Raw genomic sequence first — 44,571 nt, 5'->3', positions numbered from 1 at the left:
TCGACCAGGCCGTCCAGTCGTTGGGCCACGAACCGGGAACGCCATTTCGCGACCATCGCGCGCCCGACGCCCAACTCCGCGGCGATCTCGCTGTTCGAGCCGCCCTCGGCGCACCGCAGCACGATCCCCGACCGCAACGCCAACGCCTGAGCCGTCTTCCGCCGCTGCACCCAGTTCCGCAACGTCTGTGCCTCATCAACGGACAAGGCCAACTCAGGCAGCTTCGGATTCGGCATACCGCACCCTACAGCTGAACTCGAATTAACGACTCAGGACACTAGGCCCCCGGCGCCAGGTCGAGGGCCTCCTTGCTGATGCGCTGCAGCGTGGCCTCGTCGGAGTGGCCGTCGAAGAACGCGGACAGCACGATGGTCACCGAGCTGCCCGTCACCCGGGACAGGTAGTCGCCGCCGGCGAGTTTCGGCGCGCCGGGGATCTTCGCGGTGCCGTCCCGCACGAGGTCGTTGACGTTGCCGGTGCCGTCGGTGTCGGCGAGCTTCTTGAGCTGCTGCGCCTCCTCCGGGGTGGCCATGGTGACCACCGCGACCGACACCAGCGCGCGCGAGGCGCCGCTGGCGGTCGTGTACAGGGCGCGCGACAGCCGCTGGCACGGGTGCTCCGCGAAGAACTGCTTGACCTGCGAATACGAGTTCGCGGCGCAGTCGGTCGCGGCCACCGGGCCCTCGGTGACGGTGAACTGGAACTCCTTGGCCGGGGCCTGCGCCGCCGGCGGGGCCTCCTCGGCGGAGCCGCCACGCACCAGCCACCACACCAGCCCCGCCACGACCGCGACGGCCACCAGCCCGGCGATCTTCAGCACCGGGGCGCGCCGGGGCGGCGACGGTTCGGCCGGGATGCGGGGCAGCGGCGCGGTGTCACCGCGACCGGGAGGGAACTGCGCACCAACCACGGAGGGACACCGTAGCTCACTCCTCCGGGTGACTCACCGCAACGCGTCCAGAACCCGTTCGACGTCGTCTTCGGTGTTGTAGAGGTGGAAGCCGACCCGCGCCTTGCCCGCGCGGACGCTGGCCGTGACCCCTGCCCGGGTGAGCGCGGCCGGGTCGGCCGCCAGCGCCACGATCGCGCTGCCGCGTCCGGGCAGGCCGAGCCGGGTCAGCAGGGCGTCGGCCAGCTCGACGTTGTGCGCGCGCACCGCCGCCAGGTCCAGCGACGCCAGGTACGGCAGGGCCACCGCGGCGCCGGCGTGCGCGAACCACACCGGGGACAGGTCAACGCGGCGCGCACCCCCGGCCAGGCGCAGCGGCATGCCGTAGGTGGTCTGCCACGGGTCCTCGCCCGCGTACCAGTTGGCCGAAACCGGCACCGTCCGCTCGGCGACGCGCGGGTGCACCGCCAGCCAGGCGCAGCCGCGCGGGGACATCAGCCACTTGTACCCGGCGGCCACCACCCAGTCGGCCCACTCCAGGTCCAGGGGCATCCAGCCGGCGGCCTGGGTCGCGTCGAGGACGACCGGGACGCCCGCGGCTTCGGCTTCGGCGCGCAGCGCGCCGAGGTCCACCAGCGCCCCGTCCGCGGACTGCGCGACGCTGACGGTCACCAGGTCGTGCCCGCGCACGGCGCCGGGCAGCTCGGCGAGGCGCACCTCGGTGATCCGCGCGCCCCGGGCGGCGAACGGGAACGTGGTGCTGGTGAACTCCCCGGCCGCGGTGAGCACCCGGGCGCCTTCGGGCAGCCCGGCCGCGACGCTCGCGAGCAGCTGGGACACGGTCGAGCCGATCGCGATCCGGCCGGACGGCACGCCGACGAGACGCGCGAACGACTCCCGCGCCCGCGCGACGAGCGGCTCGAAGTCGCCCGGCTGGTTGCCGCCGGTGCGCCAGGCTTCGACGGACGCCGCCACCGCGTCGGCCACCGCCGCGGGCGGGATCCCGATGCTCGGGGTGTTCAGGTACCCGGTGGGGACGTCGAAATCGGCTCCGAAGGCTGTGCGCATGCCCGGACGCTAACCGGCCACCCGGGCGGTGGTCACCGCGTTTTCGCCGCGGCCGGACGCCACTGCTGGTCGTGGTGCGCTCGTCGCTCACGCACCACGACGCCGAGGTCCTGGATCTGGTCGCGGAGCGCCACCGCGGTGCCGGCCTCGCCGTCGCGCAGCGCCCGTTCGCGTCGCCGGAGCAGGTCGTGCACCTCGGCCGGCAGGTCCGGCGTGCCGTCCACCCAGGGCCGGAACCGGTCCTCGTCCGGGTCCCGGGTGCCGCGCCAGGGATAGCCGGCGGCCGCGAAGGCCGCCGCGAGACGACGGGCGCCGATGTCGGCCTCGCGGCGCAACAGCTCCCGCCCGTCCGCGCCGCGCAGCACGAGATCCCGCGGGTCGGTGTAGACCGCCGCGATCCGCTCACGCGCGACGAACACGCGGGAGCCGTCCCGCTCGACGGTCACGCCCCGCCCCGTGATCTCCACCGCGGTGGTCTCCGCCAGGACCCGCGCGGCGAGCAACGCCGTGGCGACCAGGCCGGCGGCGGCACCACCGGCCACCAGCCAGGGCACCGGCACGCGGGCCAGCAGGCGCAACGGCCCCGGAGCCGCGCCGAACAGGCCGATCACCCAGCCGGTGACCGGCCGCACCAGGAGCGCCGCGCCGGCGCCGAGCGGCAGCCCGGCCAGCGCGATCCCCGCGACCAGGGCCCGGGAGACGCGCAGAACGCGCCCTGACTCCGGCATCGTGCTCCCCTTTCCGCCGACGGGGAGACATTAACAGAGTAGCTACTCCACTAACTAGGATGGGGTCATGCCACGCCCCATCGATCCGGTGCGACGGCGAGCCCGGCGGCTGCAGATCATCGACGCGGCGCTCACCGCGTTCGCCTTGCACGGGTACGCCGGTGCCACGACCGCGGAAATCTGCCGGATCGCCGGAATCGGGTCGGGCACGTTCTTCCACCACTTCCCGACGAAGGACTCGCTGCTGGTGGCGATCCTCGAGGAGGGCACCGAGGAGACGCGCCGGTTCTTCGCCGCGCGCGAACCCGGGACCCCGGCGCGGCAGGTCATCCTCGGCTACGTCGGCCACGCGGTCGCCGACCTGGCCGACCCCCGGGCAGCGGGCTTCATCACGGTCGTCGGCGGGCTGACGTCCCACCCGGACATCGCGGCCGCGCTCCGGGCCGACGAAGACACCCTCCGCGCCGCGCTCCGGGAGGTCGTCGCGGAGGCTCAGCACGCGGGCGAGGTGCGGACCGACCTTCCCGCCGACCGGCTCGCCGTCTGGATCATGCTGCTCATCGACGGGTTCGCCGGCCGGACCGCGGGCGGCGGCTTCGAGGCCGCCGCCGAGGCTCCGCTGCTCGTGGAACAGGTCGGGCTGCTGCTGGACGGGCCGCCGGCGGACTGACCCGGCTGCCCGCGCTCGAAGCGTGGTGATCTACCTCATAGACGCGCCCGGATCGCCGCGCGCCGCGGGATGCCGGGCTGGTGGCGGTGGTTGTGGCGGCCCGCGTTCCCGTCGCCCGCCGGGCGCGGTGACCGGGCGCGGCCCTTGGCGGGATCGGCGGCGCGGTGAACGATGGGGGCATGCACTGGCTGGAACTGGAGGGGGCGGCCAACGCCCGCGACGTCGGTGGCCTGCCGACCGAGGACGGCGGCACGATCGCGCCGCGGCGGCTGCTGCGGTCGGACAACCTGCAGGGGCTCACGCCCCGGGACGTCAAGGTGCTGGTGGAGGACCTGGGCCTGACGACGGTGGTCGACCTGCGGGGCACGCCCGAGGTGACGCAGGAGGGCCCCGGGCCGCTGCGGAGCGTCGAGTCGGTGCGGCACCACCACTTCTCGGTGCTGCCGGAGAGCGGCACGGCGACCGACGCCGCCGCCGAGGACGTGGGGGACGCGCTCTACGCGAGCCGCAGGCAGCGGACGCTGGAGCGCTTTCCGGACGACGTGATGACCGCGCTGTACCTGGGGTACCTGGAGGACCGGCCGGACAGCATCGTGGGCGCGCTGCGCACGATCGCCGCGGCGCCGGGGGCGGCGCTGGTGCACTGCGCGGCGGGCAAGGATCGCACCGGGGTGGTGACGGCGTTCGCGCTGACGGTCGCGGGTGTGCGGCGGGAAGCGGTGATCGCCGATTACGCCGCGAGCGGTGAGCGGATCCGCGCGATCCTGGACCGGCTGCGCGCCTCGCCCACATACGCGCCGGACCTGGACAAACGCCCGGACGACGAGGACCACCGCCCCAAGCCGAAGACGATGGAGCTGTTCCTGACCGAGGTCGGCAACCGCTACGGCGGCGTGCTGCGATGGCTGGAGGCGCACAACTTCGGCGAGGCGGACGCGGCCGCGCTGCGAAGCAAGCTGCGCGAGGACTGAGGGGCGCAGGGCGCATCCCACCGGAGCGCACGGCGTGCGCAGACACCCTGCAAGGCAGTGGCGCGCCCCAGCGCAGTGGCGCGGCACTCGCCCAGCGCAGCGGTGCGGGCTCGCGCCACGGCGGCGGCCCCAGTCGCTACCGCGCCACCCCTCCGGCGGTCGTTCCGCCCAGTGGCATCGGGTCCAGGCCGAGTTTGCGGTGGTCCCACGAGCGCACCCGCACCGGGTCCACCCGCACCACCACCCGCTTCCGCAGCATCATCTCCACCGCCGGGCGCAGCTCCTCGCTGTACGGCCCGTAGTACCGCTCGAACACGTTCACCCCGACGGCCCACACCTCGTCCGGGTCCTCGCTGATCACCCCGTGCCCCTCGATCGACACGCCCCGCAGCGCGTCGTACGTCTGGCCGTCCTCCAGCAGCACCGTGATGCGCGGGTCGCGGCGCAGGTTCACCGCCTTCTGCGACTTCGCCTTCGTCTCCAGCCAGATCGCCCCGTCCAGCACGGCGAACCACATCGCCACCAGGTGCGGCGTGCCGTCGGGCCCCACCGTCGCGATCGTCGCCGTCCGGCTGCCCGCCACGAACGCCGCGATCTCCTCCGGAGTCATGCGGATCCCGGCCCGCTGGTTCACGCCCACAGCACACTCCCGTTCACCAGGGTCAGGATCCGCGCCACCGGATCGGGATCGCCCGGCCGCACCACCAGATCCGGCGCCACCGGCGCCTCGTACGGATCGTCGATGCCGGTGAACCCGCGGATCTCCCCCGCCCGCGCCTTCGCGTACATCCCCTTCGGGTCGCGCGCCTCGCACACCTCCAGCGGCGTGTCCACGAACACCTCCAGGAACGGCAACCCGGCCCGCTCGTGTACCTCCCGCACCTGCGCCCGGTCCGCGCGGTACGGGCTGATCAGCGACGCCACCGCCACCACCCCGGCGTCGGCGAACAGGCGCGCCACCTCCCCGACCCGCCGCACGTTCTCCGCCCGGTCCGCGGCGCCGAACCCGAGGTCGGCGTTCAGCCCGTGCCGCAGGTTGTCCCCGTCCAGCAGGTACGCCGGCCGCCCCGCCGCCACCAGGCGCCGCTCCAGCTCCACCGCGATCGTCGACTTCCCCGACGCCGACAACCCGGTCAGCCACACCGTCAGCCCCCGCGTCGCCCGCTCCTCCCGGCCGACCGCCGCCGCGTGCCACACCACCCGGGACGCGGGCAGCGCCGGTCCGGTGATCATCCCCGCCGCCACCGTGTTCCCCGTCGTGTCGTCGACCAGGATGAAGCTGCCGGTGGCCCGGTTGCGCCGGTAGGCGTCGAACAGCAACGGCTTCCGGGTCCGCAGCTGCACCCGCCCGATCTCGTTCAGCGCCAGCGACGTCGCCGACTCCTCGCGGTGCAACGTGTCCACGTCCAGCCGGTAGTCCAGCTTCTGCACCGCCGCGGTCGTCTCCGCCGTGGTGTGCCGGATCGTGTACGTCGCGCCCGGTGCCAGCGAACCGGATTCGGCGAGCCAGCACACCATCGCGTCCAGGTCCGGCCCGGTGTGCGGCCGGTTCGCCGGGCGGCAGATCAGGTCGCCGCGGCCGACGTCCAGCTCCCCGGTCAGCTGCACCGTCACCGCCTGCGGCGGGAACGCCTCGGTGACCGGCATCCCGCCCGGCCCCCAGATCGCGGCCACCCGGCTGGACAGCCCGGACGGCGACACCACCACCTCGTCCCCCGGCTTGAACACCCCGCCCGCCACCGTGCCGGCGTAGCCGCGGAAATCCCGCCCCGCCTGGCGGATCACGTACTGCACCGGCAGCCGCGCGTCGATCAGGTTCCGGTCGGAGGCGACGTGCACCTCCTCCAGGTGGTGCAGCAGCGACGTGCCCTCGTACCAGGGCATGCTCGCCGACCGGTGCACCACGTTGTCGCCGTGCAGCGCGGACAGCGGGATGAACGACAGGTCCGCCACGTCCAGCTTCATCGCGAACCGGCGGAAGTCCTCGCGGATCTCGGAGAACCGCTCCCGCGACCAGCCCACCAGGTCCATCTTGTTCACGCACAGCACCAGGTGCGGGATTCCCAGCAGCGAAGCCAGGAACGCGTGCCGTCGCGACTGCTGGAGCACCCCCTTGCGCGCGTCCACCAGGATCAGCGCGAGGTCCGCTGTGGACGCTCCGGTGACCATGTTGCGCGTGTACTGGATGTGGCCCGGGGTGTCGGCGATGACGAACTTCCGCCGCGGCGTGGCGAAGTAGCGGTAGGCGACGTCGATCGTGATGCCCTGCTCGCGTTCGGCGCGCAGGCCGTCGGTGAGCAGCGCCAGGTTCGGGTAGTCCTCGCCGCGCTGCCTGCTCGCCCGCTCGACGGCGGCGAGCTGGTCGGTGAACAGCGACTTGGAGTCGAACAGCAGCCGCCCGATGAGCGTGGACTTGCCGTCGTCCACGCTGCCGGCCGTGGCCAGGCGCAGGAGCTGGGGCATCAGAAGTAGCCCTCCTTCTTGCGGTCCTCCATGCCGGCCTCGGAGATCCGGTCGTCGGCGCGGGTCGCGCCGCGCTCGGTCACCCGCGTGGCGGCCACCTCGGCGACGACCTCCGCGGGAGTGCTCGCCGTGCTTTCCACGCAGCCGGTGCAGGTGGCGTCCCCGACGGTGCGGAACCGCACGGTCGCCTCATAGGGCTCCTCGCCGTCCAGCAACCGGAGGAACCCGGTGTGCGCCAGCAGCATCCCGTCGCGCTGCACCACCGGGCGGCGGTGCGCGTAGTAGATCGGCGGCAGCTCGATGCGCTCGGCCGCGATGTAGGACCAGATGTCCAGCTCGGTCCAGTTCGACAGCGGGAACACGCGGATGTGCTCGCCCCGGCGGTGCCGCCCGTTGTAGAGGTTCCACAGCTCCGGCCGCTGGTTGCGCGGGTCCCACTGGCCGAACTCGTCGCGGAAGCTGAACACACGCTCCTTGGCGCGGGCCTTCTCCTCGTCGCGGCGGGCGCCGCCGAACACCGCGTCGAACCCGCCCTCGCGGATCGCCCGCAGCAGCGTGACGGTCTGCAGGCGGTTCCGGGACGCGCGCGGGCCGGTGTCCTCGGTGACGCGGCCGGCGTCGATGTCGTCCTGCACGCGCGCGACGTGCAGCCGCAGGCCCATCCGGTCCACCACCCGGTCGCGGAAGGCGATCACCTCGTCGAAGTTGTGGCCGGTGTCGACGTGCAGCACCGGAAACGGCAGCGGCGCCGGCCAGAACGCCTTCGCCGCCAGCGCGAGCATGACCACGGAGTCCTTGCCGCCGGAGAACAGCAGCACCGGGTGCTCGAAGGTGGCCGCCACCTCGCGGAAGACGTGCACCGACTCCGCCTCGAGCAGTTCGAGGTGGGACAGCTCGTAGAGCGTGGTCACCGGGAAAAATTAGAACACGTTCTTGCCAGCGGTCAACCGGGCGAGCATGCTGGTGCGCATGGACCTTGCCGCGATCGAGGCGATCCGCCGGACCAAGCACGCGTACCTGCGCTGCGTCGACCTCAAACGCTGGGACGAGATCGGCGGAACCTTCACCGAAGACGCCACGGCCGACTACGGCACCCCCACCTACGGCGACCCGATCCGGCTGTCCGGCCGCGCCGCGATCGTGGACTTCCTGCGGACCCGCCTGGGCCCGGAGATCATCACGGTGCACCTGGCCACGCAGCCGGAGATCGACGTGGACGGCGACACCGCGACCGGCACGTGGGCGTTCCAGGACCAGGTGATCGCCACCGAGCACGACGTCGCGATCATCGGCGCCGCGTTCTACGAGGACCGCTACCGGCGAGAGGCCGACGGCGTCTGGCGGATCGCGCACACCGGCTACGTCCGCACCTACGAGGCGATGCTGTCGCTGGCGGACCTGAAGAGCTTCCGGCTCACCGCGAACCGGTGGGCCGTCCCGTCCGCATAGAACCCGTTCTAGGAGTCGCCGGTGCTCACGCAGCCGTTCGCCGAAGCCCTCGCCGAGGCCGAGAAGATCATCCGCGAGGCCCCGCACGTCGACAGTGAACAAGACCTGGTCGAGGGCCTGGACTACCTCGCCGGCAGCATCCGCGCCTCGCTGCAGATGGCCTGGGCCTACGAAAAGGACTTCCCGTTCTTCGTCCGCTCCACCGGCCCGTACACGAAGATGGGCCTGGACAACCCGGACACCCTGTACTTCCACTCCTACCTGCGCGACGACGCCGAATACGTGGTCACCGGGCAGCGCGGCACCACCGCCGACCTGAGTTTCCAGGTGCTCAACGGCAACTACTCGCCGGTGGAGGTGCCGGACAGCCTCACCGCGTTCGACGACCGGGCGTTCGACATCGGCGACGACGGCCGGTTCGAGATCCGGTTCGGGCCGGGGCTCAGCGGCCGCAACCGCTTTCCGCTCGGGCCGGGCTCGGCGATGCTGATCGTGCGGGAGGTGTTCAGCGACTGGGAACGCGAACGCCCCGGCATGATCCGCATCCGGCGCGCCGGCGCCGAAGGGGCCGCTCCCCCGCCGCTGTCCCGGGACACGCTGACCAAGCGCTACGGCGTGGCGGGCAAGATCCTGCTGTCGCGGCTGCGGACGTTCCTGGCCTTCCCCCGGTGGTTCTACCTCGACCTGCCGGTCAACACGATGACCGAGCCGCGCGCCACCCCGGGCGGGCTGAGCACGCAGTTCTCCTCGGCCGGGCACTACGACCTCGACGACGACCAGGCGATGGTCGTGACCGTGCCGCGCTGCGCGGACGCGCCCTACCAGGGCATCCAGCTGGGCAGCATGTGGTACGTCTCGCTGGACTACGCCCACCACCAGACGAGCCTCACCGCGGACCAGGCGCGCGTCGATCCGGACGGCAAGATGCGGTTCGTCATCAGCGAGCGCGACCCCGGGGTGGCGAACTGGCTGGAGCGCACCGGCCACCGCCGCGGGTACGTGCAGATCCGGTGGCAGCGGCTGTCCCGGGATCTCAAACCGGAGGACGGGCCGGAGGTCGAGATCGTGCCGGTGCGCGAACTGCCCGGGAAGCTGGCCTTCTACGAGCAGGCGAAGGTGACCCCCGCGGAGTGGTCCGCCCGGATCGCGGCCCGGCAGGCCGCCACGGCCGCGAGGATGCTGGGCTGATGTTGTTGCGCGACAAGGTGGTCGTGGTCTCCGGCGTCGGGCCCGGGCTCGGCCGGTCGATCGCGGTGGCGAGCGCGAAGGCCGGCGCCGACGTGGTGCTCGCGGCACGCACCGAATCCCGGCTGACCGACATCGCCAAGGAGATCGACGAGCTGGGCCGCCGCGCGATCTCGGTGCCTGCGGACGTCACCAGCGAGGCGGACGCGCGACGGCTCGTCGAGGCCACTGTGGACGCTTTCGGCCGGGTGGACGCCCTGGTGCACAACGCGTTCGCGATCCCGCCGATGACCGATCTGGCGAAGGTGGAGCTGGACGGGGTGCGCGCCGGGTTCGAGGCCGGCTCGATCGCCGCGCTGCGGCTGACCCGGTTGTTCCTGCCCGCGCTGGAGACGGCGGGCGGCTCGGTGGTGATGATCAACTCGGCGGTGCTGCGGCATTCCCGGCAGCCGTACGGGCCGTACAAGATGGCGAAGGCGAGCCTGCTCGCGCTGGCGCAGAGCCTGGCGACCGAGCTGGGGCCACGCGGCATCCGGGTCAACTCGGTCGCGCCCGGCTACATCTGGGCGGACACGCTGAAGTGGTACTTCGGCTACCTCGCCGAGCAGCGCGGCATCACCCGCGACGAGGTCTACGCCGAGACCGCGTCGGGCATCGACCTGCGCCGCCTGCCCGAACCCGACGAGATCGCCGACGCCGTGATCTTCCTGGCCTCACCGATGGCGCGGGCGATCACCGGGCAGTGCCTGGACGTCAACTGCGGCGAGTACCACCACTGAGGAGGCATCCGGTGAGCATCGGGCGCGACAGCGTCGGCACGGTCGAGGACCTGCACGAATCGGCCACCCGGTTCTGCGGCTTGTCCGATTTCGGGGGCGACGAGTACCGCGAGGGCCTGGCCGTGCTGCTGGAGTCCTACGCCCGCGACGCCGGGCTGACGCCGTTCGGCAACAAGATCAAGCGCGCGTTCCTTCGGCAGGCGCTGGTGGCGCGGCTGCTCAGCGAACAGGCGTGGAAGCGGAACCCGGCGCACGCGGACGTGCGGATCGAGCGGCCGATCTTCGTCACCGGGCTGCCCCGCACCGGCACCACCGCGCTGCACCGGCTGCTCACCGCGGACCCGGCGCACCAGGGCCTGGAGGTGTGGCTGACCGAGGTGCCGCAGCCCCGGCCCCCGCGCGAGACGTGGGCGGACGACCCGGTGTTCCAGGGCATCCAGGCAGGGTACGAAAAGCACCACGTCGAGCACCCGGAGTTCCTCGGCGTGCACCACAGCTCGGCCGAGCAGGTCGAGGAGTGCTGGCAACTGCTGCGGCAGTCGGCGAAGTCGGTGTCCTACGAGTGCCTGGCCCACGTGCCGACGTACTCGCAGTGGCTGGCGGCGCAGGACTGGACGGACGCCTACGCGCGGCACCGGCGCAACCTGCAGCTGATCGGGCTGCCGGACGCGGACAAGCGGTGGGTGCTGAAGAACCCGTCGCACCTGTTCGCGCTGGACGCGCTGCTCGCGGTCTACCCGGACGCGCTGGTGATCCAGACCCACCGCGCCCCGGAGACGATCATCGCGTCGGTGTGCAGCCTCAACCAGCAGGCGTCGGCGGGCTGGTCGACGGTGTTCTCCGGGCCGGTGGTGGGCCGTGCGCAGCTGGAGCTGTGGTCCCGCGGCGCGGCGACGTTCAGGCGGGAGCGGGCCAAGCACGACCCGGCGCAGTTCCACGACGTCGACTACGCCGACTTCGTGGCCGACCCGCTGCGGGTCGTCGCGTCGGTGTACGACCACTTCGGACTGCCGTTCACGGCCGAGGCGGAGTCGGCGATGCGGGCGGTGTACGCGGAGAGCACGACCGGCGCGGCGCGCCCCTCGCACCGCTACACGCTGGCGGAGTTCGGCCTGACGGCCGAGGAGGTGCGGGAGCGCTTCGCCTGATCTAGATGAGTGAGTCCTGGGTCTGGGCAGTGTCGGGAGAGGGGTGAAGGGTGTTCGAGATCGGTTTGTGACGACCGACCTGAACACCCTTGTGACCGCACTGCAGGTCGAGATCGATGACCACCTCGGTAAGCCCGCTCGTGTCGGCAGGCCATCCCGGCTGTCGGATGCTGAACTGCTGACCCTGGCCGACAAGAGCTACGCCTCCCGCGAACCGGACACCTACCTCACCACGCGGGGCGGCACAACCCCGCGACCAGCCAACCCACCACCCGAACCCTGATCACCAACGACCACTGACCAAGGTCGGACTCACTCATCTACCGGACCGCGTCGAACCGCTCGGTGCCCACCACGCCGAGCAGCTTCAGCTTCTCCGCCGCCTCGGTGCGCGGCGGGGCCGTGAGCACCAGCAGCATCTGCGACTGGTCCTCGGTGAACAGCACCTGGCAGTCCACCTCGATCTCGCCCAGCTGCGGGTGCACGAGGATCTTGTGGTCCACGAAGCGTTTGGCGACCTCGTGGCGTTCCCACAGGTCCGCGAACTCCGGGCTGGCCTTCGACAGCACGCGCACCAGCTCCCCGGCGCGGGACCGCGGGCCCATCGACCCGAGGGCGGCACGCAGGCCGGCCACCAGCGCGCGGCCCTGGCGGGCGCGGTCGTGCTCGGGGTAGATCAGGCGCTCGGCCGGGTCGGTGAACCAGCGGTAGATCTCGCTGCGTGCCCACCCCGTGAGGTGGGACCGGTCGCCGTAGAGGGCGTCGGCCATGCTGTTCTGCACGAGCACCTCGCCGAGGTTGGACAGGATCAGCGCGGGCGTGTCCGACAGCCGGTCCAGCACCCGCTGCAACGCGGGCGCCACGTGGGCGGCCGCGGCCACCGGGGTGGGGGCGTTGCGGCCGGCGATCCGGAACAGGTAGTCGCGCTCGGTGCCGGTCAGGCGCAACGCGCGGGCGAGTGCGGCCAGCATCTGCTCGCTCGGCTGCGGGCCGCGCTGCTGCTCCAGCCGGGTGTAGTAGTCCGTCGACATCGCCGCCAGCGCCGCCACCTCCTCCCGCCGCAGGCCGGTCGCGCGGCGGCGGGGCCCGGCGGGCAGCCCGACGTCGTCGGGCCGCAGCTGCTCCCGGCGTCGGCGCAGGAACGCCGCCAGCTCCACACGATCCATGCCCCCAGTATCCGCACCCGCCCGGCGCGAACCAGGGATCGCCGATCCCCCGATGAGCGATCTCTTCTTCGCGTCCGCCCCGCTGGACAGACTCGGGGCATGGACATCAGCGGAAACACCGTCTTCATCCCCGGATCGACCAGCGGTATCGGCCTCGCGCTCGCGCGGCGGCTGCGGGCCAAGGGCAACACGGTCATCATCGGCGGCCGCCGCACCGAACTGCTCGACGAGCTCGCCGCCGACGGGTTCGACACCGTGCGGATCGACACCGCCGACGCCGGCAGCATCCGCGCCGCGGCCGCCGAGGTGATCGCCAGGCACCCGGACCTCAACGTGGTCGTCGCGATGGCCGGCATCATGCGTGTGGAGGACTGGCACCACCCGGACGGGTTCCTGGCCTCGGCCGAGGAGACCGTGACCACGAACCTGCTCGGCCCGATCCGGCTGATCGCCGCGTTCGTCGAGCACCTGCGGGCCCGGCCGGACGCGACGATCGTGACGGTGTCCTCGGGCCTGGCGTTCGCGCCGCTGGCGGCCACGCCGAGCTACAACGCGAGCAAGGCGGCCATCCACATGCTCAGCGAGTCGCTGCGGCTGCAGCTGGCGGACACCACCGTGCGGGTGGTCGAGCTGGAGCCGCCGTCGGTGCGGACGGCGCTGCTGCCCGGCCAGGAGGACAGCGGCTTCGCGATGCCGCTGGACGAGTTCGCCGACGAGGTGATCAAGCTGTTCGAGTCCCAGCCGGACGCGAAGGAGATCCAGGTGGAGCGCGTGAAGTTCCTCCGCTACGGCGAGGCCCGCGGCGACTACGAGCAGGTCGTGGCGACCCTCAACGCCGCCGACCCGCACGGCAAGCACTAGGTCGCCAGCCGCCGCCAGGACAGCAGGAACACCAGCGCCGCGACGATCGACCCGGCGGAGGCGAACGATCCGGCGCCCAGGTGGATCACCCACTCGTCCGCCCCGGTTAGGCCCTCGCGCGCCAGCGGGACTCCCCAGAGGATGCCGCCGAGGGTCAGGCCGGCCAGGGCGGCGACCACGGCGAGGGAGCCGATCACCACCCGGCCGACCCGCCGCTTTCCCTCGTACGGGCGCACCGCGCCCCGCCGCGCCAGCCACCACGACGCGAGCGCCGCCAGCGCGAGGGCGATCGCGTCGGCGGCGAGGGTGTCGGACAGCCGGTGCCACTTCGCGGTGAGCGTGTACTGCCCGATCCCCACCGCCCACGGCAGCACGACCAGCATCACCGCCCCGCGCCACCGGTACGGCGCGACGATCACCGCGGCGAACAGCACGGTCATGGCGACCGTGGTGTGGCCGCTGGGCAGGCTGTTGCCGGCGAAGTCGCCCGTCACCGGCACCAGCGCGGGCCGGACCAGCACGAACCGCTTCAGCACCTGCACGACCACCTGGCCGAGCACGATCACCCCGGCGGCCGCGACCGCCAGGTCCCAGCGGCGGCGCAGCGCCCCGGTCAGGGCGATGACCAGCGTCGCCGCGGCCAGCGAGTAGACCGTGATCTCGTCCAGGGCCCGCCACGCCTGCGCGGACTCGGCCGCGTCCGCCTGGTCCGCTCCCCGCAGCGCGGCGTTCTCCAGCGCCTGCCCGGTCGCCGTGCACACGGCGAGCAAGTAGACCGCCACCGCCACCGCGGCCGCCACGCCCGCGATCACCAGCCAGCGCCGCGCCGGCACACCGGCCGTCCGCCGGGCCTCCTCGGTGTCCACCGCCACCCGCCCAGGATGGATCAAGCGGGGCACCGGCGCACGTCGTGCGATCCTGGACCGGTGAACGACCTGTACGTGACCGGCGTGCGCCCGTGGGGCGGTCCCCTGTCCGATGTGGAGATCCGCGACGGCCGCATCGCCGCGGTGACCGCGGCCGGTGCCGCCGCGCCCGCGGGGGTGACCCGTCTCGACGGCGAGGGGCGGCTGCTCGTGCCGTCGTTCTCCGACGTGCACGTCCACCTGGACTCCACGCGGCTGGGGCTGCCGTGGCGCCCCAACGACTCCCCCGGCGGCGTATGGGCGAACATGCTGCACGACCGGGCGCACTGGCGCGAGGCCGAGGCGCCGATGACCGAGCGCTCCACCCACATGCTCGGCCGGCTCATCGCGCACGGCGTCACCCGGGTGCGCGGCTACGCGCAGGTCGACGCCGACTGCAAGCTGGACCGCCTCGAAGCCGTCGTCGCCGCCCGCGAAACCCACGCCGAGCGCGCCGACGTCGAGATCATCGCCTTCCCCCAGGCCGGGCTGCTGCGCGAACCCGGCGTGCCGGAGCTGATGGAGGCCGCGCTGCGCAACGGCGCCGACGTGGTGGGCGGCATCGACCCGTGCGGCCTGGACCGGGATCCGGTGCGGCACCTGGACATCGTGTTCGGCCTGGCCGAGCGGTTCGGGGCCGCCGTGGACGTCCACCTGCACGAACCCGGCGAGCTGGGCCTGTTCAGCCTGGAGCTGATCATCGAGCGGACGCGGGCGCTGGACCTGCGTGGCAGGGTCACGATCTCGCACGCCTTCACGCTCGCCCACACCCCGTCGCCGCGGCTGGACGAGGTGCTGGCCGAGATGGCCGAGCTGGACATCTCGGTCGCCACCGTCGCGCCACCGGGCCGCAACACGCTGCCGCTGCGGCGGCTCACCGAAGCCGGGATCCGGGTCGGCCTGGGCGACGACGGGCAGCGCGACTACTGGTCCCCCTACGGCAACGCGGACCTGCTCGACCGCACCTGGCAGCTGGCGTTCACCAACGGGTTCCGCAACGACGACCTGGTGGAGCACGCGCTGGCCGTCGGCACCTGGGGCGGCGCGACGGTGATCGACCCGTCGCTGCCGCCGCTGCGGGGTGTGGCCGACCGCCCCGGCGTCGCGGTGGGCGACCCGGCCGACCTGGTGCTGCTCGACGGCGAGGCGCCCGCGGCCGCGGTGCAGGACCGGCTGCCACACCGCACGGTGATCCACGCCGGGCGCGTGGTCGCGCACGACCTCGCACTGGTCTGACCCGGACGCTCAGAGCCGGATCGCCGGGTTCTCCTGGCGCAGCAGCGAGGCGACGTTCCCGGGGTGTTCGTCCGCGACCACCACGGCACCCCGGACCAGCTCGCGCGCCCCGTCGAGCAGTTCCGCGGCCAGCGCCAGCCCGACCTCGGCCTCCCGCTCCCCCGCCGCCTCCAGCTCGGACAGCGCGCGCGGCGGGATCATCACGTCCGGGACCTCGTAGGCGAGGTACTCGGCCTCGGCGAACCCGGTCAGCCGCGCGCTCGCCACCAGCACCGGGATGTCCACACCGGACAGTTCGGTCGCGATCCGGGACAGGCCTTCCAGCTCGTAGACCGGCCGTGTGATGAGGAACTGCGCGCCCGCGGCGATCTTCGCCTTGGTGCGGGCCAGCTCGGCGTCCGCGTCCTCCGCGCCGGGGTTGACGCGCGCGCCGATGTGGAACGCGGTGCGGGTCGCCAGGGTGAGACCGGTGTGGTCGCGGCCGGCGTTGAGGCCGGCGAGCAGCCCGATCAGGCCCACCGAGTCGACCTCCCACACGCCGTCGGCGCCCGGGTAGTCGCCCAGCGGCGCGGGCGTGCCGGTCTCGCACACCACCGTGCGCAGGCCGAACGCGTGCGCGCCCAGCAGGTCCGCCTGCAGCGCGGCGAGCGACCGGTCCCAGGCGGTGACCGTGGTGATGGTGTCCACGCCCGCCTCGCGCTCCAGGCGGAGGGCCTCGCCGAAGTTGCCGCGCACCAGCGCGAGATCGGCGCCGCGGACGCGCTCGACGTCCTCCGGCTCGCCGTGCGGGGTGACCTGCGCGGCGAGGACGAACCCGGGTCGCGCCAGCCGCCGGGCGAGCGGGCTCTGGGGCGGCGCCGGACGCGGCTTGGGCACCGCCGTCACGGGGTTGGCCTGGCGGGGACGCAGGTCGGCCAGGCGCGCGACGACCTCGCGGATGTGGCTGGGCGTGGTGCCGCAGCATCCACCGATCATCGCGGCGCCGTGCTCGGCGTAGCGGCGGGCGTAGCGGCCGAAGTGCGCGCGGGTGACCGGGTAGCTGAAGCGGCGCCCGGTGCGCCGGGGCATGCCCGCGTTCGGGTGCACGCCCACCGGCAGGTCGGTGGCGTCCTTGAGCTCGCCGAGGATCGCGAGCATGTGCTGGGGGCCGACGGTGCAGTTGGCGCCGACCGCGGTGACCGGCAGGGCGGCGAGCGTCTTGACCACCTCGCGCGGGGTCTCCCCGCCCGGCGTGAGACCGCCGCTGGTGAAGGTCGCCTGGGCGACGATCGGCAGGTCGGTGACCTCGGTGGTCACCGTGATGGCCTCGACCAGCTCGTCGAGGTAGCCGAACGTCTCCAGCACCAGCAGGTCGACCCCGCCGTCGACGAGGGCCTGGACCTGCTCGCGCACGACCTCGGCCCGCTCGTCGGCGCGCACCCCGGCCCGGTGGCTGGAGGAGATCGCGGGCGACACCGCCCCGGCGACGAAGATCGTCCGGTGCACGCCGCGCCGGGCCTGCCGCGCCAGGCGGACGGCGGCGAGGTTGATGTCCCGGGGGCTCACCGAGCACCCGTGCTCGGCCAGCCGCAGCCGGTTCGCGCCGAAGGTGTTGGTGAGCAGGACGTCCGCCCCCGCCGCGACGTAGCTCTCGTGGATCGTGCTGACCAGCTCGGGATTCGAGAGGTTGAGTTCGGGTAGGGCCCGATCGAGCGAATTGCCGGCCACGTGCAGGACGGTGCCCATGGCCCCGTCGAACACCAGAACCCGCTCGGACAGCTGCTCCGCGAACCGACCTCTCACGTACCCTCCCGGCGTCGTTACCTCCGGGCGTGCACGTGCACGAGGGCCCGGCCGGCGCCGCACCCCCACCAGAGCACCGCGCCGCCCGCCATGGGTCCATCCTAGGCGCTGCGGCGGGTCAATTGACCGTTTCGACACCGCAGGTGCACCACCACTGGGCCGTTCGAGTGAGCCGCCCACCGCGGTGGTGGTCGCTGGAGGTGCGATATGTTGTCGTTCACCCCTGACGGGGTGCGGGCGCGGACGTGGCGTGCCCGCCTGGGGCCGGTAGCTCAGCTGGTTAGAGCAGGGGACTCATAATCCCTTGGCCGCGGGTTCGAGCCCCGCCCGGCCCACCGGTCCTGACCAGCGAAACAACTTCAGACGATCAAGTAAAGTTGATCATTGGGTGCGGCCCTGGGTGCGAGTATCCTAGGGTGATGGCTCGAACACGCCCTGAAGACCGCCAGCGTGGCCGCATCGAGCAGCGCGGCGACAGCCTTCGAGTGGTGCTCTACGCCGGCATCGACCCAGTCACCGGCCGTCGTTCTTACCTCCGCGAGACGATCAAGGGCTCCGACGACACCGCATGGCGCAAGGCCGAGAACACTCTCACCCAGTTCCGCGCCAAGGTCATCAAGCAACGCTCCACAGCGTCCACGGTCGAGTTCGGCTACGCCATCGACGAATGGCTCCGCACCGCGGATCTGGAGACGAGCACCCGCGACGGCTACATGGGTTACATCGACCGGGTCATCAAGCCCATCCTCGGGGACACGCCGGTCAGCAAGATCGGCGCCCGCCAGCTCGAGACGCTCTACGCGGAACTCCGCCGCTGCCGCAAACGCTGCGACGGCAAGCCCTTCATCGAGCTCCACAAGAAGGACGGCGAGCACGACTGCGTCGCCGCGAAGTGCGTGCCGCACGAATGCAAGCCGATGGCTGCGTCCACGGTCCGTCAGATCCACTCGATCATCAGCGGCGTGCTGAACGCCGCCGTCCGGTGGGAGTGGATCGAATCGAATCCGGCCAAGATCGCCCAGCGGCCGAAGCAGAAGCCTCCCGAGCCCGATCCCCCGTCCCCTGCGGACGCGGCCCGCCTCATCGAAGCCGCCTTCGAGATGAGCGAAGACTGGGGCACCCTCGTCTGGCTTGTCATGACCACCGGGATGCGCCGCGCGGAGGTCGCCGGTCTGCGCTGGTCCCGCGTCGACTTGGACGGTGAAGTCATCGAGATCCGGCGCACCTACGTCCAGAGCAAGGGGAAGGGCAAGGAGAAGGACACCAAGACCCACCAAATGCGCCGGCTGGCCCTCGACTCCGAAACGGTCGCCCTGCTCCGCGCCCACAAGCAGTACTGCCGAGACGAGCTGTTCAAGGTTGGCGCGGAGCTGACGGACGACATGTTCGTCTTCATGAGCGCCCGCACCGCCGACGCTCGAGTCCCCTACTCCCCCGATGCCATCTCACGCCGGTACAAGCGCATGGCCGCTCGGCTCAACCCGCCCATCGACACCCACATCCACACCCTCCGCCACTTCTCCGCGACCGAGCTCCTCACCGCCGGCATCGACCTCCGCACGGTCGCAGGCCGCCTCGGCCACGGCGGCGGAGGCGCGACCACACTCCGCGTCTATGCGGCGTGGGTCGCCGCAAGCGACCGCAAGGCGGCGGAGATCCTCGGGTCTCGCATGCCAAAGCGGCGTGGCTAGGCACGGACAGCCGAGTGCGTGGGCAAATGCGCCCCAGCTACGAGTATCCACGAGCAAGTCTGATTTTACAGGGGCCATTAGACCCGTGCCGACCTGGCGTTTCCCGCGCGCGACCGCTCGCTCTGGGGAGTTCGCGGCACGCTGCCAGCGGGATCCGGCATGAGCCTGCTCCGCGTGCAACCGATTCCGTACACACAGCGACCCACAGCATCCTGCTTCGCTGGGACCGCACGCTCTGGCACGATCATTGTCGTGGTTGAGCCAGCCGAGGTAGACGAAGAGCTGCGGGACGCTCTTCTGACCTACGACGCCCATCGCTTCACTAGCCACATGCTGCTGGATCGCGTTCCGTGGCTATGGCCTGACCGCGCTTCCTACGTCGAGTGGAAGTCCGAACTGGCCGCAGGGCTCGATGTCGACCCGTACGCGATAGTGGTAGTGGGTAGCGCATGCACCGGCGCGACACTTAACCCAAATAAACCACTCTTCAGCAGGTTCAAGGAAACGTCGGATGTCGATGTCGCCGTCATTAGCTCGCACCACTTCGAATTAGCATGGAAAACTCTACGAGAGATAGGAAGAACAAGTGGCCAGATTCCCACTCGAAGAGAACGACAGATACGTCAACAACACCGAAATTACTTGGTGTTCGATGGTACCATCGCAACAGATTGGATCCTCCCCAACCTCCCTTTCGGCGAGCAGTGGCGCGCAGCTCTACTTGCCGCCGAACGTCGCCTTCCCAATGAGCAGCACGAGGTCAAAGCCCGGATATACCGCGATCTAAGCGATCTCCGGTCGTACCATGTACACAACGTTGAAAAACTGAGAAAGAGACTCCTCGCAGAAAGTGCTGGAGCTGATCACAATCTTGACGACGGCGCACCTCTTATGACAGACCCCGAGCCCGACAACGAAAGCAAAGGATGACAGTGACAACCACGACTCCGCCAAACGCGCGTTTCCTCGATGCGACTCAGTATAGTGTTGCATGGTTCTGGAAGAGACTGCAAGCTGACGAACTTGACATGAGCCCTCCGTACCAGAGAAATCCGGTTTGGCAGGTGCAACAGAAAGCATTCTTAATCGACTCAATAATCCACGGGTTCCCAGTACCTGAAATTTACCTTCAAACCAGCATTTCCGCAGAGGGTGACGAAATTCATACAATCGTTGACGGGCAGCAGCGAATACGTGCCTGCATGGAATTCATCGATGGACAGTATCCGCTAGGGGACGCCACACCCGAGTTGGAAGGACTATATTTCGACGACCTGGACGACGAAGTTCGAGCGCGCATCTTCCGCTACAAGTTCGTAATTCGGTCACTACCACACCTCTCGGAAACCGAGGTTCGCGAGATATTTGGCAGGTTGAATCGGAACAACTTTGCCCTCAATAAGCAGGAGTTGCGCCATTCAACCTACTGGGGCGGCTTTATCTCAGCAATGGAGGAATTTGCACAAGATCCTTTTTGGATCAAGTCGGGACTTTTCACAAGCAATGACGTGCGACGCATGCTTGACATCGAGTACATCAGCGAGATCGTCATAGCCGGCCTTTACGGGTTGCAGAACAAGAAGACGCGCCTCGACTACTTCTACGCAACCTACGAGTCAGAATTTCCAGACTATGAACATGCACGCCAAATATTCGACAAGGTGATTGCACAGGTTCTCGTGCTCCTTGAGTGGCCGAACACCACCCGATGGGGACGCAAAGTTGACTTCTACACCCTCTTTGCGGAACTTTGGAGAATCAATGAGCGGTTGCCGCTGAACCGGAAATACATTGGAAGCACCCGTAAGCGCCTCATCCAGTTGTCCGATGGAGTGAGCCGCACCCTTTCGCTCGAAACCCTCGAAGATGCAGAAGAAGATCCGGCGTTTATCATGTATGCACGCGGCGTGCGCAACTCCAGCGACCTGGGCAGCCGACGCCTTCGTTCATACGCACTTCGTCAGTACGTGTGGGGAGAGGAGGTGCCCACTTTCGAGAAGCCAAAAAGGGCACGGCGCAATCCACACCTGGCAAAGCTTCCAAGTTCGGAGGATCTGATGGAGGCAGCTCCGGACGATCAGGAGGACGAAGACGAGTGATGACGAACCTTCGATCAGGTCTCAATCCACGCTGAGTCGGAGCCAGGAGGCGTGCCACGATGAACGATCCCGCAGGTACCGAAAGGTGCCTACACGTGGCGCAGGCAGTTGCCGCTCCCCCAGATGGCTCCGACGTCGGCGCGGTGATCCGCTGGTACCGGCAGCACCGCAACCTCAGTCAGCAGGAAGCCGCCGCCCTGCTTAACACCACGCAGCCCTGGGTGTCGAAGGTCGAGAAGGGCAAGCTCGTGCCCGGCCTCGCCGAGTTGCGCTCGATCGCGACCAAGCTGCACATCCCGCCGGAACGGCTCGGCCACCTGCCGGACCACTCGCGGACGCCAATCCCCAAGCCGGGGCGGGTCAGCGAGGCCGACGCCCCGCAAGAGAGCCAGGAGCATTGGAAGCTCGTGCAGCGTGAGCTGAACGCTAACCGCGCCCGGCTCGGCGACCTCGCGTCCGGAGCTGTACCCGCAGGCCCACCGCATCCCCGGCACGACCGTCCTGACCCAGCCGGGCTGGCTGCCCTCCGAGCCGGTCGAGCTGTCCGACATAGAGGTGTACTGGCTCGCAGAGGCCCTGCTCAAGCCCGCCATCACCGGCGGAAGCGAGCAGACCGAGGGCGTCCGCCCGCTGGCCGCGGACGGCGGCCGCTTCCGGCTGTACGCCCGCGCCGTGCGTGACCTCGCCCGGCCGAAGCTGCTGGACAACCGCGTTAGCTACCGACTCGCCGAGGTCGACTGGACCGGCGACAAGGGCCGCCTCGGGTTTCGACGTGCTGGAAGTCTGCGAGGCCGCGGCGCACGAGTTCGTGTTCGACCGGCTCTACGCCGGCATGGTCGAAGTCAACGAGGAAGGCGCCGCCGCCAGCACTGGTGCGGGCCCAGCCCACTGTCGGCATCCCGTTCAGCACCGAGTCGCGCGAGTGGCTGAAGTCGGAACCGCTGTCGCCGATCTCGCGTGTCGGCATCGAGCTGGCCTGGCAGCACCGCAACAAGCTCCTGGCAAGCTGAGTACGTGCGTCCTCGTCACCGGCGCCGCAGGAAGCGTTAAACTCAAGATCACGCCAGGTCGTAGTAGCTACTCGCCGGTCGATTCTGCAGCTGGGTGAGGCACCCCGTGCACAGCACGCCTCCGCTGCCGACGGCATTTCGACCACACTTGAAGCACAACGGCCCCTCGGGCAGAACCTGGTCATGGACCGGGTTCGCGCAATACGTACTCGTCAACGCGGGCTTTCCCCGGCCTTGTGAGCTGGCAGGACTGTAATCACCGCTCTCGCCCGTAAGCTCCTGATATAGCGCTCGCGCCTCAAGATCGACCAAGTGCACGTCACCACGGCCAACGCGAAGCGGGACGATCTTCTCCGCGGGAAGCAGCTCAGCCACATCGTCGACGGTGAGGCCGAACCACGGCTGCCGCTTCGGATGGTAGCTCCCGCACGGTCGCTTCGGGCGTCTTGGAGTGCCGGCCGGACAGACACCACCGAAGTTGTGCAAGTTGCAGACCTCCGCGACGAACTTGCTGGCACCGAGCGCGGTGGCGGACCGGCGGGGCGGCATCGAGCTCCAGGGCATCTCGTTGCAGCCGAGTGTCGGCACCTTGTGGAACCACGGTGGGGTGTGGTCGGAGTCGAGGAACCACACTGGCAGCCATCCCGCTCGAAACGATCGCGTTGTTCGCGCTTTGGCCTGACGAGTGGGTAACGCTGAGTGTTGCACTTCAACGCCAGTCAGACGGGGGCCTTCGATCGCGACGTCGAGAACCGTGCCAGCTCCAGTTCGGTACTCCTGGGAAACCCGATAGCCGGCGTCCTCCGCGGCCCGTTGCCAGTAGTCCTTCTGCCGCCGATGTTCGTCCGACTCACGCTCGATTGCATGGACTTCGGCGCACCGGCTGCCGGGAAAGTGGGCAGCAAAGTATCGGTCGTTGCGCCGCTTCACGAACATCTCAGCGCCTTCACCGTCCCCTGACGCCTGCTGGCACAGCAGCACTCGGTCACCTCGGCTGATCTGGCCGTGCATAGAACTGATGAGGGTGTAATCCCGCTCGTTGAGCTTGGCCAGATCGAGCAGGCGATTTTCGTGGGTGAACAGCACGAAAGTCGACATCGAGACCTCCCTGAGGATCAGGGTACGAGACAAGACCGACAGATACGCGGAAGTCACCCGCCGGTACGTCGAACACGAACTGAAGCTGTAGTCGCAGAACATCGAACTGCTCCAAGTTGGGGAACGAAGCACCACTCGCCTACCGACGCCGGCACCGGAGAGTCACCGCTCACGTCCACTCGCCCGGCAAGCCCGGCACCGTAGGCTGCCACCCGTGGCTGAGGAACGTGGGTCGTGGGAGACGTTTGGTGAGCGGCTGGTCTACGACAACAAGTGGGTCAAGGTCGGGTTGACGGATGTCCGGGCGCCGAATGGGGAGCGCTGGGACTACCACGTCGTCCACCTGGCCCGGATCGCGATCGCGCTGATCGTGAACGACCGGGACGAGGCGCTGATGCTCTGGCGCTACCGCTTCGCCACCGAGCAGTGGGGCTACGAACTGCTCGGCGGCATGGTCGACGACGGTGAGGACGCAGCGATCACCGCGGCGCGGGAGGCGGCCGAGGAGAGCGGCTGGGAGCCGGTCGGCGAGCCGGAGCACCTGATCAGCTTCGAGCCCCTGCCCGGGCAGGTGACCGCGCCGATCGACGTCTACCTGTGGCGAGAGGCGCGGCACGTCGGCGACCCGACCGACACCGAGGAGGTCGGCCGCATCGAGTGGGTGCCGCTCTCGCGGGTCACCGAGCTGGCACAGCGGCAGCAGCTGCTGGGCTCCGGGACTCTGGTCTCGCTGCTCTACTACATGGCCTTGCGCCGGGGCTGATCAGCCGGGGAGGATCAGCCCCTGCAGCCGGCGCAGGTGCCGGTCGGACTTGATCTGCTGCCCGAGGCGGCGCGCTTCGCGGGCGTAGCGGAGCGCGCCGTCGCGGTCCTGCGCCGCGGCGTGGGCGAAAGCGAGGTCCACGAGCATCCCCACCTTCGCCCGGACAAACGTCGCCGGGAGTCGCGGAAGCGCTTGAGTCAAGTGGTCGATGGCGTCAGGATCTCCGAGGCGCGCGAGCGCGTTGCCTCGCCAGCGGTCGAGGTGTGATCCGCCGAGGAACAGGAACGGCAGGGCGGCGTCGACGGGGTCGCTCGGCAACAGGACGTCGGCGGCGTCGAAGGCGGCCAGCGCTTCGTCGCGCCGGCCGACGACCGCCAAGCCCTCGCCGTGCGCGGCGGACAGCCAGGCCTGCAGCAGCGGCGGGACCACGCCATCTCCCAGCGCACGGGCGTGTTCGAGCTGCTCGGCAGCCTGCACGGTCTCGCCGAGATCGATCAGCACGAACGCCTGCTCCGCTGTCGCGTGTGCGAGCGCTGCCTGGTCGCCCGCTTCGCGGGCGGCGGCTTTGGCTCGTTCGTAGTGGTCCCAGGCCTGGACGATGGCGTTGCGGTCGAGGGCGACCCAGCCGGCCAGGGTCGAGGCCTCGGTGAGGACCCTCGAGAGTGCCTCACGGTGGCCTCGGACGGTGCTGTAGCCGAGGAGCCGCTCGAGCTGCTTGATGTGGCTGCGTAGCTGGTCGAGGAGCACGACCCCGCCGTACTGGCGGTCGACGTGCCGGGCGTCGTCGACCTGCCGGCGGAACCGCTCGATGGTCTCCGCATCGACACTGCGCGCGGCCGCCAGCCGGGCTCGCAGCTCGAGCGCTTCCCCGTCGTCGGCCTCGGGTGGGAAGCCCAGCTCCTCGTTGGTCCGGCCGTAGACGTCCCGGAACAGGCGCTGGTACGGCTCGCTGACGGCCGAGTGCCCGTTCTCCCACTCCGACAACTTCGTCTTCAGGCTGCCCTCGGACATGATCGGCATGCCGAGCTGATCGGCGCGTTGACGCATCCGCCGGATGACGTCGGCCGCCTTGTATCCGAGGCTCTTGCGAACCGCCTGAAGCTTTGTCGCCGGCATCAGTCAAATCGCTCCGGATAACCGCGCTGACCTGCAAGGTTAATTCGAGTTAATGGCGTCCGCGTTAACCGCAGCCACCTGCGCGAATAGCTTCCGCTGCCGTTTCCTTGAGGCATGGAAAACACCTCAGGCGCCCCGATCACGACGATCGCGCATCAGTGCGGCGACGTTCGCGGTGAGCGAGGCGAGCTGCTCGCTGATCGTGTCCAGCCGGTCTTCGATCGTTCCGAGCCGGCTGATGATCTGGTCGAGCGGCTCGTCGCCGGTCTCACCAGGGGCGAGTGGCTTGCGCCCGCGCAGGATCGCGTTGAGGTGACCGGGATGCCACCCGAGCGCGAGGGACAGCGCTTCGAGGGTGCGGGCGCTGCGCTTCCGCTCGACGGTGTGGTGCTGGATCTCCCGCACGATGGCCTGGGAGACGTGAGACCGCTCGGCGAGTTCTCGCTGTTTCCACCCGAGCTCGGTCACGCGCTCGTTGATGGCCTTCGAGACCGCCACCCAATTCTCCGTCACCTATTCCTCCGTGCTCCGCCTCGGAGCCGAGGTTAGCGCCTGATCGCTTTACGCGGCGCAAGTAGCACATTGCGTCGCCAATTCGGATCCACCACACGCCACTACGAGCTGATATCAGCCCATATTTCCGCCGAAATCACTTGAAGGAATCCTCCATGTGTACCTCTATGCCCAATGAAGGCCGCCCCGCCTTCTACACCGTCAAAGAAGCGGCCCGGATCCTCCGGGTCGACGCGGCCACCCTCTATCGCGCCATCCGGGACGACGCGTTCCCCGCTGTCCGGGTCCGGAGCCGTTACGTCGTGCCGGCCGCGGCCCTGGACAAGCTGATCGCCGAGGCCGCCGAGACCGGAGGTTGTGTCGATGTGGCCCGGATGGCCGCCGAGCGGCGCACGGCTCGCGCCATCGAGCGGCTGACCGGGGGTGCGTCATGACCCCCGACGACTACGCCGCCATCGCCAAGCGCCTGGACCGCTTCGCCCCCGTTCCAGACGAGGTTCTCGCCGACATCGTGACCCACGAGGGCCTGTGCTTCTGGGTGTTCGACCGCGACGAGATGCCGGATCTGTCCGGCGAGACCGAGCCCGACCGCGAACTCGCGGCCTGGTCGTGCGCGGGCTGCCCGGTCGTGAACTCGTGCCTCGAACTGGAACTCCGTGTCGCCGGCGAGCACACCGTCGGCGTTTGGGGCGGTCTTGCCGACACCGACCGCCGAAAGGTGCACCGCTTCTGGCAGTGGCGACGTCAGCACCCGCAGGGAGGCGCCCGATGAACGTCGACCTCACGACTTCCCAGATGGTCGTCGGTGCAGGTGGCATTCTGCTCCTCCTGATGGTCTGGCGCTCCGGCGCGCGCCGCGCCCGCAAGGCCGCCGAACGGGCACGGGACGGCGCCCGGGTTGTGTCACTGGCCGGTCGAGTGTTGTTGATGACCGCCGGCCTGGGCGGCATCCAGTGGCTGGTGTTCACGCACTCCACCGACACCACGCTGCGGCTGGTCGCGCTGGCGCTGCCGGACCTCATCGCCGCCTACGTCCTCACTCGCGCGTTGACCGTCACCGACCTCGGCACCAGGCGCTCGCGAGGTGATCGGCGATGAACCAGACGGCCCGTCAGAACCGGGTGGCCGCCCCGCGGCGGCCACCCGCCGACCTCACCCGTGCCCAGCGCCTCGCCCGAGACGCAGCGGAGGCGGCGGAGGTTCGTGCCTATCAGACGCACCCGGACGTCATCGCTCTGCAGGTCGAGCGGGTCCGCAAGCAGGTCGACCGGCTGTGCTGGACAGGCATCGCGCTGGGCCTCGCGTTCACGATGGCCAACGTTCAGCACTTCGCGGCCGCCGGGTCGGCCCCGTGGTCCACGCCGTGGCTGATCGCCTGGCTGCTCGACCCCACCGTGTCCCTGGTGCTGCTGGCAATCCTGCGCGCCGAGCAGGTCACCTCGCGATATCAGGTCCGGACCGGCCGCTGGGTCCGGTGCGCGAAGTGGCTCACGCTCGCCGCGACCTACGTCATGAACACCTGGTCGTCGTACGCGGCAGGATCGGTGTCCGCGGTGGTCCTGCATTCGGTGCCACCGCTGGTGGTGTTCGCCGCCGCCGAAGCAGTCACCGACCTACGCGACAAGCTCACTGAAGCCGCGTCAGTGGCGTTCACGGAGGCAAGCGAGCGGCGCCCCCGCACCGTTCACAAGCCGTCCTCCGCGCCGCGTCCGAAACGGACTTCGAGCACGCACCGGAAGTCCTTTGACGACTATCTCGAGCAGGCCCAAGCAGCGTGGACACCCGACGTGACGATCAGTCCGGCATGGATCCGGGAGGTGACGGGCTGTTCGCGCGGCCTGTCGCCCCGGCTCGCCAACGCTCTGGCTCGTGAGGTGCGGCCATGAACGATCAGCAGCGTTCACAAGCGGTCGAGAAGGCCGAGCCCGTGTACGACGCCGAACTGGTCGACGACACGCTGCCCCAACCGCGGCCGCGTTCACGGTGGCATCGGCTCAGGCGCTGGTGGCTGATCTCGCCACGGGTCCCCGCGACACTCAAGTCCAAGGCGCAGGCCCGTCAAGCGCTGAAAGATCTGATCGTCGCCCTGCTGAAGTCCCCTTGGCGCTACGTGGGCGCCGTCGTTCGAGGTTCCATCGCTGGCCTGCGGTGGTGGCGGCGGTGGGTCACGGTGCGCGAGTACCGGGAAGCCGCTGAGCACCAGGAGAAGCTGGCGGACAAGTTCATCGAGATCCGCGCGCTGACTCTCTTCCGCTGGCGCGTGACCGGGGCGGTGATCGCCACCGCGATGCTGGCCGGCTTGGCGGTCATGCTGATCTGGGGTCCGCGTCCGCTCTGGCTCACGATGGCTGCCGGCTCTGTGGGGCTCGCGGTCCTCGGCCGGAGGACGGAGGGCAGCCCTGGTCGCAAACCAGCGCTTGCCGGTCCGCGGACCCTGACCTGGACGATGGATCCGCAGGTTCTGGTCGACGCCTTCCGCGACGCCAAGCTGATCGGCAAGGACGAGATGCTGCGTCTGGTCGAGCGGGCCACCCGGGTCGGCGACGGCTGGGCCGTCACGGTCGACCTTCCCGCCACTCGCAAGGCTGCCGACGTGATCAAGAATCGAGAGGCGCTCGCGTCGGCGCTGGCAGTGGACGAGGTCCAGCTGATCGTCGAACGTGTCCGCGGCAACGGTGGGCACGCGGGCCGGGTGGCACTGTGGGTCGCCGACGGGGACCCCTACGCCGCCCCTCCTCTGCGCACACCGCTGCTGCAAGTGGAGCGGTGGGACGCCTGGCAGCCAGTCCCGTTCGGACGCGACGCCCGCAACCGGCGGATCGACCTGCCACTGGTGTGGACCTCGCTGCTGGTCGGAGCCATTCCTCGCCAGGGCAAGACGTTCGCCGCCCGCCTCGCCGCCGCCGGTCTGATCCTCGATCCGTGGACGCGCTTGTACATCGCGGACTTCAAAGCCGGCAAGGACTGGGACGCATCCGCCCAGGTTGCCCACCGGTTCATGTCCGGCGACGAGCCCGAGCACGTCCTCGCGCTCAAGGACTGGCTGGTCGAGCTGGTCGGCGAGGTTCAGGGTCGGTACCGGCGGATGCGGCAGCTCGACGACGAGATCTGCCCCGAATCCAAGATCACCCCGGCGATCTCCCGCGACCCCGCGCTCGACATGCCGGTCACCGCGATCTTCATCGACGAGGTTCAGGTCCCGCTGGAGGATCGCACCCCGGTTGACGTGCAGGGCAAGAAGCTCACCGCCGGCGAGTACGTCGGCGAACTGTTGACGTGGCTGGCGAAGAAGGGACCTGCCGCGGGCATCGTGCTGGTCCTGGCCACCCAGCGGCCGGACTCGAAAACTATCCCATCCGGGCTGCGTGCCGTCCTCGGCTCTCGCTTCGCCCTGCGGGTCATGGACTGGCGGGACAGCAACATCGTGCTCGGCGAACAAATGAACACCCGAGGCTACGACAGCAGCAGGCTGCTCCCCTCGCACAAAGGTGTCGGGATCCTGCGACCCGACGGCGAAACGCAGTCCTCTGGAGACACCCTGGCCATGACCGTTCGCACCTACTACATGCCGAACGAGGACTGGCAGGCCATCTGCCGCCGGGGCAGGACGCTGCGTGAACAGGCCGGCACGTTGACGGGTCACGCTGCGGGACAGGACGCGGTCCCGGTCCTCGACCACGCGGGCGTAGCCCGCGCGATCGGAGGCGCGCAGCCCCGGCCGCAAGCCGAGTTGCCCGAGCCCCTCGCCGCCGTCGTCGAGTACCTCGGTCGCGATCTGGACGAGCGCGACTTCGTCCCGACGGCCGAACTGGTCGAGGCACTGGACGTGGAACCGACTGCGTTCGGGCGCCAGATGGGCGAGCTCGGGTGCCGGCCGGAACGAGGACGGGTCACGGATGACAGCGGGACCGTCCGGCAGGTCCGCGGCTACACCACTCGCGCGATCCGCGCGGCAATCGAGTCGTGGAACGAGAACACCTGACCCGTCTCACCCGTCCCGGCAACCCGTCACGGCGTCACACCGCTCGTGACGGGTTGCCACCTCCATTGACCTGCTCGAACTGTCCATGTGACGGCTGTGACGGCACCTGCCCAACCTCGTCACCACGAACAGAATCCTGCCGACCCTCGCGGAGAACAGCCTCGCCCCGAGAACCTGTCACGAACGTCCCCTTCGACGGGACGGTCACGACCAGACCACGCTCGCGAAGCAGCTCGGTGGCATGCCGGGCGGTGCCCAGCGACACGCCGCACATCTGAGCGAACCGCCGCTCCGAGGGCAGCGGAGCCTCCGGCGGGAGCCGCCCGGCCTCGATCAACCGGGCGACGTAGTCCGCCAACTGCTGATACAGGTACCCGGGCGGACAAGCTGCTGGGTCGAACGGCTGGAGCTCAACCATCTCGGTTGCCCTCGTGGTCAGCCTTGCGATCCGGTCCGGCAACCAGCTCGAGGACGGAAGCGAGCTGAGTGGAGAATGACTCCAGTCGCGACTCGATCGCCGCCAGCCTCGCCAAGATCCCCGGGCCGAGCTGGTCCAACCCCGGGCTCTCGGCTCCTGGAGCCTGCACCAGGCACTCCTCGCATGGCATGCCGGCGATCTGATCCAGCAACTCCAGCTCGCCCGGCCCGAAACGTGCTCCACAGCAGGCACGCAAGTAGGCAGGACTCCCTGGTTCCTGCGGCATCGGAATCAAGTGCGCCACCCGCTCGCGTTCTCCCACCGAACCCGCGACCGGCCTCGCCAAGAGCAACTCAGTGGGCATGTCCACCTCCCCTCCAACAACTCCCTTTGAGCTGATTGATTCGTCGACTCGGTATCGGCTCGATCAGGAGAAACAGCTGTGTCAAACTCGATATCAGCTTGCCATCAGCTGATCGGCGGCGAGGTGCCATCAGGAGGCCACTAGCGGGCCATATCGCGCCAAGGCGCAGCAGGGAGGACGGGATGAGAGCCAATCGAGAACCGGCTCGGACGGTGCTCGAACGGAAGATCCGAGAACGCGGCGAGACGCTGACGGAGTTCCTCGACTACGCGAGCCGGTTCGCGAGGCGAACGGGCGAGAGCGGCACCCTCAGCGAGCGCAACCTCAAGCGGCTGATCAGCGGTCGCAAAAGCGATGGATCGCCGATCGGCCTCCCCCGGCCGGCGACCGCCCGGCTGCTCGAACGGATCTTCGACCTCCCCATCGAACAGCTGCTGTCACCACCCGACGAGACTCAGCTTCCCCACGCAGGCACCGAAGACGAACTTCGGCATCGCCTCCGATCGTCCAGCCGGGTCGACCCCCAGGTGATCGCCATTCTCAAACGGCAGCTCGACGAAATCCGCCGGCTCGACCGCCAGCTCGGCGTAATCGTGGTCCGCGACGAGGTGAGTATCAAGGTCGGCCAGGTCGCTCGGCTGCTCACCCACAGCCTGTCACCACGCACACGACAGCAACTCGCCGGCCTACTGGCCGAGCTCTGCACCCTCCTCGGCTGGCAGACACTCGACGCCGGGAACCCCGACCAGGCCTGGCGACACTACGAACAGGCCAAAACCGCAGCCCTGGAGTCGAACGATCCCCAGCGGCTCGCACACGCATCAGCCGAGCAAGCCTTCGCACTGCTGGACATCGGCGAGACCGAGGCTGCCGTCGAAGCCCTCACCGCTGCGCGACGCACAGCCGAGCACAGCGCAAGCCGCCACCTCCGTGCCTGGCTCGCAGCCGCACATGGGGAAGCCTTGGCTCACGGTTCCGATCGCTCCCGGGCCCTTCGAGCGTTCGACCAAGCCGCGACACTCCTGCCGCCAAGCGACAACGAACCCGCGGAACCGTACCTCGCCCTCAACGAAATCCACCTCACCCGATGGCGCGGTCACGCTCTCGCGCAGATGGGGGAACCCGAAGCGGTCGCGGTTCTCACCTCGGCGCTCGACGGGCTGGATCCCGCGTTCACCCGAGCCGAAGCCAGCCTCCGCGTCGACCTCGTCATCGCTCTGCTGAAGCAGGAGGAACGCGAGGAGGCTGCTCAACACCTCGAAACAGCCGCTGCCATGGCGGAGAGCGTCGGCTCACGACGCCAAGTCCGCAGAATCCGCAAGGTCCAACTACCCCATGCTCCACACCACACCCCTGCAACCCTCTAACCACAACAAACATAGAAGTGAGCCCACAAGTCCACCTCGGCAACAGCCCCCGCATCGCAAAGCAGCGCGAGGACGCCACACAATATCGCAACGAAATTGATCCGCTCGCGGACGAAGCTACCGCAACTCGTAACCTGCAATAAGATGCGGACGCTCGTTCAGTAGAACCTCCAGACGGGCGTCATTCCATATTTCAATGATCGGCCGCATGCCACTAGAATTGTGGCGCTCAACCCACGCCACAGCATCCGACGTAAACCGGCCACTAGTCGCTATGACAAGAACATCGAAGGGTGGATTTTGCCAGTGGCTTAGACTCACAATACTTTGATTGACGTCCACTGCACGAACAGGCCGACCGAGCCAGTGCTTGCACTGTATAGCAACCCTTTGCGCGGTGTGGCCGCTTAACGGATCACGCCGAAGACGGATCGCACTCACATCGCGACCGTGATCAGGGGCATTCGTGTGCATGAGCCAATCGACGTTCTCGTAACCCTCAGCCTCAGTCAACAACTGAAAGATGAGGCGTTCAAAAGTATCCGCATTGATCTTCTTCCAAGCAAGTTCGAGACCCACTCGCCGCATCGGAAGATCTATAGGAGAGTAGGCCATAGGATCCTCAAGCTTCAACGCACGCGAAAATAAGATATGAGAGAGCGTCGACAGCGGCAATCGAGAATCCCGACGGTATACACTCACATCCCACCCCTGAGCATAGGCACGTTCCACATCGGCTGATATTCGCGTTATTGCACTATTTGCCGCCTGCTTTGCCGGAACTCCGTCCCTCATTTTGTAAGCAGCACTATCCCTCGCTGCTCTCCAAATGAAATAGTAAACCTGTCCGATCGAGTACCACCGCAGGGCATGCCGGAGGACGTCATCCGTCTTCCGACCCGGCGTGAAATTGAGCCCATGACGCTGTAGCATGTATACCAAATACGCCTTGCATTCCGATACAGCCAGGTCAAACCAGAAACTAGAGAACTGCTCGACCCAATGATCCGGCCAGCTCTCGCGCGACAGCAACGGCGACAGGTTTGCAAGGTATTGCTTCACTCGATTTCCAAGGCTCCCACTTCCTGACATATAGTAGGAAGCGAGCGCTGGATAGTAGGAATCGCTGAGAGTTCCGTCCTTATTCCAGACGAAGGAATCAAGCGGCGAACACGGGTGAACTTGTACAAGTCGCTGATCAACCAGTAACTCTAGTAGCTTGAAGTCGTAGTCTGGTGTCGGGGTAAGCCGATCGACGCGATCGACGGTAGGAATAGAGATTCCGGCAGATATCTCCTCAGCGTCTTCAAAGAGCGCCGCCAAAGCGAACGCCGCAGGCAAGTCAAGGCTGTCCACTCGCGGCGCCAAACCATCCTCTTCTACGGCGAATTTACTGTTGACCGCAGCTCTCTTGACAGCATCGATTCGCTCGCGTTCTTCTTCTTGAACACGCTTCTCCCTCTCGACGCATGCCCCACAGCGACCAGACCAGAAGCGAACACCGGAAGTCCACTCGGCGCGAGATCGATACGTGAATCCCTGACCGCACTCACTGCAACAACGACTCGCGGAACGGGCAACACAAGAATCGGCCACAAATTTGCTAACCCTTGAAGCAGGCATGCCAAAGCGCTCGCCCACAGCCTTAACAGTGTACGCAAACGACCCGTCCTCGTTTGTGAGCCAATACATCGAGCATATCTGACCCACCTCCGCGTCCTCGGAGTTGACCTCGAGCTCAAACTCCGACACAAACCCCTCCAAAACGCTTCGCTTAGCCGATTATTCCTGACGGGCCGGCCTGCCGGCCACACGCGCAGGCTGACCAGGATCCCACAGAGGGCACAGTTTATCACCCGGCAGCCTAACAACCGCCAGAGGCCGGCGCATTTTGCATGCCAAACGTTTTAGGGTTAACTACCCGTTCAGGGACGCTGACTCCGTGGTCGACGATCATGAGGCGAGGGAGACGTTCGGCGAGCGGTTCATCTACGATAACAAGCGACTCAACATTGAGTTGCTGAGTCGCAGGAGTCGCTCGGCCAAACGCTGGGAATACAGCGGCAACATCGGGAGTTGGTTGTTGATCGCGCTGATCATGAATGCATCGAACGGGGCGCTGATACTGTAACGCTACCGCTTTCGTCACTGAAAGGAAGAATACTAGGCCGTAGCGTCTTCTCCCTCGCCGTTCAGCCAGGCAAACGCGTCCTCAACCGCCTTTTCGTCCACACCGAGAGTATCCAAGCTCAGGCGCATCAGCGCGTGGAGCTGATCCACCCAGGATCTCGCAAACTCGACGTTGCCCCCGGGGTTGAGGGAGAAACTCGGTATAACATGGCCGCCGTGAAGCACGTTGCGACAACGCTCCATTGCATGGGTCTCTACAGACCACCACTCGGAGTGCGAAACCCCACTGGCGATGGAGTAGGCCTGGCGGTAGAGGTCTATCAGGCCACACTCCTCCGCCATCGTACGGATGGATTTACCCGGAACGAAGGAATCTCTTGTGTCCACTACGCGATGATCAAGGGTCTTGTCGTTGTGGCTTAGCCGGTCCAGCTCCTTCGCGGCCTCTTCGAATCCAGGTCCTCTCGCCTCAGCCGGTGTCTCATCCAAGATCCGCCGGTATAATTTGGCCTTGCCTGCGCCATAGTCCTGGAACGTGTGGTAAATCGCCACATCTTGCTCGGCCATCCACTGGAGGTAGATGCGCACCTCGACGAGGCCTCGGACAATGTGGGCACCGTGTTCCATACACCACAGGTCCGGAGCTCCGAGAGCGGTGATGACGTCGCGCCCAACACGCGCGACGAGCCCGGAGTGAACCTCCTGTTGCTCGCGATCGTAAAGGCGAGCCGGTGAGGCTTCGAGTGCCTCTACGTAGCTGGCGAACAGGTCCATGGCTAGCCTGCGGAGGTAGGCCCCGCTGTCGGGCAGCGTTCCTGGCGCTGCTGCATCAACATCGCGTGCTTCATCGGTCGGCAAGTCCTCGTTCGGCTCTGCTCCGCCGGACGCGGGTTCCTGAGCTCGCAAGCAGCGCGTCGTGATCGAGTTCGTTTTCCAGAACATCTTGGCCCACTCGATCGCGTCCGCGTAGTGGCTTTCGTTCTCGTGCAGGAGCGCCCCTTTACGCGCGCCCCAGGCCGCCCGCACCACCGAGTCTGCCATCGCCCTCGTATCAGGGTCGTTGGGGTACGGCTTCAGTAAGTCGATCGTCCTGTCATCGGCGGAGAAAATCCCTGTTTGCACCGCGCTCCAGATGAACAGGCATTTGATCACAGCTTCGCGATGCCCGTCGGTCAGCGCTTCGAAAACGGCACGCGTGAGAAGATCAACTTCGTTTGTGCCGGGAGGAGCGACCTTGCGGCTCGTGAGCCATTCGGCGGGACACCGTGGGTACGACGACAGGGCATTGACCACCGGCTCCGGCAGGAGCCCACGTTCCTCAGCCCGGGCCTTCACGACCGCCTTCGCCTGTGGCACCCGGCTGACAAGTCGGTCGAGGCTCGTCAGCCTGCCGTCCAGACAGTCCGCCACGAACTGCTTCCCGGCGAGCCCGGAAAGATCTTCCTGCACGTCCTTCTGCCACCGTACGAAGCGAACACCTCCGGTGGTCCCGAGATGAGCCAACGTCAACGCCGGCCAGAGCAAATCCGGCAGGTCCTCCCGGACCCAGTCTGCGGTGTGAAACACGCCGGTGGCCATGAGCGGCGACCTGTAGGTCCGACCCTTTCGGACGTGTCCTTCAAGAGGACCGGACTTCTCGGTGGGTGGAGGAATTCTCACCGACACACAATAGCCTTTTACTGCGTACAAGGCAGTGGCGGCCAGCGCTCCTTGTCGGGCTCCGGGACACCGCTCCGCACGATGACCCGCCGCGGCCGGCGGCGTGCACCGTCCCGAGGACGGTGCACGCCGCCGGCCGCGGCACCGCAACATGCTGCTGCCCGGAGGAGCGCAGCGGCGACTCTGAGCCCGCCATCCGGCACACTGGGCGCGCCGAGCATCGCTGGCACCTATCGTAGCTGCGGGACCACAGCAGCCGGTTGATCAGCACCGACAGCCTCAGCTGTTCGGGACGAAGCACGTCATAAAGGGCATGTCGTCGGCTCGCCAAACGGTTTTAGGAGCGTAGGTCAGAATATCGGAATCCACCGCAGCTGAGCGTTCTGCCGCCGCAGTGCTTCCAGCTCCGCATGCTTTGACCCCGCGACCCGCTCATACCGGTCCTGCGGGGTGCGGCCTCGGCCCTGCGTGATCCACCGGCGCACCCCTAACCCAAGATCGAATTCGGCCACAACCTGAGAAGACGTACGATCACCGCCCGACACAAGTCCACAATTTTAGCTTTGAGCTCCGCCGAGGCCGCCCACGCTTCCTCTAACCCGAGGGCACCATCATGAATGCCCTCCCCGGGAACGATCGGTGTACACCACCACGGGACAAGGGGCAGGTCCAGCCCGACCTGCTCCTATGACCGATATCGCATGTTCCGGCGCGCCGGACATTGATTTGCTCGGTACACACTCAGGGAGGTATTTGTTACCCACCCTGAGCGACAAGACCTTCGTATCAGGTGAATTACAGCTCATCCAAGTCGATGTCGAAGCCCGAGCCATCATCGTAAGCGACTAGGGTCCAAAGCGACTTGGCGGCGCTCCAAACGATTCGAACCGCTGACCAGTCCACCTTGGAGCCAGTCAGGGTCAAAGTCACGACAGCGTTAGCCGACTTGATTCGGCCCGTCGGTTCTGTATCAGCGACGTCAGCAATCATCGCCGTCACCAAGGGTGACTGCGCGTGGATCTCGATGTGGCAACCGCTACCACCGACGGTCTCACCAACCCGATCGAGCACAGCCGACACCCAAGAGCCGCCGGACTCACGCTCACTCAACTGAAGGTCACACCCCTGCTCAAGCGCCGCTGCCACTAGGGCGTCGAGTCCTCCTGCCGCGTCACTTTCACCAAAATCACAGTACAGCCTTACTTGATAAGCCATGCCGCCCTCCGGTCATGGTACGTACCTGACCACGTCGATGTTGAAACCATACTGCTCACGAAGCCACGCGTCTTTCGCCTGCTGCTCAGCACTATACACAGAGCCGCCAGTCTTAGCTTCGACATACCCGAGTAGCTTGCCTTCACTGTCCCAAACGCCCAGGTCGAAAACGCGATCACCATAGGGTGTTTTGAACGTTAACGCAGCCCGATTTTCTGCGTCCGTCATCACGGTCCGTCCTCGCTCACGCAGAAAGGCCGCAACATCATCGCGGAATCCGTCACCGACAGCTTTGTTGAGCAGGATTTGCGCTTCCGGACCTTCAAGGTCCCGAATTACGCCCTTTGCATCAACAACGAATCGTATACAATTCGCGTTGTGGACTAGGACTGAAACGGGGCCGGCGAAAACGAAGTAGCTGTGCAGGTCCTCGACTGTCAAATTATAGACCTTGGAAACCGCTTGGCGACTAGCAACGCTTACCACCACCGGATGTTGCCCGGCAGCATCGTTTAGGACGTCACCCTTTCGAAGCGCGGAAATCTCCGTCCAAGTGCGCGAGTTTTCGACCCAAAGGGGATGATTCCCGGTCGCTTCTAGAACACCAACTGCACCGCCGTCGGCAGACGAAACCGAGACCGAAGCCAGGTCTTTCAACCCTTCACCGGTGATAACGTTGGTGACAACATGGTTTTCCAAGTTCCCAGACACTGGGTCGGCGGCCCGAACTGAATCTCCGATCTCAACCTGGTCGATTCTTTTTCGCGATCCATCCCCGAGTAGCACGGGGGTTTCGGGGGCGAAGCTGTTGGCACAGGAAGCACCGGTACCCAGGATGAGGTCTCTGGCGCGTTTAATTAACTGCTGGGCACTGTGGACTTCTTCCAGGAAGTGCTCGAGACCGGTCAGCACCCGCCATAAAGCACGCCCGACCTCGAAAGCCTTGGTGAACGCCAAACCGAGCGAGGCTATGTCGATGGCGCCCATAAGGCAGTTCGCAAGATTGGGATCGTTGACGCAGGACCGGATGCCTCCGATGAACAGATCGACCAGGATCTGCCCGCCGTTCTCAATGATCCAGTCGATCAGGCTCTTGTTGGCAAGGTCGAGCGCGTGGTGATACTGATCGACCAGATCTTGTCCGCCGGCTGCGCGGAGTGCCGCATCGTCTTCGGCACTGGGTGTGCCGGCGTGGTCGCCCTCGGCCCCACGCCTCTGTGCCTCTTCTTGACGAGCCTTCTCTGCGGCGATGTGCTCTGCATCCGCTGCAGCGGCGGCCGCAGCTGCGGCATCATCACCGGCTGCAATGGCCGCTGCTCGTGCCTGTCGAGCATAGTCCTGAGCAGTTGTCGCGGCGGTTCTCGCCCGAGATGCGGCTGACCGCGCCTTCGTGGCCGAGCTCGCCGCTGCTTTTGCGGACTGCTGTGCGTTATCCGCAGCGGTACGGGCCTGCCGTGCCGATTCTGCGGCCTGGTTCGCCGATTGCTGCGCCTGATCGGCGGATTGCCGTGCCTGTTCGGCGTAGATCTGCGCCTGATCGGCCTGGTTCCGCGCTTCGGTGGCGGCCTGCGTCGCTTCATCGGCAGCGTTTCGTGCGCGGGCAGCGGCCTCGGTGGCCAAGGCGGCGTTGGCGCGTGCGGTCGCGGCGATGCTGGCAGCTTCGGTGACGTAGCGGTGGACGTCTGCGTTGTGTATCGCGGTGTCGATGTCGCGTTGTTGCGCCTTGTACTGCTCGGTCTGCAGGAAGTTCTCAAGGTAGGAGGCCGGGCCGGACAACGCTGCCTGGGCTGCCGCCTGGACTTCGGGTCCGCCGGTGGAGAGGGCCTGAGTGACGGCGATCCGGTTGTCGTGTTCGGCCGCGATGTACTGCCCCGTCCGCAAGAATTCCGCGAGGTCGTCCGCCGTTCCGTCCAGCGCCGCGTTCGCCGCCTCCCTAGTAGCTGGGCCACCATTGTTGAGGATCAGCTGGACGGCGAGGCGGTCGTCATCGGCCTTACCCGGATAGGCCCTGGTCCGCAGGAATTCCTTGACATCGTCGTAGGGGCCGGCGAACGCGTCCAGCGCAGCCTGTTTGAACCGATCGTTGTCCGAGGTGTCGGCTAGTGTGATGACGCTGGTGCGGTCGTCCTGCTCGGTGGCGACGGCCAGGCCGGATCGCAGGAACTGCCAGAGCGCGGGTTCGTCCCCGGACAGCGCAGCCGCCGCCGCGGACTTCGTCCACGGGCCCCCGGTGTCCAGCAGGTTGACAGCGGCTTTGCGGATGTCGGTGATCGCAACGGCCGGGTCGGTGCCCGGCTGTGCGGCCTCGTCGAGCAGTCGCTGGGTTTCGGCGTCGCGTTTGGCTGCTTCGCCAGCTTCCCATTCTGCCGCAGCCTTGCGCGCATCCTCGTCCGCCTTGGCCTGTTCGGCGTCTGCGACGGCTTGGTCTTCCTCGGCCTGCAGACGGTCAGCGTCGGCTTGACGCGACACAGCCTCGACGTTCGCAGCCTGGTTGGCCGCCGTGCTCGCTACATCGGCGGAGGCTCTGGCCTGCGCCGCGTAGTTGGCCGCCGCTTCGGCGTCCTTCTGCGCTTCGTCGGCTGCGGCCGCAGCCGCATCGGCAGCCGCCGCCGCGGCATCGGCGTGGCCGGCAGCCGCGTTAGCAGCGTCCCGCGCTTCCCGCGCAGCGATACCGGCTTGTGTGGCGAGGTTTTCGGCGGCGCTCGCAGCGCGATTGGCACGCGTGGCGGCGGCTCGCGCAGTCGCGGCGGCGTGTTCGGCCTTGGTGGCATCGGCGCCAGCGGCGCGGGCGTACCCAGCAGCGTCCGTCGCAGCCGTGGCGGCTGCATTCGCGTTGTCGCTCGCGCTGCGTGCCGCTCCCGCGGCACGGCCAGAGGCGTCTGCTGCTTGTCCTGCGGCGTTGGCTGCGTCGGCGGCCGCTCGCGCGCCGGCGGCGACGTTGCGCGCATCGACAGCCGCTTGCCGCGCCTCGGAAGCGTGGGCACCGTCCGCCGCGGCGGCGGAGGCAGCGGAATAGGCTCGAGAACACGCTTGCTCCGCCAAGGACGCCGCAGTGGCCGCCTGCGCAGCGGCGTTGGCGGCAACCCTCGCCGCCCGATTGGCCTCGGACGCGGCAGTGATCGCGGTCTTCGACGCTTCCGCAGCACCATGTGCAGCATCCGCAGCCCGGGCAGCAGCACCCGCGGCCTGAACAGAAGAGTCCTTCGCCGCCAGCGTTTCCGCCGCGGCACGCTCCGCGGCTTCCCTGGCCCGCTGCGCCGCAGCGATAGCCCGGTCAGCAGCGTCCTGGGCCTGTTTGGTCTGCTCTGCCGCCCTCGCCCCGGCGTCGCGGGCCAGATCGGCCAGATGCGCGACGGTGGCGACTTCCTGATCGCGTTCCGCGGCCAAGGCATACCCGGTGTCGAGGAAGGCTTGGATGTCCTCGATCGTCCCGTCCAGCGCCCGCTGCGCGGCCGCCTGCACCTCTGGGCCGCCAGTGGTCAGCAACTGGGTGACCCTGATGCGGTCGTCGTCGTTCTGCGCCTGTTGCCGTCCTGCGTCCAGGAACGCCTGCACGTCCGCGGGTGTGCCGTCGAGCGCCTTCTGGCCCGCTTCCTGGACGTGTGGTCCGCCAGTGGTGATGTAGCGGCTGACCTGTACCCGGTTGTCGTCGATCCAGGGCTGCTGCCAGCCCGACTCCAGGAACCGACGCACGTCGGCTGCCGTGCCGTCCAACGCCGCCTGCGCCGCCCGCCGTAGGCCGGGACCGCCGAACGTCAGTAGCTGACTGACCTTGATCCGGTCGTCATGCTCGGCCCAACCGCTTGCCCGGTCGCCAGGAAGGTATGAACCTCTTCGTCCGAACCGGTGAGGGCCGCCGCCGCGGCTTCCTTCATCGCCGGACCACCGCTCTGCCACAGCGCGACAACCTGCGCTCGCTCGCTCGGTGCCGGCGTGTCGGCCACCGCTCCAGCAGGCACGGTCAAACCCGTCACGATCATCGTGACGGCCATCGTGACCGCGATCGCGAGTCTCGATCTGCCCGCGCTCCACCTTCTGGATCTCATCCCGCCCAGACCTCCCACGCGCCACGGATTGCATGCCGAAAGAGGACACAAAGGCTCACCCGGACGTGAAGGCAAACAGCCCTTTCTGGGCTACCGAAGCCAGATCCTCCCCCAATCAGAACCGAAAACTTAGCAGCAGCACATGAGTGCCAGAAGCGAGCATTTGGGTGTGATCACGATCACTGTTATGACTACTCCGAACGCCGCACCTCCACGTCGGTAAACCCTTGACCATGCAAGGGAGACCTGATTAAGTGCGACGCACTGCGTCCGCTTCGGGGGGGGCCGGACGCCTCATCATTCTCCCGTTCTGCATTTAGGGGAACTCATGCGCTTTCGTGCGCGGTTTATTGCCATCGCCGCTGTCGGAATTCCTGCTTTGTCCTTCTTTGGCGTTTCGTCGGCCGGGCAAACCGCCGATGGTGACGATCCTCCGCCGTCCATCGTCGAAGACTTCTCCTATCCAGGCGCGGCCAAGATCCTGCAAGACCGGGCTCTCACGCTGATCAGCGGCGACGGGCACATCGTGCTCGTCGACTGCACGAGTCAGACCGGGCTGCTGCAGGTGCACGCCTACAACTCCGCTGACCACAGCAGCGATCCTGGCCACTACTGCTTCAAGGTCACCGGCGCCAGTGGCTACCTGCGCATGAACGTGCCCTACGCCTACCAGATCCGCGGCGACAACCACACAGTCCAGGCCGACATCACCATCAACGGGCAAAGCAGCACCGTCCCGATTGCCAAGAACAGCTGGACCGGGATCGGGGAAGGCGCCGGGACCGACCCGGCCACCCTGCTTGAACTCCGCGCCTCGTCCTGACCGTGCCCGGCCTGACCTTGGAGACACCTCGATGCCCGTGCTATCCCGAAGACACCTCCGCCCCGCGGTGATTGCGGTAACCGCGATCGCCGCGCTGTCCGCGCCCGCAGCCAGTGCTGTCACCGGCGCGGCCACAACCTCTCCGTTCGTCGTCAAGCTGACCAACTCCGCCGGGGCATGTAGCGGCGTCCTCGTGGACCCGCAGTGGATCCTCACATCCAGCACGTGCTTCCCGGACACGACCGGAACCGGTGCCCCCTCCCTGGACACCACCGCCATCATCGGCCGTAGCGACCTTGCCGGCACCGACGGCCACACCATCGCCATCACATCCGTGGTGCCACAGACCGGCCGCCCCGTCGTAATGGCTCGGCTCGCCTCCCCCGTCACCGACGTCACCACCGCCGCCATCTCCGGGACTGCGCCGCAGGGCGGGGACACCATCCAGGTCGCCGGCTACGGCCGCACCGCCACCGAATGGGTACCCAACCAACCCCATTCCGCCGCCGTGACCGTCGACGCCACAACAGCGACCACCCTTACCGTGAGCAGTTCCACCGGCCCCACCACCTGCAAGGGCGACGCCGGCGGTCCCGCCTTCCGCCAGAACAGCGGCCAATCCGAGCTGCTGGCGCTCAACCATGCGTCCTGGCAGGGCGGCTGCCTCGGCGAAACCGAAACCCGCACCAGCGCCACCGAAACCCGCGTCGACGACCTGCGCGACTCGCTCACAGCGCAGATGAGCAGCGCGATCCTGGCCCGCTACCTCGAACTCGGCGGAACCGCATCGTTCCTCGGCAACCCCTCCGGCGCCGAGTACGCCGTAGCCGACGGCACGGGGCAGGACTACGAGCACGGATCGATCTACTACTCGCCCGCCACCGGCGCCCACTACATCCAAGGTCCGATCCTCGAGCACTACCGCGCCCTCGGCGGGCCGGCCGCGCTCGGCTTCCCCACCACCGACGAGAACACCACACCCGACGGGATTGGCCGCTACAACCACTTCAACCTGCCCTCAGGTGCCTCCATCTACTGGTCACCGGCCACCGGTGCCCACGAGATCCAAGGCGCCATACGCGACAAGTGGGCAACGATGGGCTGGGAAACAAAGCTCGGCTACCCGACCACCGGCGAACTCGGCACCTCCGACGGCGCGCGCTACAACGACTTCAGCCACCCCGACGGCGCCTCCATCTACTGGACCTCCACCACCGGCGCCCACGAAATCCAAGGCTTGATCCGGGACAAGTGGCTGGCAATAGGTGCCGGGCCGCGATTGGGTTATCCAGTTACAGACGAGAGCATCACCCCGGACGGCGTCGGGCACTACAACCACTTCAGCCTTGCCGACGGCGCCTCCATCTACTGGACCCCCGCAACCGGCGCTCACTCGATCCAGGGCGCGATCCGGGACAGATGGGCCGCCCTGGGATGGGAAACCGGCCCGGGCTACCCCACCACCGACGAGTCGACCACTCCAGACACCATCGGCCGCTACAACCACTTCACCAACAACACCTCCATCTACTGGTCTCCAAGCACCGGGGCCCACGCTGTCGTTGGCACCATCCGCGACACCTGGGCCAGCCTCGGCTGGGAAACCAGCCGGCTCGGCTACCCCGCCAGCGACGAATACGGCATCGCCGGCGGTCGCCGCAGCGACTTCCAGCACGGCTACATCACCTGGAACGCCAGCAACAACACAACGCAGGTCATCTACACCTAGCGTTCGAGCCAGTGGCGGGTCCGCCGGGCTACCGGGGCACCCGCCACTTCTCGGGAGCCACCGAGGAGCAACGTGAAGAGCAGCCTCCGGCCCACTGGCGCCCGCCTCGACACCGGCGCGAGGACAGGGGCGGAAACGGTCACCAGCCCGCTCAGCGACTGGACATGACACGCCCAGGAGCACCACCGCAGATTCGCTAGCTACGAACCACCTGCCGCAGAGCACCGGCCAGATGCTGGGGGTGCGAGTTTGGGTGCGAAGCACAGTGCAACGACGCCTGAGCCGCACCCATCGCAGTACTTGCAGCAAGCATCGCCGCAGGTAGTCGCCCTGTGCCTCACCGGACGGATGCCTCATAATCCCTTGGCCGCGGGTTCGAGCCCCGCCCGGCCCACCGGTCCTGACCAGGCGTTATGTCTCGTTGCTTGATCATCTTGCTGCGTCTTGTCCATGACTCTGTCCATTGACGCGTTCCGCGACTCCGACCCACGCTTGCGTTCATGAGCGAGCCGACAACCAAGGGCGACAACCGCAAGCGCGGCAACATCCGCCAGCGCGGCAAGTCCCTTCAGGTCCGCGTCTACGCCGGCATCGACCCGGTGACCGGGCGGCAGAGCTACCTCACCGAGACGGTCAAGGGCACCGACAAGGCCGCACACCGCCACGCGCAGAAGGTCATGACGCGCTTGCAGGCTCAGGTCGACCGCCAGCGCCGCCCCGACTCCTCGGTCACGCTGTCCTACGCGATCGACGAGTGGCTCAAGACCGCGGACATCGAGGCCACCACCCGGCACGGGTACGTGGGCTACATCAACCGCACGATCAACCCCGCCCTCGGCGAGATCGCGGTCAACAAAATCACGGCCCGCGCCCTCGAAACCTTCTACGCCGAACTCCGCCGATGCCGCGTCCGCTGCGACGGCCGCCCCTACATCGAGCACAAGCTCGAGGGTGACCATGACTGCAAGGTCGCCAAGTGCACGCCGCACAAGTGCAGCGGCATGGCCAACTCCAGCGTCCGCCAGATCCACTCGATCATCAGCGGCGTCCTCAACGCCGCCGTCCGCTGGGAGTGGATCAGCACGAACCCGGCCCAGATCGCCCAGCGCCCGCGCCAGACAGGGGTCTATCCCGTGATCGGTGTTTCTGGCGGTTCGGTTAGTAGGTTTCGGCGGCCGGCCAGCGGTCACCGAAGGTGATGGCGAAGGCGTTGAGTACGGGTTTCCAGCGCATCGTCCATCGGGCGCG

General features: G+C 67.9%; 42 protein-coding genes, 1 tRNA gene and 1 pseudogene. 25 read left to right on the top strand and 19 right to left on the bottom strand.

Going from position 1 to position 44,571, the window contains the following annotated elements:
- From D0D15_RS36015 to D0D15_RS21120, 4 genes are all read right to left on the bottom strand, one after another.
- Positions 1 to 236: helix-turn-helix domain-containing protein (locus D0D15_RS36015; RefSeq protein WP_162830624.1), on the bottom strand; the 236-nt coding region annotated here is incomplete at its 3' end.
- A 41-nt stretch (positions 237 to 277) separates the two neighbouring features.
- Positions 278 to 910, bottom strand: coding sequence for a hypothetical protein (locus D0D15_RS21130; protein ID WP_094005841.1), 633 nt, complete (start codon positions 908 to 910; stop codon positions 278 to 280).
- 33 nt (positions 911 to 943) lie between these two features.
- Positions 944 to 1,957 carry an aminotransferase class V-fold PLP-dependent enzyme gene (locus tag D0D15_RS21125; protein ID WP_094005840.1) on the bottom strand — a complete coding sequence of 338 codons (1,014 nt, stop codon included), beginning with the start codon at positions 1,955 to 1,957 and terminating at the stop codon, positions 944 to 946.
- 32 nt (positions 1,958 to 1,989) lie between these two features.
- A complete protein-coding gene (locus D0D15_RS21120) occupies positions 1,990 to 2,685 on the bottom strand; it encodes a YqeB family protein (RefSeq protein WP_094005839.1) in 696 nt (231 codons plus the stop codon).
- Positions 2,686 to 2,752: 67 nt separating this feature from the next.
- On the opposite strand from D0D15_RS21120, the gene D0D15_RS21115 reads away from it, so the two are divergent.
- Both D0D15_RS21115 and D0D15_RS21110 read left to right on the top strand, forming a co-directional pair.
- Positions 2,753 to 3,355, top strand: coding sequence for a TetR/AcrR family transcriptional regulator (locus D0D15_RS21115; protein ID WP_094005838.1), 603 nt, complete (start codon positions 2,753 to 2,755; stop codon positions 3,353 to 3,355).
- 179 nt (positions 3,356 to 3,534) lie between these two features.
- Entirely contained in the window at positions 3,535 to 4,326 is a 792-nt protein-coding gene (locus D0D15_RS21110; protein ID WP_094005837.1) for a tyrosine-protein phosphatase, read from the top strand.
- 136 nt (positions 4,327 to 4,462) lie between these two features.
- On the opposite strand, the gene D0D15_RS21105 is transcribed toward D0D15_RS21110, so the two are convergent.
- From D0D15_RS21105 to cysD, 3 genes are read right to left on the bottom strand one after another with little or no spacing between them, the layout of a single operon-like run.
- Positions 4,463 to 4,960, bottom strand: a complete 498-nt coding sequence (locus D0D15_RS21105; protein WP_233157292.1) for a pyridoxamine 5'-phosphate oxidase family protein — start codon at positions 4,958 to 4,960, stop codon at positions 4,463 to 4,465.
- The gene (cysC, locus tag D0D15_RS21100) at positions 4,957 to 6,789 is read right to left on the bottom strand and encodes an adenylyl-sulfate kinase (RefSeq protein WP_115944681.1); all 1,833 of its coding nucleotides are present in this window, start codon (positions 6,787 to 6,789) and stop codon (positions 4,957 to 4,959) included. Before cysC ends, D0D15_RS21105 begins: the two co-directional genes overlap by 4 nt.
- A complete protein-coding gene (gene cysD / locus D0D15_RS21095; RefSeq protein WP_094005834.1) occupies positions 6,789 to 7,700 on the bottom strand; it encodes a sulfate adenylyltransferase subunit CysD in 912 nt (303 codons plus the stop codon). Before cysD ends, cysC begins: the two co-directional genes overlap by 1 nt.
- A gap of 58 nt (positions 7,701 to 7,758) precedes the next feature.
- Here cysD and D0D15_RS21090 point away from each other — a divergent pair, with 58 nt between their 5' ends.
- The 5 genes and pseudogenes from D0D15_RS21090 to D0D15_RS37860 form a co-directional block, all read left to right on the top strand.
- On the top strand, positions 7,759 to 8,238 hold the full coding sequence (locus tag D0D15_RS21090; protein ID WP_094005893.1) for a nuclear transport factor 2 family protein: 480 nt from the start codon (positions 7,759 to 7,761) through the stop codon (positions 8,236 to 8,238).
- Positions 8,239 to 8,259: 21 nt separating this feature from the next.
- Complete coding sequence (locus D0D15_RS21085; protein WP_094005833.1) at positions 8,260 to 9,426, top strand: hypothetical protein; 1,167 nt, start codon at positions 8,260 to 8,262, stop codon at positions 9,424 to 9,426.
- Entirely contained in the window at positions 9,426 to 10,202 is a 777-nt protein-coding gene (locus D0D15_RS21080; RefSeq protein WP_094005832.1) for an SDR family oxidoreductase, read from the top strand. The genes D0D15_RS21085 and D0D15_RS21080 overlap by 1 nt, the downstream gene beginning before the upstream one ends.
- A gap of 11 nt (positions 10,203 to 10,213) precedes the next feature.
- Positions 10,214 to 11,350, top strand: coding sequence for a sulfotransferase family protein (locus tag D0D15_RS21075; RefSeq protein WP_094005831.1), 1,137 nt, complete (start codon positions 10,214 to 10,216; stop codon positions 11,348 to 11,350).
- Positions 11,351 to 11,417: 67 nt separating this feature from the next.
- Positions 11,418 to 11,540 (top strand): annotated as a pseudogene (locus D0D15_RS37860) (IS982 family transposase); the annotation flags it as partial.
- A 130-nt stretch (positions 11,541 to 11,670) separates the two neighbouring features.
- On the opposite strand, the gene D0D15_RS21065 reads toward D0D15_RS37860, so the two are convergent.
- Positions 11,671 to 12,516 carry a helix-turn-helix transcriptional regulator gene (locus tag D0D15_RS21065; RefSeq protein WP_115944680.1) on the bottom strand — a complete coding sequence of 282 codons (846 nt, stop codon included), beginning with the start codon at positions 12,514 to 12,516 and terminating at the stop codon, positions 11,671 to 11,673.
- 99 nt (positions 12,517 to 12,615) lie between these two features.
- Here D0D15_RS21065 and D0D15_RS21060 point away from each other — a divergent pair, with 99 nt between their 5' ends.
- Entirely contained in the window at positions 12,616 to 13,377 is a 762-nt protein-coding gene (locus D0D15_RS21060) for an SDR family oxidoreductase (RefSeq protein WP_094005828.1), read from the top strand.
- Here D0D15_RS21060 and D0D15_RS21055 read toward each other — a convergent pair.
- Positions 13,374 to 14,249: a phosphatase PAP2 family protein gene (locus D0D15_RS21055; RefSeq protein WP_115944679.1), complete on the bottom strand. Its 876-nt coding sequence runs from the start codon at positions 14,247 to 14,249 to the stop codon at positions 13,374 to 13,376. The genes D0D15_RS21060 and D0D15_RS21055 overlap by 4 nt on opposite strands.
- A gap of 54 nt (positions 14,250 to 14,303) precedes the next feature.
- Between D0D15_RS21055 and D0D15_RS21050 the strand changes: the two genes are divergently transcribed.
- Positions 14,304 to 15,518 carry an amidohydrolase gene (locus D0D15_RS21050; RefSeq protein WP_198958244.1) on the top strand — a complete coding sequence of 405 codons (1,215 nt, stop codon included), beginning with the start codon at positions 14,304 to 14,306 and terminating at the stop codon, positions 15,516 to 15,518.
- A gap of 9 nt (positions 15,519 to 15,527) precedes the next feature.
- Here the strand turns inward: D0D15_RS21050 and D0D15_RS21045 are convergent, their stop codons facing one another.
- Positions 15,528 to 17,300: a bifunctional homocysteine S-methyltransferase/methylenetetrahydrofolate reductase gene (locus tag D0D15_RS21045; RefSeq protein ID WP_115944678.1), complete on the bottom strand. Its 1,773-nt coding sequence runs from the start codon at positions 17,298 to 17,300 to the stop codon at positions 15,528 to 15,530.
- Between the two features lie 261 nt (positions 17,301 to 17,561).
- Between D0D15_RS21045 and D0D15_RS21040 the strand changes: the two genes are divergently transcribed.
- From D0D15_RS21040 to D0D15_RS37855, 5 genes are all read left to right on the top strand, one after another.
- Positions 17,562 to 17,635, top strand: a tRNA-Ile gene (locus D0D15_RS21040).
- Positions 17,636 to 17,719: 84 nt separating this feature from the next.
- Positions 17,720 to 18,991 (top strand): tyrosine-type recombinase/integrase, encoded by a 1,272-nt coding sequence (locus D0D15_RS21035; RefSeq protein WP_094005891.1) that lies wholly within the window; start codon positions 17,720 to 17,722, stop codon positions 18,989 to 18,991.
- Between the two features lie 252 nt (positions 18,992 to 19,243).
- Positions 19,244 to 19,921 carry a hypothetical protein gene (locus D0D15_RS36010; protein WP_143266200.1) on the top strand — a complete coding sequence of 226 codons (678 nt, stop codon included), beginning with the start codon at positions 19,244 to 19,246 and terminating at the stop codon, positions 19,919 to 19,921.
- 2 nt (positions 19,922 to 19,923) lie between these two features.
- Complete coding sequence (locus tag D0D15_RS21030) at positions 19,924 to 21,090, top strand: DUF262 domain-containing protein (protein ID WP_158224436.1); 1,167 nt, start codon at positions 19,924 to 19,926, stop codon at positions 21,088 to 21,090.
- A gap of 59 nt (positions 21,091 to 21,149) precedes the next feature.
- On the top strand, positions 21,150 to 21,770 hold the full coding sequence (locus D0D15_RS37855) for a helix-turn-helix domain-containing protein (protein ID WP_094005824.1): 621 nt from the start codon (positions 21,150 to 21,152) through the stop codon (positions 21,768 to 21,770).
- A 378-nt stretch (positions 21,771 to 22,148) separates the two neighbouring features.
- Here the strand turns inward: D0D15_RS37855 and D0D15_RS21020 are convergent, their stop codons facing one another.
- Complete coding sequence (locus tag D0D15_RS21020; RefSeq protein ID WP_143266199.1) at positions 22,149 to 23,198, bottom strand: competence protein CoiA family protein; 1,050 nt, start codon at positions 23,196 to 23,198, stop codon at positions 22,149 to 22,151.
- 214 nt (positions 23,199 to 23,412) lie between these two features.
- Between D0D15_RS21020 and D0D15_RS21015 the strand changes: the two genes are divergently transcribed.
- On the top strand, positions 23,413 to 23,961 hold the full coding sequence (locus tag D0D15_RS21015) for an NUDIX domain-containing protein (protein WP_094005822.1): 549 nt from the start codon (positions 23,413 to 23,415) through the stop codon (positions 23,959 to 23,961).
- Here the strand turns inward: D0D15_RS21015 and D0D15_RS21010 are convergent, their stop codons facing one another.
- A complete protein-coding gene (locus D0D15_RS21010; RefSeq protein WP_094005821.1) occupies positions 23,962 to 25,077 on the bottom strand; it encodes an NsdA family TPR-like regulatory protein in 1,116 nt (371 codons plus the stop codon). It abuts the gene before it with no gap.
- A 126-nt stretch (positions 25,078 to 25,203) separates the two neighbouring features.
- Positions 25,204 to 25,590 carry a helix-turn-helix domain-containing protein gene (locus D0D15_RS21005; protein ID WP_094005820.1) on the bottom strand — a complete coding sequence of 129 codons (387 nt, stop codon included), beginning with the start codon at positions 25,588 to 25,590 and terminating at the stop codon, positions 25,204 to 25,206.
- A 167-nt stretch (positions 25,591 to 25,757) separates the two neighbouring features.
- Between D0D15_RS21005 and D0D15_RS21000 the strand changes: the two genes are divergently transcribed.
- The 5 genes from D0D15_RS21000 to D0D15_RS20980 are packed head-to-tail and all read left to right on the top strand — an operon-like array spanning position 25,758 to position 29,572.
- Positions 25,758 to 26,024, top strand: a complete 267-nt coding sequence (locus tag D0D15_RS21000) for a helix-turn-helix domain-containing protein (RefSeq protein ID WP_244214976.1) — start codon at positions 25,758 to 25,760, stop codon at positions 26,022 to 26,024.
- Complete coding sequence (locus D0D15_RS20995) at positions 26,021 to 26,362, top strand: WhiB family transcriptional regulator (protein ID WP_094005818.1); 342 nt, start codon at positions 26,021 to 26,023, stop codon at positions 26,360 to 26,362. Before D0D15_RS21000 ends, D0D15_RS20995 begins: the two co-directional genes overlap by 4 nt.
- Positions 26,359 to 26,688 (top strand): hypothetical protein, encoded by a 330-nt coding sequence (locus D0D15_RS20990; RefSeq protein WP_094005817.1) that lies wholly within the window; start codon positions 26,359 to 26,361, stop codon positions 26,686 to 26,688. The genes D0D15_RS20995 and D0D15_RS20990 overlap by 4 nt, the downstream gene beginning before the upstream one ends.
- Positions 26,685 to 27,476: a hypothetical protein gene (locus tag D0D15_RS20985; RefSeq protein WP_094005816.1), complete on the top strand. Its 792-nt coding sequence runs from the start codon at positions 26,685 to 26,687 to the stop codon at positions 27,474 to 27,476. The genes D0D15_RS20990 and D0D15_RS20985 overlap by 4 nt, the downstream gene beginning before the upstream one ends.
- On the top strand, positions 27,473 to 29,572 hold the full coding sequence (locus D0D15_RS20980) for a cell division protein FtsK (RefSeq protein ID WP_094005815.1): 2,100 nt from the start codon (positions 27,473 to 27,475) through the stop codon (positions 29,570 to 29,572). The genes D0D15_RS20985 and D0D15_RS20980 overlap by 4 nt, the downstream gene beginning before the upstream one ends.
- Positions 29,573 to 29,606: 34 nt before the next feature.
- Here the strand turns inward: D0D15_RS20980 and D0D15_RS20975 are convergent, their stop codons facing one another.
- Positions 29,607 to 29,990, bottom strand: coding sequence for a GntR family transcriptional regulator (locus D0D15_RS20975; RefSeq protein WP_094005814.1), 384 nt, complete (start codon positions 29,988 to 29,990; stop codon positions 29,607 to 29,609).
- Positions 29,991 to 30,566: 576 nt separating this feature from the next.
- On the opposite strand from D0D15_RS20975, the gene D0D15_RS20965 reads away from it, so the two are divergent.
- On the top strand, positions 30,567 to 31,721 hold the full coding sequence (locus tag D0D15_RS20965; RefSeq protein WP_094005813.1) for an NsdA family TPR-like regulatory protein: 1,155 nt from the start codon (positions 30,567 to 30,569) through the stop codon (positions 31,719 to 31,721).
- A 117-nt stretch (positions 31,722 to 31,838) separates the two neighbouring features.
- Here the strand turns inward: D0D15_RS20965 and D0D15_RS20960 are convergent, their stop codons facing one another.
- A complete protein-coding gene (locus D0D15_RS20960) occupies positions 31,839 to 33,077 on the bottom strand; it encodes a restriction endonuclease (RefSeq protein ID WP_158224434.1) in 1,239 nt (412 codons plus the stop codon).
- Between the two features lie 586 nt (positions 33,078 to 33,663).
- On the opposite strand from D0D15_RS20960, the gene D0D15_RS20955 reads away from it, so the two are divergent.
- Complete coding sequence (locus tag D0D15_RS20955) at positions 33,664 to 33,852, top strand: hypothetical protein (protein WP_094005811.1); 189 nt, start codon at positions 33,664 to 33,666, stop codon at positions 33,850 to 33,852.
- Between the two features lie 32 nt (positions 33,853 to 33,884).
- Here the strand turns inward: D0D15_RS20955 and D0D15_RS20950 are convergent, their stop codons facing one another.
- From D0D15_RS20950 to D0D15_RS37120, 4 genes are all read right to left on the bottom strand, one after another.
- The gene (locus D0D15_RS20950; RefSeq protein WP_198958243.1) at positions 33,885 to 35,429 is read right to left on the bottom strand and encodes a DUF5677 domain-containing protein; all 1,545 of its coding nucleotides are present in this window, start codon (positions 35,427 to 35,429) and stop codon (positions 33,885 to 33,887) included.
- Between the two features lie 876 nt (positions 35,430 to 36,305).
- The gene (locus D0D15_RS20945) at positions 36,306 to 36,725 is read right to left on the bottom strand and encodes a hypothetical protein (RefSeq protein WP_143266197.1); all 420 of its coding nucleotides are present in this window, start codon (positions 36,723 to 36,725) and stop codon (positions 36,306 to 36,308) included.
- A gap of 12 nt (positions 36,726 to 36,737) precedes the next feature.
- A complete protein-coding gene (locus D0D15_RS20940) occupies positions 36,738 to 40,439 on the bottom strand; it encodes a polymorphic toxin-type HINT domain-containing protein (protein ID WP_233157290.1) in 3,702 nt (1,233 codons plus the stop codon).
- A gap of 41 nt (positions 40,440 to 40,480) precedes the next feature.
- Positions 40,481 to 40,717, bottom strand: a complete 237-nt coding sequence (locus D0D15_RS37120; protein ID WP_158224433.1) for an ALF repeat-containing protein — start codon at positions 40,715 to 40,717, stop codon at positions 40,481 to 40,483.
- A 382-nt stretch (positions 40,718 to 41,099) separates the two neighbouring features.
- On the opposite strand from D0D15_RS37120, the gene D0D15_RS20930 reads away from it, so the two are divergent.
- From D0D15_RS20930 to D0D15_RS20920, 3 genes are all read left to right on the top strand, one after another.
- Positions 41,100 to 41,594 carry a hypothetical protein gene (locus D0D15_RS20930; RefSeq protein ID WP_094005806.1) on the top strand — a complete coding sequence of 165 codons (495 nt, stop codon included), beginning with the start codon at positions 41,100 to 41,102 and terminating at the stop codon, positions 41,592 to 41,594.
- A 67-nt stretch (positions 41,595 to 41,661) separates the two neighbouring features.
- Positions 41,662 to 43,323: a trypsin-like serine protease gene (locus D0D15_RS37995; RefSeq protein ID WP_158224432.1), complete on the top strand. Its 1,662-nt coding sequence runs from the start codon at positions 41,662 to 41,664 to the stop codon at positions 43,321 to 43,323.
- A 500-nt stretch (positions 43,324 to 43,823) separates the two neighbouring features.
- Positions 43,824 to 44,522, top strand: coding sequence for a tyrosine-type recombinase/integrase (locus tag D0D15_RS20920; RefSeq protein WP_115944677.1), 699 nt, complete (start codon positions 43,824 to 43,826; stop codon positions 44,520 to 44,522).
- Positions 44,523 to 44,571 lie beyond the last annotated feature (49 nt).

The sequence above is a fragment of the Amycolatopsis thermalba genome, assembly GCF_003385215.1.
GTDB lineage: Bacteria > Actinomycetota > Actinomycetes > Mycobacteriales > Pseudonocardiaceae > Amycolatopsis_E > Amycolatopsis_E thermalba.
This window is presented reverse-complemented; position numbering and strand designations above follow the sequence as displayed.

Coding starts and splice junctions, on each gene's coding strand:
- D0D15_RS21125 (WP_094005840.1), bottom strand. CDS start 1,957: ATGCGCACAGCCTTCGGAGCCGATTTCGACGTCCCCACCGGGTACCTG.
- D0D15_RS21120 (WP_094005839.1), bottom strand. CDS start 2,685: ATGCCGGAGTCAGGGCGCGTTCTGCGCGTCTCCCGGGCCCTGGTCGCG.
- D0D15_RS21115 (WP_094005838.1), top strand. CDS start 2,753: ATGCCACGCCCCATCGATCCGGTGCGACGGCGAGCCCGGCGGCTGCAG.
- D0D15_RS21110 (WP_094005837.1), top strand. CDS start 3,535: ATGCACTGGCTGGAACTGGAGGGGGCGGCCAACGCCCGCGACGTCGGT.
- cysC (WP_115944681.1), bottom strand. CDS start 6,789: ATGCCCCAGCTCCTGCGCCTGGCCACGGCCGGCAGCGTGGACGACGGC.
- D0D15_RS21090 (WP_094005893.1), top strand. CDS start 7,759: ATGGACCTTGCCGCGATCGAGGCGATCCGCCGGACCAAGCACGCGTAC.
- D0D15_RS21080 (WP_094005832.1), top strand. CDS start 9,426: ATGTTGTTGCGCGACAAGGTGGTCGTGGTCTCCGGCGTCGGGCCCGGG.
- D0D15_RS21065 (WP_115944680.1), bottom strand. CDS start 12,516: ATGGATCGTGTGGAGCTGGCGGCGTTCCTGCGCCGACGCCGGGAGCAG.
- D0D15_RS21060 (WP_094005828.1), top strand. CDS start 12,616: ATGGACATCAGCGGAAACACCGTCTTCATCCCCGGATCGACCAGCGGT.
- D0D15_RS21035 (WP_094005891.1), top strand. CDS start 17,720: ATGGCTCGAACACGCCCTGAAGACCGCCAGCGTGGCCGCATCGAGCAG.
- D0D15_RS37855 (WP_094005824.1), top strand. CDS start 21,150: ATGAACGATCCCGCAGGTACCGAAAGGTGCCTACACGTGGCGCAGGCA.
- D0D15_RS21020 (WP_143266199.1), bottom strand. CDS start 23,198: ATGTCGACTTTCGTGCTGTTCACCCACGAAAATCGCCTGCTCGATCTG.
- D0D15_RS21010 (WP_094005821.1), bottom strand. CDS start 25,077: ATGCCGGCGACAAAGCTTCAGGCGGTTCGCAAGAGCCTCGGATACAAG.
- D0D15_RS21000 (WP_244214976.1), top strand. CDS start 25,758: ATGCCCAATGAAGGCCGCCCCGCCTTCTACACCGTCAAAGAAGCGGCC.
- D0D15_RS20995 (WP_094005818.1), top strand. CDS start 26,021: ATGACCCCCGACGACTACGCCGCCATCGCCAAGCGCCTGGACCGCTTC.
- D0D15_RS20990 (WP_094005817.1), top strand. CDS start 26,359: ATGAACGTCGACCTCACGACTTCCCAGATGGTCGTCGGTGCAGGTGGC.
- D0D15_RS20985 (WP_094005816.1), top strand. CDS start 26,685: ATGAACCAGACGGCCCGTCAGAACCGGGTGGCCGCCCCGCGGCGGCCA.
- D0D15_RS20980 (WP_094005815.1), top strand. CDS start 27,473: ATGAACGATCAGCAGCGTTCACAAGCGGTCGAGAAGGCCGAGCCCGTG.
- D0D15_RS20975 (WP_094005814.1), bottom strand. CDS start 29,990: ATGGTTGAGCTCCAGCCGTTCGACCCAGCAGCTTGTCCGCCCGGGTAC.
- D0D15_RS20950 (WP_198958243.1), bottom strand. CDS start 35,429: ATGGCCACCGGCGTGTTTCACACCGCAGACTGGGTCCGGGAGGACCTG.
- D0D15_RS20945 (WP_143266197.1), bottom strand. CDS start 36,725: ATGGCTTATCAAGTAAGGCTGTACTGTGATTTTGGTGAAAGTGACGCG.
- D0D15_RS37120 (WP_158224433.1), bottom strand. CDS start 40,717: ATGGCCGTCACGATGATCGTGACGGGTTTGACCGTGCCTGCTGGAGCG.
- D0D15_RS20930 (WP_094005806.1), top strand. CDS start 41,100: ATGCGCTTTCGTGCGCGGTTTATTGCCATCGCCGCTGTCGGAATTCCT.
- D0D15_RS20920 (WP_115944677.1), top strand. CDS start 43,824: ATGAGCGAGCCGACAACCAAGGGCGACAACCGCAAGCGCGGCAACATC.